57 protein-coding genes, 1 tRNA gene, 1 pseudogene and 1 riboswitch (2 of these 60 running past the window's edge) are annotated in these 55,346 nt (G+C 65.5%); of the genes and pseudogenes, 25 read left to right on the top strand and 34 right to left on the bottom strand.

Going from position 1 to position 55,346, the window contains the following annotated elements; translation table 11 throughout:
- Positions 1–107: the beginning of an NAD(P)/FAD-dependent oxidoreductase gene (locus WCL10_RS03545; protein ID WP_336894245.1), read on the bottom strand. Its footprint begins 1,243 nt before the window's first position; only the first 107 of its 1,350 coding nucleotides appear in the window; it begins with the start codon at positions 105–107; the stop codon falls past the left edge of the window.
- Between the two features lie 67 nt (positions 108–174).
- Entirely contained in the window at positions 175–1,071 is an 897-nt protein-coding gene (locus WCL10_RS03550) for a LysR substrate-binding domain-containing protein (protein ID WP_336894246.1), read from the bottom strand.
- Between the two features lie 236 nt (positions 1,072–1,307).
- On the opposite strand from WCL10_RS03550, the gene WCL10_RS03555 reads away from it, so the two are divergent.
- Both WCL10_RS03555 and WCL10_RS03560 read left to right on the top strand, forming a co-directional pair.
- Entirely contained in the window at positions 1,308–2,210 is a 903-nt protein-coding gene (locus WCL10_RS03555) for a LysR family transcriptional regulator (RefSeq protein ID WP_336894247.1), read from the top strand.
- A 69-nt stretch (positions 2,211–2,279) separates the two neighbouring features.
- Entirely contained in the window at positions 2,280–2,951 is a 672-nt protein-coding gene (locus WCL10_RS03560; RefSeq protein WP_336894248.1) for a redoxin domain-containing protein, read from the top strand.
- Between the two features lie 4 nt (positions 2,952–2,955).
- Here WCL10_RS03560 and WCL10_RS03565 read toward each other — a convergent pair whose 3' ends face one another.
- From WCL10_RS03565 to WCL10_RS03575, 3 genes and pseudogenes are all read right to left on the bottom strand, one after another.
- Positions 2,956–3,624 carry an NrsF family protein gene (locus WCL10_RS03565; protein ID WP_336894249.1) on the bottom strand — a complete coding sequence of 223 codons (669 nt, stop codon included), beginning with the start codon at positions 3,622–3,624 and terminating at the stop codon, positions 2,956–2,958.
- A 177-nt stretch (positions 3,625–3,801) separates the two neighbouring features.
- A pseudogene (locus WCL10_RS03570) lies at positions 3,802–4,160 on the bottom strand (DoxX family protein).
- A 58-nt stretch (positions 4,161–4,218) separates the two neighbouring features.
- The gene (locus tag WCL10_RS03575) at positions 4,219–4,491 is read right to left on the bottom strand and encodes a DUF2282 domain-containing protein (protein WP_336894250.1); all 273 of its coding nucleotides are present in this window, start codon (positions 4,489–4,491) and stop codon (positions 4,219–4,221) included.
- Positions 4,492–4,827: 336 nt separating this feature from the next.
- Between WCL10_RS03575 and WCL10_RS03580 the strand changes: the two genes are divergently transcribed.
- The 3 genes from WCL10_RS03580 (at position 4,828) to WCL10_RS03590 (ending at position 6,774) form a co-directional block, all read left to right on the top strand.
- Positions 4,828–5,097, top strand: coding sequence for a hypothetical protein (locus WCL10_RS03580; protein WP_336894251.1), 270 nt, complete (start codon positions 4,828–4,830; stop codon positions 5,095–5,097).
- 106 nt (positions 5,098–5,203) lie between these two features.
- On the top strand, positions 5,204–6,037 hold the full coding sequence (locus WCL10_RS03585; protein ID WP_336894252.1) for a DUF692 domain-containing protein: 834 nt from the start codon (positions 5,204–5,206) through the stop codon (positions 6,035–6,037).
- Positions 6,034–6,774, top strand: a complete 741-nt coding sequence (locus tag WCL10_RS03590; protein WP_336894253.1) for a DNA-binding domain-containing protein — start codon at positions 6,034–6,036, stop codon at positions 6,772–6,774. Before WCL10_RS03585 ends, WCL10_RS03590 begins: the two co-directional genes overlap by 4 nt.
- A 46-nt stretch (positions 6,775–6,820) precedes the next feature.
- Here WCL10_RS03590 and WCL10_RS03595 read toward each other — a convergent pair whose 3' ends face one another.
- Positions 6,821–7,423 carry a uracil-DNA glycosylase family protein gene (locus WCL10_RS03595; RefSeq protein ID WP_336894254.1) on the bottom strand — a complete coding sequence of 201 codons (603 nt, stop codon included), beginning with the start codon at positions 7,421–7,423 and terminating at the stop codon, positions 6,821–6,823.
- A gap of 12 nt (positions 7,424–7,435) precedes the next feature.
- A complete protein-coding gene (locus WCL10_RS03600; protein WP_336894255.1) occupies positions 7,436–8,350 on the bottom strand; it encodes a LysR family transcriptional regulator in 915 nt (304 codons plus the stop codon).
- A 124-nt stretch (positions 8,351–8,474) separates the two neighbouring features.
- Here WCL10_RS03600 and WCL10_RS03605 point away from each other — a divergent pair, with 124 nt between their 5' ends.
- The 4 genes from WCL10_RS03605 to WCL10_RS03620 all read left to right on the top strand — a co-directional run bounded on the left by WCL10_RS03605 (position 8,475) and on the right by WCL10_RS03620 (position 12,591).
- On the top strand, positions 8,475–9,038 hold the full coding sequence (locus WCL10_RS03605; RefSeq protein ID WP_336894256.1) for a peroxidase-related enzyme: 564 nt from the start codon (positions 8,475–8,477) through the stop codon (positions 9,036–9,038).
- Between the two features lie 85 nt (positions 9,039–9,123).
- On the top strand, positions 9,124–10,140 hold the full coding sequence (locus WCL10_RS03610) for an alpha/beta fold hydrolase (protein ID WP_336894257.1): 1,017 nt from the start codon (positions 9,124–9,126) through the stop codon (positions 10,138–10,140).
- 61 nt (positions 10,141–10,201) lie between these two features.
- Positions 10,202–10,846, top strand: coding sequence for an NAD(P)H-dependent oxidoreductase (locus WCL10_RS03615; protein WP_336894258.1), 645 nt, complete (start codon positions 10,202–10,204; stop codon positions 10,844–10,846).
- A gap of 122 nt (positions 10,847–10,968) precedes the next feature.
- Positions 10,969–12,591 (top strand): FAD-dependent oxidoreductase, encoded by a 1,623-nt coding sequence (locus WCL10_RS03620; RefSeq protein WP_336894259.1) that lies wholly within the window; start codon positions 10,969–10,971, stop codon positions 12,589–12,591.
- A gap of 6 nt (positions 12,592–12,597) precedes the next feature.
- Here the strand turns inward: WCL10_RS03620 and WCL10_RS03625 are convergent, their stop codons facing one another.
- Both WCL10_RS03625 and WCL10_RS03630 read right to left on the bottom strand, forming a co-directional pair.
- The gene (locus WCL10_RS03625; RefSeq protein ID WP_336894260.1) at positions 12,598–13,371 is read right to left on the bottom strand and encodes an alpha/beta hydrolase; all 774 of its coding nucleotides are present in this window, start codon (positions 13,369–13,371) and stop codon (positions 12,598–12,600) included.
- Between the two features lie 35 nt (positions 13,372–13,406).
- Positions 13,407–14,306 carry a hypothetical protein gene (locus WCL10_RS03630; RefSeq protein ID WP_336894261.1) on the bottom strand — a complete coding sequence of 300 codons (900 nt, stop codon included), beginning with the start codon at positions 14,304–14,306 and terminating at the stop codon, positions 13,407–13,409.
- A 311-nt stretch (positions 14,307–14,617) separates the two neighbouring features.
- On the opposite strand from WCL10_RS03630, the gene WCL10_RS03635 reads away from it, so the two are divergent.
- The 5 genes from WCL10_RS03635 to WCL10_RS03655 all read left to right on the top strand — a co-directional run bounded on the left by WCL10_RS03635 (position 14,618) and on the right by WCL10_RS03655 (position 19,922).
- Positions 14,618–15,286: a TonB family protein gene (locus WCL10_RS03635; protein WP_336894262.1), complete on the top strand. Its 669-nt coding sequence runs from the start codon at positions 14,618–14,620 to the stop codon at positions 15,284–15,286.
- Positions 15,287–15,361: 75 nt separating this feature from the next.
- Positions 15,362–16,753, top strand: a complete 1,392-nt coding sequence (locus tag WCL10_RS03640; RefSeq protein ID WP_336894263.1) for an ethanolamine ammonia-lyase subunit EutB — start codon at positions 15,362–15,364, stop codon at positions 16,751–16,753.
- A 5-nt stretch (positions 16,754–16,758) separates the two neighbouring features.
- Complete coding sequence (eutC, locus tag WCL10_RS03645) at positions 16,759–17,511, top strand: ethanolamine ammonia-lyase subunit EutC (RefSeq protein WP_336894371.1); 753 nt, start codon at positions 16,759–16,761, stop codon at positions 17,509–17,511.
- A complete protein-coding gene (gene eat / locus WCL10_RS03650) occupies positions 17,508–18,860 on the top strand; it encodes an ethanolamine permease (RefSeq protein WP_336894264.1) in 1,353 nt (450 codons plus the stop codon). Before eutC ends, eat begins: the two co-directional genes overlap by 4 nt.
- Positions 18,861–18,869: 9 nt before the next feature.
- A complete protein-coding gene (locus WCL10_RS03655; protein WP_336894265.1) occupies positions 18,870–19,922 on the top strand; it encodes a glycoside hydrolase family 76 protein in 1,053 nt (350 codons plus the stop codon).
- 63 nt (positions 19,923–19,985) lie between these two features.
- Here the strand turns inward: WCL10_RS03655 and WCL10_RS03660 are convergent, their stop codons facing one another.
- Positions 19,986–21,836 (bottom strand): calcium-binding protein, encoded by a 1,851-nt coding sequence (locus WCL10_RS03660; protein WP_336894266.1) that lies wholly within the window; start codon positions 21,834–21,836, stop codon positions 19,986–19,988.
- Here WCL10_RS03660 and WCL10_RS03665 point away from each other — a divergent pair.
- Positions 21,829–22,371, top strand: coding sequence for a hypothetical protein (locus WCL10_RS03665; RefSeq protein ID WP_336894267.1), 543 nt, complete (start codon positions 21,829–21,831; stop codon positions 22,369–22,371). The two genes, WCL10_RS03660 and WCL10_RS03665, sit on opposite strands and share 8 nt — an antisense overlap.
- Before the next feature lie 482 nt (positions 22,372–22,853).
- Here WCL10_RS03665 and WCL10_RS03670 read toward each other — a convergent pair whose 3' ends face one another.
- Complete coding sequence (locus tag WCL10_RS03670; RefSeq protein ID WP_336894268.1) at positions 22,854–23,285, bottom strand: DUF6152 family protein; 432 nt, start codon at positions 23,283–23,285, stop codon at positions 22,854–22,856.
- An 8-nt stretch (positions 23,286–23,293) separates the two neighbouring features.
- Positions 23,294–24,097 carry a hypothetical protein gene (locus WCL10_RS03675; RefSeq protein WP_336894269.1) on the bottom strand — a complete coding sequence of 268 codons (804 nt, stop codon included), beginning with the start codon at positions 24,095–24,097 and terminating at the stop codon, positions 23,294–23,296.
- Between the two features lie 177 nt (positions 24,098–24,274).
- Here WCL10_RS03675 and WCL10_RS03680 point away from each other — a divergent pair, with 177 nt between their 5' ends.
- From WCL10_RS03680 to WCL10_RS03690, 3 genes are all read left to right on the top strand, one after another.
- Entirely contained in the window at positions 24,275–24,763 is a 489-nt protein-coding gene (locus tag WCL10_RS03680; RefSeq protein ID WP_336894270.1) for a hypothetical protein, read from the top strand.
- Between the two features lie 61 nt (positions 24,764–24,824).
- Positions 24,825–25,301: a DUF6644 family protein gene (locus WCL10_RS03685; protein ID WP_336894271.1), complete on the top strand. Its 477-nt coding sequence runs from the start codon at positions 24,825–24,827 to the stop codon at positions 25,299–25,301.
- A 30-nt stretch (positions 25,302–25,331) separates the two neighbouring features.
- On the top strand, positions 25,332–26,066 hold the full coding sequence (locus WCL10_RS03690) for a c-type cytochrome (RefSeq protein WP_336894272.1): 735 nt from the start codon (positions 25,332–25,334) through the stop codon (positions 26,064–26,066).
- 397 nt (positions 26,067–26,463) lie between these two features.
- Here the strand turns inward: WCL10_RS03690 and WCL10_RS03695 are convergent.
- Positions 26,464–26,550: transfer RNA gene (locus WCL10_RS03695), tRNA-Leu, on the bottom strand.
- A 103-nt stretch (positions 26,551–26,653) separates the two neighbouring features.
- Positions 26,654–27,448: a zinc-ribbon domain-containing protein gene (locus WCL10_RS03700; protein ID WP_336894273.1), complete on the bottom strand. Its 795-nt coding sequence runs from the start codon at positions 27,446–27,448 to the stop codon at positions 26,654–26,656.
- 156 nt (positions 27,449–27,604) lie between these two features.
- Between WCL10_RS03700 and ftsE the strand changes: the two genes are divergently transcribed.
- From ftsE to WCL10_RS03725, 5 genes are read left to right on the top strand one after another with little or no spacing between them, the layout of a single operon-like run.
- A complete protein-coding gene (ftsE, locus tag WCL10_RS03705) occupies positions 27,605–28,351 on the top strand; it encodes a cell division ATP-binding protein FtsE (protein WP_336894274.1) in 747 nt (248 codons plus the stop codon).
- Positions 28,352–28,361: 10 nt separating this feature from the next.
- Positions 28,362–29,288 carry a cell division protein gene (locus WCL10_RS03710; RefSeq protein ID WP_336894275.1) on the top strand — a complete coding sequence of 309 codons (927 nt, stop codon included), beginning with the start codon at positions 28,362–28,364 and terminating at the stop codon, positions 29,286–29,288.
- Position 29,289: 1 nt separating this feature from the next.
- Positions 29,290–29,847, top strand: coding sequence for a YdcF family protein (locus WCL10_RS03715; protein WP_336894276.1), 558 nt, complete (start codon positions 29,290–29,292; stop codon positions 29,845–29,847).
- A gap of 23 nt (positions 29,848–29,870) precedes the next feature.
- Positions 29,871–30,590, top strand: a complete 720-nt coding sequence (locus WCL10_RS03720) for a lysophospholipid acyltransferase family protein (protein ID WP_336894372.1) — start codon at positions 29,871–29,873, stop codon at positions 30,588–30,590.
- Positions 30,587–31,885: a divalent metal cation transporter gene (locus tag WCL10_RS03725; RefSeq protein ID WP_336894277.1), complete on the top strand. Its 1,299-nt coding sequence runs from the start codon at positions 30,587–30,589 to the stop codon at positions 31,883–31,885. The genes WCL10_RS03720 and WCL10_RS03725 overlap by 4 nt, the downstream gene beginning before the upstream one ends.
- Here the strand turns inward: WCL10_RS03725 and WCL10_RS03730 are convergent.
- The 19 genes from WCL10_RS03730 to metA form a co-directional block, all read right to left on the bottom strand.
- Positions 31,882–32,802: a prephenate/arogenate dehydrogenase family protein gene (locus WCL10_RS03730; protein ID WP_336894278.1), complete on the bottom strand. Its 921-nt coding sequence runs from the start codon at positions 32,800–32,802 to the stop codon at positions 31,882–31,884. The two genes, WCL10_RS03725 and WCL10_RS03730, sit on opposite strands and share 4 nt — an antisense overlap.
- On the bottom strand, positions 32,799–33,935 hold the full coding sequence (gene hisC, locus WCL10_RS03735; RefSeq protein WP_336894279.1) for a histidinol-phosphate transaminase: 1,137 nt from the start codon (positions 33,933–33,935) through the stop codon (positions 32,799–32,801). Before hisC ends, WCL10_RS03730 begins: the two co-directional genes overlap by 4 nt.
- Before the next feature lie 62 nt (positions 33,936–33,997).
- Positions 33,998–36,199, bottom strand: coding sequence for an EAL domain-containing protein (locus WCL10_RS03740; RefSeq protein WP_336894280.1), 2,202 nt, complete (start codon positions 36,197–36,199; stop codon positions 33,998–34,000).
- A gap of 252 nt (positions 36,200–36,451) precedes the next feature.
- Positions 36,452–37,867 (bottom strand): ammonium transporter, encoded by a 1,416-nt coding sequence (locus tag WCL10_RS03745; protein ID WP_336894281.1) that lies wholly within the window; start codon positions 37,865–37,867, stop codon positions 36,452–36,454.
- Positions 37,868–37,899: 32 nt separating this feature from the next.
- Positions 37,900–38,238: a P-II family nitrogen regulator gene (locus tag WCL10_RS03750; RefSeq protein ID WP_054122458.1), complete on the bottom strand. Its 339-nt coding sequence runs from the start codon at positions 38,236–38,238 to the stop codon at positions 37,900–37,902.
- A gap of 237 nt (positions 38,239–38,475) precedes the next feature.
- Positions 38,476–39,033, bottom strand: a complete 558-nt coding sequence (locus tag WCL10_RS03755) for a pyridoxamine 5'-phosphate oxidase family protein (RefSeq protein ID WP_336894282.1) — start codon at positions 39,031–39,033, stop codon at positions 38,476–38,478.
- Positions 39,033–39,902, bottom strand: coding sequence for an alpha/beta hydrolase (locus WCL10_RS03760; RefSeq protein ID WP_336894283.1), 870 nt, complete (start codon positions 39,900–39,902; stop codon positions 39,033–39,035). Before WCL10_RS03760 ends, WCL10_RS03755 begins: the two co-directional genes overlap by 1 nt.
- 54 nt (positions 39,903–39,956) lie before the next feature.
- Positions 39,957–40,805 (bottom strand): NAD(P)-dependent oxidoreductase, encoded by an 849-nt coding sequence (locus WCL10_RS03765; protein ID WP_336894284.1) that lies wholly within the window; start codon positions 40,803–40,805, stop codon positions 39,957–39,959.
- A 7-nt stretch (positions 40,806–40,812) separates the two neighbouring features.
- Positions 40,813–42,342: a peptide chain release factor 3 gene (locus WCL10_RS03770; protein WP_336894285.1), complete on the bottom strand. Its 1,530-nt coding sequence runs from the start codon at positions 42,340–42,342 to the stop codon at positions 40,813–40,815.
- 46 nt (positions 42,343–42,388) lie between these two features.
- Positions 42,389–43,738 (bottom strand): carotenoid oxygenase family protein, encoded by a 1,350-nt coding sequence (locus tag WCL10_RS03775; RefSeq protein WP_336894286.1) that lies wholly within the window; start codon positions 43,736–43,738, stop codon positions 42,389–42,391.
- 91 nt (positions 43,739–43,829) lie between these two features.
- Complete coding sequence (locus tag WCL10_RS03780) at positions 43,830–44,693, bottom strand: alpha/beta hydrolase (RefSeq protein ID WP_336894287.1); 864 nt, start codon at positions 44,691–44,693, stop codon at positions 43,830–43,832.
- Positions 44,694–44,819: 126 nt separating this feature from the next.
- The gene (locus tag WCL10_RS03785) at positions 44,820–45,701 is read right to left on the bottom strand and encodes an aldose 1-epimerase family protein (protein ID WP_336894288.1); all 882 of its coding nucleotides are present in this window, start codon (positions 45,699–45,701) and stop codon (positions 44,820–44,822) included.
- A 36-nt stretch (positions 45,702–45,737) separates the two neighbouring features.
- Positions 45,738–47,708, bottom strand: a complete 1,971-nt coding sequence (locus WCL10_RS03790; RefSeq protein WP_336894289.1) for a S9 family peptidase — start codon at positions 47,706–47,708, stop codon at positions 45,738–45,740.
- 132 nt (positions 47,709–47,840) lie between these two features.
- Positions 47,841–50,234: a phenylalanine--tRNA ligase subunit beta gene (pheT, locus tag WCL10_RS03795; RefSeq protein WP_336894290.1), complete on the bottom strand. Its 2,394-nt coding sequence runs from the start codon at positions 50,232–50,234 to the stop codon at positions 47,841–47,843.
- Positions 50,231–51,319, bottom strand: a complete 1,089-nt coding sequence (gene pheS, locus WCL10_RS03800) for a phenylalanine--tRNA ligase subunit alpha (protein WP_336894291.1) — start codon at positions 51,317–51,319, stop codon at positions 50,231–50,233. Before pheS ends, pheT begins: the two co-directional genes overlap by 4 nt.
- Before the next feature lie 59 nt (positions 51,320–51,378).
- Positions 51,379–52,209 (bottom strand): helix-turn-helix domain-containing protein, encoded by an 831-nt coding sequence (locus WCL10_RS03805; protein WP_336894292.1) that lies wholly within the window; start codon positions 52,207–52,209, stop codon positions 51,379–51,381.
- A gap of 236 nt (positions 52,210–52,445) precedes the next feature.
- On the bottom strand, positions 52,446–52,814 hold the full coding sequence (gene rplT, locus WCL10_RS03810; protein ID WP_336894293.1) for a 50S ribosomal protein L20: 369 nt from the start codon (positions 52,812–52,814) through the stop codon (positions 52,446–52,448).
- A 13-nt stretch (positions 52,815–52,827) separates the two neighbouring features.
- Positions 52,828–53,031, bottom strand: coding sequence for a 50S ribosomal protein L35 (gene rpmI, locus WCL10_RS03815; protein ID WP_054122496.1), 204 nt, complete (start codon positions 53,029–53,031; stop codon positions 52,828–52,830).
- Between the two features lie 251 nt (positions 53,032–53,282).
- Positions 53,283–54,191, bottom strand: coding sequence for a homoserine O-succinyltransferase (gene metA / locus WCL10_RS03820; RefSeq protein WP_336894294.1), 909 nt, complete (start codon positions 54,189–54,191; stop codon positions 53,283–53,285).
- 44 nt (positions 54,192–54,235) lie between these two features.
- Positions 54,236–54,350: riboswitch (SAM-I-IV-variant riboswitch) on the bottom strand.
- 118 nt (positions 54,351–54,468) lie between these two features.
- Here metA and WCL10_RS03825 point away from each other — a divergent pair.
- Entirely contained in the window at positions 54,469–54,645 is a 177-nt protein-coding gene (locus tag WCL10_RS03825) for a (2Fe-2S)-binding protein (protein ID WP_336894295.1), read from the top strand.
- Positions 54,646–54,705: 60 nt separating this feature from the next.
- Complete coding sequence (bfr, locus tag WCL10_RS03830; protein WP_336894296.1) at positions 54,706–55,185, top strand: bacterioferritin; 480 nt, start codon at positions 54,706–54,708, stop codon at positions 55,183–55,185.
- 19 nt (positions 55,186–55,204) lie between these two features.
- On the opposite strand, the gene WCL10_RS03835 is transcribed toward bfr, so the two are convergent.
- Positions 55,205–55,346, bottom strand: the 3' portion of a protein-coding gene (locus WCL10_RS03835) for a gamma-glutamylcyclotransferase family protein (protein ID WP_336894297.1). It continues 305 nt past the right edge of the window; 142 of the gene's 447 nt are visible here — the last part of the coding sequence; its start codon lies beyond the right edge, outside the window; the stop codon is at positions 55,205–55,207.

Genomic DNA, 55,346 nt, shown 5'->3' on the forward strand with positions numbered 1-55,346 from the left:
GCGAGCGCCTTGGCTGCAGCCAGCCCGCCAAACCCGCCACCCACGATGACCACGTGGGGACGCCTGTCTTGTGCCGGAGCACCGCTTTGCGCCGATCCTTCTACCATGATCCTGCTCCCGTTGTGCCTCACATACCGGTTCGCTCAGGGAGCACGGATCGTTACAGGCACTGCTTTATTGCGAGCGCAGCAGCGGGTCGGCGGCGAAGGCGACGATGAGATGATCGGCCAGCGCGCGCACGCGCGCCGCGACATAGCGGCCCGCCGGCATGACGAGATGGATCGGCATGTCCTGCGGCGGATGTTCGGGTAGAACCTCGACCAGCCCACCGGCGGCAAGATCCGCTTCGAACAGCCAGCGCGCGTTGACGGCAATGCCGATCCCGGCAAGCGCGGCGGCGCGCAGCGCGTCGGGGCTGTCCGCGCGAAACGTGCCGCTCACATCGACCGGCGGATGGTTGCCAAGCGCCCACTTGTTGCCGGTGGCGAGCAGCGAATAGCTGAGGCAATTGTGGCCCGCCAGATCGACCGGTCGGCTCGGCGTGCCGCGCTGCGCGAGATAGGCTGGCGAAGCGACCATGACACGGCGCGCGGTGCCGATGCGGCGCGCGATGGCGCGGCTGTCGCCGATCGCGCCGACTCGGATAGCGAAATCGAGATTGTCCGAAACGAGATTGAGCGCGTGGTCGGAAACCCTGAGATCGATCTCGATGCGCGGTTGCACGCGCTGAAAATCGGCCAGCATGGCGATTATCCGCGACTGCGCGAGAGTGAGCGGCGCGGTGAGACGCACTTGTCCGCCCAGCGCGCGGTGCAGGCCTACTGCGGCCTCGGCCTCGTCAATAGCGGCCAGGGCGCGCAGTGCCCCTTCGTAATAGGCAAGGCCTTCGCTGGTCAGTGCGATCGAGCGGGTGGTGCGCTTGAACAGCGCCGCGCCGAGATGCCGCTCCAGCGCGCCGACCTGACGCGAGACGGTCGATTGCGGCAGCTCAAGCCGTGCCGCCGCACGCGAGAAGCTGGCCGCATCTGCGACAGTGACAAAGGTCCGCATCCAGCCGGTAAGGTCGTTCACGGGGCAATCCTTTCACAAAGGCGCGATCCGGGTAAAGCACCATTGCGGTGTTCGGCCGCGCGCTTTGATGCACTTGTCGCATAAATCATATGTGGCCCTTCGTGCTTGCCGCAAGCGCGGTCGGCGCCCATGCTGGGCTGGTTGACCCGCCTCGCCCGGGCTCTTGCGCCCCCCTCTAACGGGCGCCACCGGGACCGGGAGCTTGCGGCAGGGAAAGGCACGAGGCACGCGCAGCCATGGAAATGCATCAGGTCCGGTACTTCCTGGCCGCCGCGCGCCTGCTCAATTTCACGCGCGCCGCCATCGAGTGCAACGTTTCGCAGCCATCGCTGACCAAAGCGATCCAGAAGCTGGAGGACGAATTCGGCGCGCCGCTGTTCCGCCGCGAGCGGGCGCGCACTCATCTGACCGAGCTGGGCAAGGCCATGCTGCCCCACCTTGAGCGCAGCTTCGAGGCGGCGCAGACCGCCAAGCAGATGGCGCGCGGCATGGGCCGAGCGGAAATCGCTCCGCTCGCGCTTGGCGTGGCGCGCACGGTGGAGCACGCCATGCTCGGCCGCGTGCTGGCCGAGCTGGGCAGCAGCCTTGCAGGGCTGGAGCTTGCGCTCGCGAGCGGATCCTCGCGGGAACTGATCGAACTGGCCATGGCCGGCTCGCTGGACCTGATCATTGTCGAAATGCCTGACGAAGCGCCCGAACGGCTCGATTGCTGGCCCTTGTTCGCTGATGCGTGGTGCGTGGTTACGCGCGCGGACCACCGCTTTGCCTCCGACCCGCCTGAATCGCCTGCAGTGCTGGAAGATGAGGCGTGGATCGACCTTGCCGGCGACGGCTGTGCGGGTCTTGCCCGGATCGCGGCGCAGGGCGGCGCGGCAATCGAGGTGCGGCATCAGGCACAAGGCGCGGCGCAGCTGCGGCAGATGGTGCTGGCGGGACTGGGCTGTGGTTGGACACCGCGCAGTCTGGCGGGCGCGCCGCTGGCGGCAACGCAGCTGCCATTCGGCGCGGCCGAGGGACATTTCGTGCTCGCCTCGGTCGCGGGACGGCGCCGGTCGGTCGCCGCCGAAGCGTTCCTGCGCGCCGCACGGGCGCAGGACTGGGCGCTGGCCACAGGAGCGGACGCGGCCGATGCGGCATAGCGGCCGCGCATGGACTCGATGCATCGCGAGTCCTTTCCTCCGCTTGGCAATTACCCCTAAGAGATCAGGATGACGTCTCCCCAATTCCCGACCCCCGTGCCGCTGGGACCGCAATTGCTGCAGGTCCGCCGCAGCAATCCGGATCTCGGTCCGTTTTTCGACGAGATCGTGGACGGCTTGCGCGCGGCCGGCGTGGGCGAGGCCGCGCCGGTGGTGGGCGAGCAGTTTCCCGATTTCTCGCTGCCGACCGCCGGTGGCGGCTATCGGCGCCTGGGCACTGTGCTGGATTCCGGGCCGGTGATCATCAATTTCAGTCGCGGCCGCTGGTGCCCATACTGCGTGCACGAAGTTTCCGCCTGGGCGGACATGCTGCCCGCGCTGGCCGAGGCGGGCGTGCGTTTCATCGAGATCACCGGCGAGACCGGCGGCGGTGCCCGCGCACTCGCCGCGCTGCTCGCCGCCTCGCCCCATGCAGGGATCGCCGAGGTGCTATGCGATGTAGACCACGGGGTCGCGCTCTCGCTAGGCCTCGCGTTCTTTGCGGGCGAGCCGCTGCTTGATTTTTATCACAGGGCCGGGCTCGATATGCACGAGCTCTACGGTTCTGAAAGCGGGTTCCTGCCGGTTCCGGCAACGTTTGCTCTCGATGCGGCGGGGCGCGTACGCTTCGCCCATGTCGATGTCGATTTCCGCAACCGCGCGGAACCGGCCGACGTTCTCGCCGCGCTCGCAGTGGGCTGACCGCCTACCACCGCAGCAGCGGCGGCACGGCAACGCGCAGGAAGGTTGCCGCAAGCAGCATTGCCGCTGGATAGACCGTGGTGGTAAAGGCAAGCGTCATCGACGGGCAGAACAAGCTGTAGGCGAAGGTTCCCAAGGCGGCAGCGGCCCAACCCGTCAGCCATCCGGCGCGCGGCAGATCGGTCGGCGCGGCGCGGCGCATCCACAACACAAGTCCGGCGCCCACCACAAGCGAGGCGCCAAACGCGACCGCAAGACAGCGCAGCGCCGAATAGGCGCCGATTTCGGCAAAAGAGGGATGCTGGCGGGCCATGATGCCATCGAGCAGCAGACCCATGAGGCCGATCGGCAGAAGGCCAAGCAGCAACGTGCCCGTGAGGGTGGCGCCGCGGTCCTCACGACCGGGGACGGCGGAACGCAGCGCGGCCAGCAGCATGGCGAGCCCGCCTGCCAGCAGAATGGCGCCGCGCGCGGCGACGATCGGGGCCGGGCGGCCGGCCAGCACATCGGCACGCAGGCCCAGCCCTAGCCAGATGCCGCCGATGGCGAGACCGGTTAGCAGCACTACGGCAGCCATGCCGCGCCAAAGGCGCACCGCCGCCACCGGCGCAAGATCACTGACCAGCGCCGTGATGGTCTGGTCTATGGACGGGCCTTCCGGATCGCGGGACATGACACTTCCTTCGCTGCACCGACAAGCCCATGCGCAAGCCAGGCCCGGACCGTTCCGGCGGCTCGTGCCGGCTGCCGGTGACCATTTCCATGCCTCTTTGCATTCGGCCCGGCAAGACCGGCCCGCGTGCCCGAAGGAACGCGGGCCGGTCGCTGCGCCAAGGCAGGCGGCGCGTGTTCAGCCCCGGCGCAGCAGACGGTCGAGCGAGATCGCTCCACCGCCCTTGGCGATGAGCGGCAGGAGAATGGCCGCCCAACTGAGGTGCGTCGGCCAGGCATCGGGATAGACGAAGACCTCGATCACGGTGGTCATGCCGAGAAGGCCGAGCGCAGCAAAGCGCGTGCCGAAGCCGAGCAACAGCAGGATCGGGAAGAGGTGCTGTCGGTGATCGTCAGCCACCCTTCGACCTTTGTCCGGCCCGACTGGAAAAACACCGCCGCGATTCCGAGCCGCGCGACCAGCAACAGCACGGTTTCGGGCAGGAGACGCCCGGCAAGCTCGGCCAGCCGGTGGTAGATGGATGCGATAGCGGTCATTTCAGATTCCTCGAATGCTGCGTTTGGCGCCCCGGAAGGCCGGGGCACCATGCGCGGATCAGTGCGCCCGGGGAGTCAGCGAACCGTTGCCCTTGGGCGTCTTGATCGAAGTGCAGGTGCCGGCCTTGACCAGCATCCAGGCATTGCCCTGATAGTCGGTCTTGGAAGTGCCGGCGCAGCTCGTGCCCGGGCCCGCGGCGCATTCGTTCTTGCCGGCCTTGGCAACGCCGTAGCACTTTTCCATGGCGGGCTTGGCATCGGCGGCATGGGCAGCGCCGGCAACAAGGCCAAGAGCAATCGAGGCGGCAAAAGCGGTTGCAGCAATTTTCATGATAATGTCCTTTTCGAGAGGGAAGAAAGTATGGAAACGAAGAGCCCGGGGGCAGCACTTTGGATCCGCCGCCACTGGCTCTGTGTCCGGAAATGTTCGCGCCGGCCACGATGACCAGTTCGCCTGTCCGCGCCGAGGGGTTACAACCGGGTGCAGCATTTTTTGGATTGTGCAGCATGGATTGCAGCAGTCAGAGCAGACTCCCGCGCGCGAGCCACACGATGGCAACCCCCGCAGAAAGCGGTTCCAACAAAAATTTTTTGTTGCGCTGTAACTGCGGCCTGGCCTGCGCCGAACTGGTTCATGCCATCACGGCACATCTTTCGGAGACGACCCATGACGACCCTCAAGACAGGCTTTGCCATCGCTGCCAACGCTGCCCTCATCGCCGCCGCCATGGCGGCCCTGCCCGCCCCGGCGATCGCCAAGGCGAAGTCCGCCGAAGTCGTGCACTGCTACGGCGTGAACACCTGCAAGGGCACCTCGGACTGCGCCGCCGGCTCACACAGCTGCAAGGGCCAGAACGAATGCAAGGGCCAGGGCTTCAAGGCGCTGACCAAGGCGGCCTGCGCAACGCAGGGCGGCAGCCTGACCGAGCCCAAGTAAAACTGAACCCTCCCCAGGCCGGGGCTCCTTTCCCTGCTTCCCTTGCGGCGCCGATCCCCCTCCCCGGCGCCGGATGGAGCCCCGGCCATCTTTTGCGGGACATGCCATGACCCAGCACCTCACCGGATTTGGCCTTGGCATGCGCCGGCCGCATTACCGGTCCTATGTCGACGGAACCGCGCCGGTTGATTTCATCGAGGTGATCTCGGAGAATTTCATGATCGCGGGCGGCAAGCCGCTCGACACGCTGATGAAGGCGCGGGCCAACTATCCCCTCGCGCTGCACGGCGTTTCGATGTCGATCGGTTCGGCCGACGGTCTGAGGGGCGATTACCTTGCCGAGCTGCGCCGCCTTGTCGACATGATGGAGCCCGCAGTGGTCTCGGACCACTTGTGCTGGACCCGGATCGACCAGTTCAATTCGCACGATCTCCTGTCGCTCCCTTACACCGAGGAAGCGCTGGATGCGGTCTGCCGCAACATCGACCGCGCGCAGGAAGCGCTCGGCCGCCGCATGCTGTTCGAGAACCCTTCGAGCTATATCGCCTTTCCCGGCGCGATGACCGAATGGGAGTTCCTCACCGCGATGACGAAGCGGACCGGCTGCGGGCTGCTGCTCGACGTCAACAACATCCACGTGAGCGCGGTGAACCACGGCTTTGCCGGCGAGGATTACCTTGCCGGTGTCCCGATGGACGCAGTCGGGCAAATCCACCTTGCCGGCCATGTGCGGGGCGAGCATCTCCTGATCGACACGCACGACCAGCCTGTGCCGGATGAGGTCTGGGCGCTGTACCGCGCCGCGACCGAACTGGCGGGGCCGGTGCCGACAATGATCGAGCGCGACGACAATATCCCCGAGCTCGAGGAGCTATGCGCCGAGCTCGACGTGGCCCGCGTGATCAGCGCGGATGTGGCCGGAACGAGGATCGCGGCATGAGCCTGCTCACCCTGCAACGCGATTTCCGCGACTGGCTGGTGACCGGCGATGACAGCGCGGCCGCCGCGCTGGGCGGTGGTCCGGGAACGCTGGTCTACCAGAACAACTACCGCACCGCGCTCGTTTCCAGCCTTGCCGAGACATTCCAACGCCATGCTTTGTGGCTGGGCGAGGAAGCCTTCGAAAGCGCGGCGGCGCGTTATATCGATGCGCGCCCACCTTCGAGCTGGACGCTCGATGCCTATGGCGAGGACTTCACCGATTTCGTGGCGACACTGTGGCCGGACGATCCCGAGGTCGGCGAGAGCGCGCTGATCGACTGGACCGTGGGCCAGGTCTTCGTCGGCCCCGATGCCGAAGCACTTCTGCCCGAAGCGCTGGCAGTGGCCGACTGGGAAACGGCGGTGATCCGTGCGGTTCCGTCACTGCTGGTGCTGCCAATCACCACCAATGCCGATGCAATCTGGCAGGCGCTGGCGACCGGCGAAGCGCCGCCGCCTGCCGAAACGGCTGAGCACGGCACAGCGCTTCTCGTCTGGCGGCAAGGTCTCGAGCCGGTGTTCCGCCGCGCCGAAGCACACGAGCGCGATGTGCTCGCATGGTCTGCCGCCGGGCAAGGCTTTGCCGCGATCTGCGAGCGGCTGGCCGAAACCCTGGGCGAGGAAGCGGCGGTGACCGCTGCAGGTACGCTGCTAGGTCGCTGGCTCTCTGAAGGCATGGTTGCGGCAGTCGATTGACCCCACTTGGGCGGGCCGAAACTTCCCCGCATGAAGCGAAGACGCCCTAGGACCCGGGCTCGGCGGGGCTGCGCATGGCCTCGCCGATCCGTCCGCGCAGCCGGGGGAGGACATCCGCCTCGAACCACGGATTGCGGCGCATCCAACCAGTGCTGCGCCAGCTGGGGTGGGGCAACGCGATCCGATCACCAGCGCCGCCTGCGCGGACGCGCTCGGTCAGGGTCGACTTGGGGCCCGGCGCATAGGTGACCTGCGCATAGAGTCCGACCAGCAAGGTCAGGCGCACCGCACCAAGCTCTGCGCGCAGCGGCGCATGCCACAGCGGCGCGCATTCGGGGCGCGGCGGTGCATCGCCGCCACCCGGAATGCGGCCCGGATAGCAGAATCCCATTGGCATGAGCGCCACCTTCGCGGGATCGTAGAATGTCGTGCGATCAAGCCCGGTCCATTCGCGCAGCCGGTCGCCGCTGGGATCATCCCAGGGAATGCCCGAGGCATGAACTGCAGTACCCGGCGCCTGGCCGATGATCAGGATCGCGGCACTCGCGGCGGCCTGCACGATCGGCCGCGGCCCGAGCGGCAGGTGCTGCGCGCAAGCGGTGCAACTGCGGATTGACTGGAGCAGTCCGGCCAGCGAGTCAGCGCCCATTGCACGCGGCCTTCATCCAAACTGACTTTCGATGCGATCCAGCACGGCCTTGAGCCGAGGTGCGACGAAATCCAGGAAAGCCCGCTGCTTCAGCGGCAAGCTGCGCTGCCGGCGGTGCACCGCGTGAACCGGCACGGGATCATACCCCATGTCTTGCAGCACGGGAACAAGCCGGCCAGTGCTGACGCAGAGCTCGGCCTGATAGGACATCACCCGCGCGATCCCAAGTCCGGCAGTCGCGGCGTCGATGATCGCATCGGCGGTGTTGACCGCAAAGCGGGGCTGGATGGGAACCGCACGGGATTCAGTCCCGAGGCGCAAATGCCATACACGGCGCACTTGCAGGCCTTCAAATGCAATGCAGTCATGGTTTGCCAGGGCATCGAGGTCCGCCGGCATGCCGCGCCGTTCGATGTAGTCGGGACTTGCGTAAAGCCCCCAGCGGATATGCCCCAGCTGCTTCGCGATGAGTTCGCTGTCAGGCAGCGGGCCGATCCGGATCGCCACATCGACATGCGATTCGACAATGTCGATCGTGGAGTCCGACAGCACCAACCGCACCGTGACATCGGGATAGGCGGCAAGAAACGCATGGACGACCGGCGCGACATGGAGCTTGCCGAACATGATCGGCGCGGTGACAAGCAGTTCGCCGCGTGGCACGCGGTATTCCCCGCTCGCCGCGCGTTCGGCATCGGCCAGATCCTCCAGCAGCCGCCGGGCCGCCGCAACATAGGCCTCGCCCGCTTCGGTCAGGATCAGCTTGCGGCTGGTGCGCACAAGAAGCTGCGCGCCGAGGTGCGCCTCGAGGTCGGACACGCGGCGACTGACCGTGGGCAGCGGGGTGCCGAGCGTGCGCGAGGCGGCGGAAAGGCTGCCGCCATCAACAGCAGCGAGCAAGGTGCGCATGGCCTCGAACCGGTCCATCATGAATTTCCGTTTTGTGGAAGGATGGATTGCAAATGTAGCGGATACTGCCGTCCAGCGAAAGGACCTACTTCCTGCTCAGCGGCCGAACACGGCCAGCCACCCCAAGGAAAGGCCCCCCGCAATGTCCCGCATACCCACCCCCGCCGCAATCGCCGATGCTCCCGAAGCCTCGCGGCCATTGCTTGAAGCTGTCAACAAGGCGCTTGGCACTGTTCCCAACCTGCACCGCCTTGTCGCCACAAGTCCCGCTGCGCTCGAGGGCTACCTCGGCATGAATGGCGCGCTGGCCAAGGGCAAGCTGCCCGCCGCCACCCGCGAGCGGATCGCGCTCGCCGTCGCCGAGATCAACGGCTGCGACTACTGCCTATCGGCGCACACCTATCTCGGCAAGAACCTGGCCAAGCTTGATGACGCCGAGATCACCGCCAACCGCAGCGGCGCCTCGAACGATCCCAAGGCCGATGCTGCGGTGCGCTTCGCCGCGCAGTTGGTGAAAGCACGGGGCCACGTGACGCAGGCCGAGTTCGATGCGGTGCGGGCTGCCGGGTACACCGACGCGCAGCTGCTCGAGATCGTCCAGCACGTCGCGCTCAACACCTGGACCAACTACGTCAATTCCGCCTTCGCTACCGTGATCGACTTCCCTGTCGTCACCGCGCGCACGGCCGCCCCGATCGCGGCCTGAACCTCCTCCCGGCGGGCGCCGACACCCCCCTTCCCTCAGCCGGCCGGTGCCCGCCGCCCCTCCCCGAATGCAAAGGAAAGCCCCAATGTCCATCAAACGCCACCTGCTCACCGCTGCCGTTTCGGTGACAGTACTCGCCGTCAATCTGGTTGCAGCGTTCCCCGCGCTTGCTGCCCCCGCTGCCGCAGCGCCGGTCGCTGCAGTGCAGACCACCACGGTCAGCCCCGATCAGGTCCGCTTCGGCACGATCAATATCGATGGCCTCAACATTGCCTACCGTGAGGCAGGGGACGCCAGCCTGCCCAAACTGGTGCTGCTTCATGGCTGGCCCTCGTCCTCGCACCAGTTCCGCGATCTGATCCCGGCGCTTTCGAAGCGCTTCCACGTGATCGCGCCGGACTATCAGGGCTTTGGCAACAGCGATCATCCCGATCCGGCGACCTATCACTATTCGTTCGACGCGATTTCGGTCACGGTCGAAAAGTTCCTCGCGGCCAAGGGCTTCGATCACTACGGCCTCTTCGTGCAGGACTACGGCGGCCCGGTCGGCTTCCGGGTGGTCGGGCGCAACCCTAAGGCGCTCGATTGGCTGGTGATCCAGAACAGCAATGCCTACGAAGTCGGTTTCACCCCGGCGTGGGACGGCTTCCGCAAGGCGCTGTGGATCAACCGCAATGCCGAGAGCGAAAAGCCGCTGGCGGGCTTCAACACCCCTGAGGCGATCAAGAACATCGTTTACCTCGGCGGCGCCGACCATCCCGAATTGATCGCGCCGGAAAGCTATCTGTCCGATGCGGCCTCGGTCGCCGGGCCCACCAATCTGCGGATCCAGCTCGACCTGTTCTACGACTACCGCCACAATCCCGAGCTCTATCCGGTGTGGCAGAAGTTCCTGCGCGACAACCAGCCAAAGACGGTGATCTTCTGGGGCCAGCATGATCCGTTCTTCAACCCCGAAGGCGGCGAGGCGTTCCTGAAGGACCTGCCCAAGGCCGAACTGCACCGCCTGAATGCGGGCCATTTCGCGACCGAGGACAACCTCCCCTACATCGCGAGCCACATCATCAGCTTCTACGATGCAAACGTGAAGCAGGCCCGCTGAGCCCTCTTCCCCGGGGGCCGCGCTCCCGGGGCCTTCCCCAGATTCAGAAAGGACCGTCCCCGTGACCAAGCTGCTTTATGTCCGCACCTCGCCGCGCGGCGAGGCTTCCAAGTCCATCCAGATCGCCGATGCCTATCTCGCCACTTACCGTGAGGCCTATCCCGATGCCGAAATCGAGACGGTCGACTTGTGGGATCTCGGCCTGCCCGAGTTCGACGGCGACAGCGCCGCTTCCAAGATGTCGTTCTTCGGCGAGGCCGGGATGACCGAAAAGCAGAAGGCGATCTATGCCGAGCTCGTGCGCCTGTTCGAGCAGTTCAACTCGGCCGACGACTACCTCTTCGCCATTCCGATGTGGAACTTCGGTGTGCCTTACAAGCTCAAGCAGTACATCGATCTCCTCTCGATGCCCGGCACCTTGTTCGGCTTCGACCCCGCCGAAGGCTATATCGGTCTGCTCAAGGGAAAACGCGCGACGGCGGTCTTTTCGGCAGCGATCTATCATGACGGTGCGCCCAAGGCTTTCGGCACCGACCATGTCTCGACCTTCTTCACCGACTGGTTGAACTTTGCAGGGATCAGCGATGTCGAGACCATCTGGTACCAGAAGTACAAGATGGTGAGCGCCGCGGAAGCCGACATCCGGCTCGCCGCGGCCCAGAGCCAGGCGCGCGCTGCCGCACGGCGTCCCGGCGCCAGGGCATAAGCGGCGGCAGTATTGCCGCATCGCTGCCTGCAACCCTCTGGTTGCGGCACGCCGATGCGGCAATACTCTATCCCATCGCAGCCCGATTCCCGGGCAAAGGTGCGGACCAGAGGAAACCTGCCATGGAATCGATCGGCGCCGATCTTCGCGCGATGCAGCGCACCCCGCTTCACGCAAGCCATGTCGAGGCGCTGCGCGCGGCGGGCACGGAGAAAAGCTACCCCGCCGGCACGATCATGGCACGCCCCGGCGATCCCGCCGACAAGTTCACTTATGTCGAGGAAGGGGAGATCGAGGTGATCAACCCCTATACCGACGAGCGGCACCTGCCCTCCTCGCTGGGGCCGACGCAGTTCATGGGCGAGATCGCGTTTCTAAGCGGTGGCACCGTCTCGATGGCGATGCGTGCGGCGCAGGACACCCGCGTGATCGAAGTTCCGCGCGAGGCAATGCTGAGCCTGATGGCACAGATCCCGGAAATGTCCGACATTGTCATCACCGTGTTCGCCGCACGCCGCCGCCGCCAACTCGACGAGCGCGATTCGACGTTGCAGTTGATTGGCGAAGATGAAGACGTCGGCGTGCGCCGCATTGCCGAATTCGCCAGCCGGAACCGCATTCCCTATGGTTCGCTCAGGCTGGGCAGCCCCGAAGCGGCGGCCGCCGCGCAAGCCTGCGCCATTGCGCCTACTCAGCCTGCGGTGATCTTTGGACGGGACACGGTGGTGACTGATCCGACCCCGGACAAGATCGCGCATCTGCTCGGGGTAAACCGCGACCTGCTGCATGACGAGGCCTTCGACGTGCTGATCGTCGGCGGCGGACCGGCAGGGGTGGCGGCCGGGGTCTATGCCGGGTCGGAAGGGCTGCGGGCGCTGGTGATCGAGGACATCGCCATCGGCGGACAGGCGGGGACATCAAGCCGGATCGAGAACTACATGGGCTTCCCGACAGGCATTTCGGGCGGTGACCTCGTCTGGCGCGGCGAAGTGCAGGCGATGAAGTTCGGCACCCGCTTTGCCCTGCCGCGCCGCGTCGTCGCGCTCGAGGAACTCGAAGGCGGCGCCTTCTGCGCAACGTTCGACAACGGGCAGCGCGTGCGCGGCAAGGCAGTGATCGTGGCGGCAGGAGTGCAGTATCGCCGCTTGCCGATCCCGCGCCTTGCCGAGTTCGAAGGCGCCGGGGTCTATTACGCGGCAACCGAGATCGAGGCGCGCTATTGCAAGGGCACCGAGGCAGTGATCATCGGCGGCGGCAATTCGGCGGGGCAGGCGGCGATGTACCTCAACCGCTCGGCGCACTGCGTCCATGTCGTGGTGCGCGGCCCCTCGCTCGCCGCCTCGATGTCGAGTTATCTGTCGAGCCGGTTGGAGGCCGATCCGGCTGTAGATGTGGCCTACAACGCCGAGGTGGTCGCGCTCCACGGCGGCACCCACCTCGAAGGCGTGACCTTGCGCGATGCGAAGACCGGCACGACCCGCGAGATCGCGACACGGGCGCTGTTCATCATGGTCGGCGCGGCGCCCAATACCGATTGGCTCTCGGGCCTCGTCGCGCTTGACGACAAGGGCTATGTGCTGACCGGCCCGGCAGTCGGCGCCGCCTCGCCTTATGCAACCTCGCACCCCGGCATCTTTGCAGTGGGCGATATCCGCTCGGGCTCGGTCAAGCGCGTCGCTTCAGCGGTCGGTGAGGGCTCGGTGGTGGTTTCGAAAGTCTGGGACTACGTAAACAGCGCTGGCTAGGGCCGATCAGCTCAGAAATGCCGTGATCGCGGCAATCGTCGCTTCGGGCTGGTCGATCTGGGGGAAGTGGCCGGCATCCGGAATCAGCTGGGACGTGGCCCCTGCTATCTGCGCCGAGAACACGCCGGCAAGGATCGACGGGAACAGCTTGTCGTCTGCGCCCCACAGCACCAGGGACGGCGCGGTGATTTGCGGCAGGAGTTCCTCGAGCCGGGCGGAGAGGAAGATGCTCCTGCCCCAGGTCGCCGAAATCGCCTTTTCACCGCTTGCGACATAGGCAGCAAAAGCCTGTTCGGCAAGGCCGGGGATCCTGGCCACGGGGCCGTTTATGGTGATGTCGATCAGCGCCTGCATCTCGGCCGGGCTGCCCGGATCGAAATTGACCGGAGGCTCGCCCTCGAACATCGCAGCAAAGCCGGCGACATCGATCAGCACCAGCCGGGAAACTCGCTCGGGATACGTCGCGGCGAAAGTTGCCGTCACCCAACCGCCGACCGAATTGCCGACAAAGACGGCCTGGTCGATCCCCTGCGCATCGAGCAGCGCAAGCAAGGCTTCGGCCTGCACCGCCATGCCGAGATCATCGCCGGTCTTGGACGATTCGCCAAAGCCCAGCATGTCCACCGCATAGACCGTGTGCGCTGCGGACAAGGCGGCGGCGACACCTGCCCAGTCTTCCTTGTGGCCGCCGACACCGTGGACAATGACAAGGGCCGGCCCCGAGCCGGACTGAACATAGGCGAGCGCCTTGTCGCCAATGGCAAGCATCTGCGTGGTCATCATCGCGTCTCCCGGATCGTGGCAGGCAGGGTCGGTCAATCCTCGCCGAGCAGCGGCGCGCCGGGCTGGCCGACGTCTATCCTCAGCAGCTTGGCCTCTTCCAACTGGTCTTCGGGCACGGTCCACGTGCCCCCGGTGGTGGTGACGTAGATCGCGGTGCGGTCGGCCTCGGTTCGGCCAAAGGCAACGGCCGTGGAGCCGACCATCCCCTCGCCTGCGCCGGCGAGCGTGGTGCGGGTTCCGTCAGGCGCGAGGCGCAGCAGCGACTGGGCCTGATGGGTGGCGATATAAAGCGACCCGCCCGCATCGATGGCGAAATCATCGGCGCGCAGCGCTTCGGCAAGGACTTCGGGCGTGCCGGGCCGACCCTGATCGATCGGCACGCCGACCAGCCGGTCCGCACCAGTGACCGAAATGAGGGCCATATTGCCGAAGACCTTGATCCCGTTTGCCCCGGGTGCACCGCTTGCAGGATCGGCGCCGAGCAGCGGGTCGGCCAGCCAGGTTTCGACCGCCCCGGTTGCAGGATCAAGCGCAAGGATCCGCGAGCCCAGCGAATCCGCGATCAGCATCCTGCTCCCAAGGGGCGTAAGTCCATTGAGGAACGCGGCGTCGGCGATTTCGGCCACTTGCTGCACCGCGCCCTCCGGGGACACGCGCCAGACAAGGCCCGGCGGCGTGCCCGGAGCTCCCCCGGTTACGACAAGCGTACCATCGGCAGCGAAAGCCAGCCCGGTTGTGGGCGCGGGAAAGGACGCGAAGGGGCTGACGGCACCCGTTGCAGGATCGATCCGCACGACCATTTGATCGGTATGCAGACTGACAAAGATCGCGCCGGAGGCACTGACCGCGACGCTTTCGACAAAGCTGCCGCGGGGCCATGTGGCGAGGCAGGTGACGGGAAGAACCTCGGTAATGCCGCCATCGTGGTTCATCGCGGTGGCCTCCCGGCCGAGCGTGCCTGCCGACTCGGCAAGGCCTTGCGGATCACCATGCTAGTCGATGTCTGCACGGCGGCAATCGCCTTGCGGCAAGGGAATTGTCCGCATCGGATGATCCGTTGCAGTCCGAAACTTAAAACTCCACCGATGTGGTTGAGATTCTTGTCGCGCGCCGATCCGGTGCGTGGTAATGATATACCATTAAACGTCGTACGGCCCGTGTTGCTTGCATCGGGATTGTTCGTTTCGTTCCCGTTGCTCCCCTTCGCGGCCCTGGCTGTCCGGCACAGCAGAGGAGAGCATGCATGGCCTACCTTACCCCCGATACCAACCGGCGCCGGATCATCGTGCTAGCTGCCGTCTTCGCGGTGCACGGCGTGATGGCGCTGGCCATCCTGACAGGCTTTGCCGGCGGGGTGATCAGGATCATCGAGAAGAAGCGCTTTGAAGCGTGGAACTACGTGCCACCGAAACCGATCCCCAGCACCGAACCGGCTCCCGTGCCTTCGCTCCACCCGCGCGAAAGCGATGTGAAACCCGAGATCACAGCCCCGCGCGATCCGATGATCGACACCGTGATCAAGATCGATGTCGGCACGCTGCCGCCGATTGGCGGTGATGGCGGCCTTGGCACCCTGCTTCCGCCGCTGTCTCCCTCCACGCCTAGCCCCACCTATACGCCTCGCGCGGCCAAGCCCATCGGCGCGCCGGGCAAGTGGGTGTCGGATGCAGACTATCCCACCAGCGCAATGCGGCGCGGCCAGCAGGGCGCGGCGGGTTTCGAACTGACCATCGGGCAGGACGGGCGAGTGCGCGATTGCCGGATCACGCGGTCCAGCGGCTCGGGTGATCTCGATGCGGCGACTTGCGCGAAGGTCAGCGAGCGCGCCAGCTTTACCCCGGCGCGCGACGAGCATGGCGATCTGGTCACGGGCCGCTACTCCGGCGTGATCCGCTGGCAGATCCCGGAATAGGCTGCCCCAATCGTCCGTTGCAATGCAGCATGATCGAGGCCTACCATCGCCGTCTTGGCGCAGGGGGTCTCGATCTTGCCGTTCACAAGCGATCTCGGCGGCGAGCGCCACGTCTTCGCCGACCTTAAAGCGGTCCTGGCCGCTGCCAGCCCGGCGCGATCGGGCGATGAACTCGCCGGGCTTGCGGCAGAAAGCGCCACGCGCCGCGTGGCCGCGCGCTGCGTGCTGGCCGATCTGCCGCTCAAGCACTTCCTGAGCGAAGCGCTCGTCCCCTACGAGAGCGACGAGGTCACACGCCTCATCCTCGACAGCCACGACACCGCAGCCTTCGCGCTCATTGCCCACCTCACCGTGGGCGGCCTGCGCGACTGGTTGCTGAGCGAGGCGGTAGACGCCACCACCCTGGCAGCCGCCGCGCGCGGCATCACGCCGGAGATGGCCGCTGCGGTCTCCAAGCTGATGCGCAACCAGGACCTGATCGCGGTGGCGCGCAAGATCAACGTGGTGACCGCCTTTCGCAGCACGATCGGCCTTCCCGGCCGGCTGTCCACCCGCCTCCAGCCCAACCATCCGGCAGACGACCCGCGCGGGATCGCCGCTGCCGTGCTCGACGGACTGCTTCACGGCGTGGGCGATGCGGTGATCGGCGTGAACCCCGCCACCGACAGTGTTCCCGGGGCCACCAAGCTGATCCACATGCTGGACGAATTGCGGGAACGCTACGCCATCCCGACGCAGAGCTGTGTGCTCACTCATGTGACCAATGCGCTGACGATCATCGAACGCGGTGCGCCGGTCGATCTGGTGTTCCAGTCGATCGCGGGGAGCGAGGCCGCCAATGCCGGGTTCGGCATCGACCTAGCCATATTGCGCGAGGCGCAGGCCGCCGCACAGGCGCTGGGGCGCGGGACGGTTGGCCGGAACGTGATGTATTTCGAGACCGGTCAGGGCTCGGCGCTTTCGGCCAACGCGCACCACGACGTCGATCAGCAGACGATGGAAGCGCGGGCCTATGGCGTGGCGCGCGCGTTCGATCCGCTGCTCGTCAACACCGTGGTCGGCTTTATCGGGCCGGAGTACCTCTATGACGGCAAGCAGATCATCCGGGCGGGGCTGGAGGACCACTTTTGCGGCAAGCTGCTCGGCCTGCCGATGGGCTGCGACGTGTGCTACACCAACCACGCCGAGGCCGATCAGGACGACATGGACAGCCTGATGACGCTGCTGACCGTCGCGGGCTGCAGCTTCCTGATCTGCGTGCCCGGCAGCGACGATGTCATGCTTTCCTATCAGAGCCTGTCGAACCACGATGCACTGTATCTGCGCAGCGTGATGGGCCTGCGCCCAGCACCGGAATTCGAGGCCTGGCTGGGAGATGTCGGCATTGCCGCGCCCGATGGCACCCTGCGCGCGCTGACCGATCACGCCTCGCCTTTCATGCGCAGGCTGGCGGAGACCATCGCTTGAGCAAGGTGGTACCCGGCGAGCTCTGGGCGCGGCTGCGTCAGACCACTCCGGCGCGGATTGCGCTGGGCCGGGTCGGCAACGCCTTGCCGCTGCGCGAAGTGCTGGACTTCCAGCTGGCCCATGCCCGCGCACGCGATGCCGTTCACGCCGCGCTCGATACGGCGGCGCTGGCGGCCGCGCTCGCCCCTCTCCCGGTACTGCAATTGGAAAGCGACGCACCGGACCGCGCGACCTATCTGCGGCGGCCCGATCTGGGCCGCCGCCTTTCCAGCCGGTCCGCCGCGCTGCTGGCGGAGGTCGGCGGGCAATGCGACGTGGCATTCGCGATCGGCGACGGGCTTTCCGCAACCGGAGTTCAGGCCGGCGCGGCGCGGTTGCTGCATGCCTGTGTCGCGGAGCTGGGCGGACTTGCCATAGGCCCGGTGGTGATTGCGCAGCAGGCGCGTGTCGCGCTCGGTGATCCCGTGGGCGAAGCTCTGGGCGCGCGCGTCTGCGTGATGATCATCGGCGAACGGCCCGGCCTGAGCGTGAGCGACAGCCTTGGCATCTACATGACGTTCGCACCCCGCCCCGGCCGCAGCGATGCCGAGCGGAACTGCATCTCCAATATCCACGGCGCCGGCGGCCTCACCCCCGAGGACGCCGCCCGCACGCTGGGCTGGCTGCTGCGCGAGGCGCTGCGCCGCCAGATTTCAGGCGTTGACTTGAAGGACGACCGGACTCCCACCCTTCCAGACCAGGAAAACAGCCGCGCATGACCACGCCGACCGGAGGCCCACAGCTGCAGCAGCGGCTCGGCCCCTTCCACCTCTGGGCCATCGCGGTGGGCCTCGTCATTTCGGGCGAATACTTCGGCTGGAGCTATGGCTGGGCGAGCGCGGGAACGCTGGGCTTTCTGGTCACCACGCTTGCCGTGGCGGCGATGTACATCGCCTTCATCTTTTCCTTCACCGAGCTGACCACCGCGATCCCCCATGCGGGCGGCCCTTTCGCCTATGGCTTGCGCGCTTTCGGGCCGCTGGGCGGAGCAGTGGCGGGCTTTGCCACTCTGGTCGAGTTCCTCTTCGCGCCGCCGGCCATCTCGCTTGCCATCGGCGCCTATCTTCATGTGCAGTTCCCCGCGCTCGAGCCCAAGCATGCCGCGCTCGGCGCCTACGCAGTGTTCATGGCGCTCAACATCGTTGGCGTGCAGATCGCGGCAAGCTTCGAGGTAGTGGTCACGCTGCTCGCGGTGGGCGAGCTTCTCGTGTTCATGGCAGTGGTGCTGCCGGCATTCCGCTGGTCGAACTTCCTCAGCGGAGGCTGGGCCGGGCAGGATCATTTCAGCATGGCAGCGGTTGGCGGAATTTTTGCAGCGCTGCCCTTCGCGATCTGGTTTTTCCTCGCGATCGAGGGCGTCGCCATGGCCGCCGAGGAAGCGAAGGAGCCGCGCAAGACCATACCGATGGCCTATATCTCGGGCATTCTGACGCTGACGGTGCTTGCCTTCGGAGTCATGCTGTTTGCCGGCGGATCGGGCAGCTGGGCCGAGCTTTCGAGCCTCAACGATCCTCTGCCGCAAGCCATGAAGCGCGCGGTAGGCGCATCTAGCGGCTGGCTGCACATGCTGGTGTGGCTCGGCCTGTTCGGCCTCGTCGCCTCGTTCCACGGGATCATCATGGGCTATGCCCGGCAGATCTTCGCGTTGGGACGGGCGGGTTACCTGCCGGGCGTTTTCGCACGCCTTCATCCTCGCTTCCATACGCCGCACGTGGCGACACTGGCGGGCGGTGTGGTGGGCATTGCGGCGATCTACAGCGATGCCTTCGTCAGCATCGCCGGCCAGTCCCTTACCGCCAGCGTGGTGACGCTGTCGGCCTTCGGCGCGCTCACCATGTACATCATATCGATGGCGGCGCTGCTGCGTCTGCGCCGCAGCGAGCCGGACCTCGCGCGCCCGTTCCGCGCACCGCTCTACCCCTTCGCGCCTATGTTTGCGCTGGGCATGGCGAGCCTCGCGCTGGTGACAATGGCCTGGACCAACCGCGAGCTCGCGGCGATCTTCACAGGGCTGATGGGGCTGCTGGTCGGCAGCTCGCTCTTGCTGCGCCGCAGGGATGCGGATTAGTCTGCCGCCATGAACTTGCGACTGCGCGCCGCTTTTACACTTGCCATGGCGCCGCTTCTGGCCGTGGCCGCTCCCGCCCGGGCGGAGACGAGCCAGCCTGCGCCCCTATGGCACACCCGCGCCGCCTCGGCCGCGGCCTTGCTCGAAAGCACCTGGGGTACGGACAGGGGATGGAAGGCCAGCGAGAACTGGCAGCGCTTCCCGATCACCGACGTACTGATGGACTACGAGCGCCGCACCGGTGATCGCCGCTGGTCTGGCAAAATTTCCGCCGCCGTGCGCAATCGCGATGGTCGCTACCTCAACGACGATGACCTGTGGGCCGTGATCGCAAGCGTTGACGCTTGGCAGAACGAGCGCGATCCCGAACTGCTGACATGGGCGGCGGCAAACTTCAGCCGCCTCGTCACCGCGCATTGGGACGACCGTTGCGGCGGTGGCCTGTGGTGGGACCCGAAGCACAGCTACAAGAACGCGATCACCAACGAACTGCTGCTCCATTCGGCGACCCGGCTCTATCTGGCGACCGGGCAGGAACCCTATCGCGCGTGGGCGCTGCGCGCATGGGCGTGGTTTGAGGCCTCGGGCATGATCGGGGCAGACGGCCTCGTCAACGATGGCCTCGACGCGCAGTGCCGCAACAATGGCGCACCGCGCTACACCTACAATCAGGGGGTTCTGCTGGGCGGGCTGAACGACCTCGCCGCGATCGCCGGTGATCCGCAATACCGCGCATTCGCAGTCCGGACGGCGCTTGCCGCCACGCGTACGCTGGTGACGGCGCAGGGCCTGCTGACCGAGCCATCCGACGCGTTGGGCGCCGACGGGCCAATGTTCAAGGGCGTCTTTGCCCATCATCTCGGCCATCTGGTCGAGGCCATGGCAGAGGGCTCGGACCGCGCTGAACTGCGCGCCTGGCTGCGCCGCAACGGCGAAGCGGTGTGGCAGCTCGGCGCCGAAGGCAGCCAACCGGTCGATGGTCTATGGACGGGTGGATCAGGCCAGACGGGCGCCGCCGCGCAAGCCTCGGCAATCGCGCTCTTTCTGGCCGCCGCTTCCTGACCTCGAGAGGAAGTCGCCCGCCGCGATCCTGCACTTCCATGCAGTTCCCGACCCCGAACAGCGTCAGACGAACAGGAAATCTGCCAGCTGGAGCGAACCCTTTGCAGCCAGAATGCCAAGATTGGCGACCAGCACTACGTCGGTGGAAACGGTGTAGCTAGCATCGAGCGCGTGGTAGAGCACCGTATTGTTGCTGCTGTCCTTGCCGACGATGAACACGCCTTCCCCGACACTGCCGCCCGCAGCTGCGGAGAGGTAGTTCTGCACATCGCTCACACTGTTGAGCGCGCCGCCATCGTAGTTGATGAGATCCGCACCCGTGATATTGGCGCCGCCCGACTTGGCCGAGACTTGCCGATCGAACGCGGCCCCATTGAAGTCGAACGCGCTCAGGGCGAAGCGCAAGTCGTCTTCGGAAGCGAGGAAATCGGTGATCGTGTCCGGCGCGCTGTAGCGCGACATCCAAACGAACACGTCGGATCCCGAGCCGCCAGTCAGCGTGTCCGAGCCATCCTGTCCTTCCAGAATATCGTTGCCACTGCCGCCACTGATCGTGTCATTGCCACCGCCACCATTGACCGTATCTGCCACCTGGCTGCCGACGATCGTGTTGTTGCCGCTGCTGCCAGTGGCGATGAGGCCCGAGGAACTGGCGCTCCAGTCGAGGTTCTCGAAGTTCATGACCGTCGTGTTGTCGCCCACGCTCTGGTCGGCCAGCGAGAGATTGATCTGGTCGGTGACACCTTCGGCGTAATTGAAGACCAGCGTGTCGCTGTCGGCGCCACCATCGAGTGTCGCGGTGTTCAAGCGGTAGCCATAGTCGATGCGGTCGGCGCCGGCATCGCCGAACACTTGTGTGCCCGTGGCCCAGTACGAGTATCCAGCGGCGGTCTTCACCGTATCGTCGCCGCTGTCGGCGCGGATCACGCTTGCGATGTTGGGCCCGGTGATCGTTTCGTTCCCGGTCGTCCCGTTGACGGTCAAGGTATCCTGGGCATCGAAATTCGCCCAGTTGACCAACCCCAGATTGACCGTCGAGCCCGATTCCACGTTGACAATGAAGGCCTCGGCCGTGCCGGTGACGACTGAATTGGCATAGATCGCGGTGAAGCTCGCGGTCTGCGCGCCGGTGAGCGTGACGGTCAGGCCCTGACTGAGATAGTTTCCAGCCGCATCCTGGGCGCTCGCATAGAGATATTCGAGGTTGGCGAGCGAGCCGACGGTGAAGTCTGTTGTCGCGCGGACGTAAAGGAAATCGCCGTCAGCGCTGCCAGCGCCATCGATTGATTCGCCTGCGGCAAAATCGCCGCCGTTGATGTAGAAGGAATCCGCACCGATGCCGCCACCAAGCGTGTCGGCTCCGCCATTGCCGGTGATGCTGGCACCGTAGGCACCCGCCCTGAGCGTATCCCCCGCGCTGCCGCCGACAAGGATGCTGTAGGTGCCGGAAAGTCCAATCGCGTAGAATGACGCCGATGAGGTCGAACCATCGACATTCTCAAACCCGCTGACAGCGGCGGTATCGCCACTGGTCTGGTCGGCAAGGTTGAGGTTGATCGTCGCCGATCCGGTCACGACGAGGGTATCGGCATTTGCGCTACCGTTGATGCTGGCGGCGTTGCCGCGATAGGTGATCCTGTCGTCACCACCCTGCCCGTCGATCACGTCGAGACCGGCGCCGCCATCAATGGTGTCGGCCAACGCGCTGCCGGTGATGGTGTTCGCAGCGCTGCTTCCAGTTGCCTTGAGGCCGAAACTGCTCTGGCTCCAGTCCAGGTTCTCGAAGTTGTTTACCCCCGCGTTGTCGCCGATGGTCTGGTCCGTAGCGGAATTCAGATCGATCTGACTGGCAACGCCGCCGTTGTAACTGTAAACCAACGTGTCCGTATCGGCCCCGCCATCGAGCGTGATCAAGTATAAGGAGTTGCCAAAATCGATGCGGTCATCGCCAGCATCGCCAAACACGCTTGAGTTGTTGCCCCAGGCTGTGCTGCCGGACGTCGGTACCTTCAGCGTGTCGTTGCCACCATTGCCGTGGACCGTGCTGCGGATATTCGGCCCGGTGATTGTCTCTGCGCCAACCGAGCCTCAGCCCGGACGCATCGGCCGTATCGTCGCCCGCGCCGCCGTTAACGATGATCTTCGAACCGTAAACCCCGGTCAGGTTGCTGTTGAGCAGCGTTACAGTGTTGCCGCCCGCATTCAACTGGATCGTCGGAACACCGGTAACCCCGGTCAGCGCATCAACCGCCAGCGCACCGGCAGTCGTCAACTGCAACACATCGCCGCCGCCGCCACCGGTCACCGTATCGAGCGCGTTAAGATCAGCACCGCGAACTGGAACGTATCGGCAACCGCTGTGCCCGTGAATACGTTGTTAGTTGCCACCTGGCCAATAAAGATCGCCATAGCCAGAGCCCTCGTGGCGTTGATTTTCAAGTATCAGTAGTACCTGAGTGTAGAGGCACGAGTTTTGACGAGACATATTTTAATGTCAACAAAAGTAGCCCGATTGGCGCCGCCACTCTCCGATTTGTCGAGTGACTGGCTTGTCCAGAGACCTGCAACCAAGCATCATTCGACAGGCACGGTTTTCGCGGCAAGCAGGTGGGCTGTGAGTTTTCTGTCTGCGGGTGAGCGACGATGGCAGGACCGAAAGGCTGCAACTCTGCAGAGTTTGCTCGACCATTTCTTCTCCGCAGCCCTGGTTTGGTGTGGGCGGTCCTGCGGTCAGGCGCACGCGGATTGCAGCAGCGTCGCGCGTCATTCGATCGCGCAAGCGCATTAGGCGGAGCGTGGCCGCTTCCATGCGACAACATCTTTCCGCAGGTCGGTAGCCCGCCGGTGCATTGCGCAGATTGTATCGACTTTCGCTATCCCGGCGGTTCTTGGCGCTTATGCACCGCCAAGCGAAGCGCCCCAACCGAGGGCTTATTGTCCTCCCTTGGCAGTCTTTTCAATGTCGATCAGCCGGGCCTGCAGCACTTGCCCGGTGTCCAGCAGCATAAGCTTGCGAAAGCCCCCGCCATGCTGACCGTCGCGCAGAGGATTGACCTCAACGGCGACGCGGTCTCCGGCCTTGAGCGACTTGCGGCTCCAGCCCAGCCGCGTGAGATTGCCCGGGCTGGTGAGCTCGACAGACCAGACGCCAGCGGCATTGCCGGGTGCGCTCACATCGAGCAGCAGGGCGACATGCGGGTTAACCCAGCGGTATTCTTTCACCCGGCCCTGCAGCGTTACGACTTTGGCGGGATCGAACATGGCGAAGCTGTGGTGCGCATGGGCTATTCCCACGGCGCTCACGGCTGCAAGGGTGACAGCGAGGGCGGCAACGAGAGCGGCAGGGCTGGACTTGCGAATCATGGATCGGCTCACTTGGCTGGTGGAGGCAGGATATTGCCATTTTGCTGGTGGGTGGGAACATAGATCGGGTTACCCCAGCGATCCGTGCTTTCCTCGAAATCACCCTGACGGCAGACGCCTTCGACGATTTCGTAGCTGCGCTTGCGATTGCGGTAGTAGATTCGCCGGGTTTCCCAAGGACGAGTGAGGATATGCGGCGCCTCGATCACCAGATCATGCGCCAGTGTATCGGGGGCGATCAGATGGATGCGTTCGCGGATCACCGCCCCTTCGCCCAAGGGAATGCCCACGGCCTCGCTCAGCGCCAGAAACACTTGCGGCAGGATGCCGCGCGTCTCAACCACCAGCGTATCGCCTTCCCAGTGGCCCACCGATGTGCCGTGGAAACTGGGATCAGGATCTTCGGGCATCGCGCGCCCGTCGGTGTAGATCCGGCGGAGGCGGTTGCCGTCGGATTCGCCGAGCAGCGTGACCCGGCCAGGCGTGAACAGGAACTCATTGGCGTTGTGCGTGATCAGAATGAGGCTAGGCATGCCATGCGGCAGGCAATTGAGGAGCAAGCCGTGGGGGCGGCCCTGATTTTCTTCCTCAGTCCAGTATTTCACCTGCGGAATGACTTCGGGCTTCCACGGCACCGGGTTGGTTTCGATCTGGCGATCCTGATCGGAGATATCGGGCGACCACCTGCCACTCCAATCGGGAAGTTTGCCCAGCGCGGCCCAGTCCTCGGCTGTTGGCGCAGGGTCGATGATGTCTGCAGGCGGCGTTTGAGCCGCAGCGACAGACGCCAATCCGACGGCTACTGCTGCCAATGAACCAAGCAAAAACCGCATTGCGCACCCCGACATGATCCAATCACCCCATCATCGTGCGCGATACGCGGCAAAAATCCACACCCTTTTGATCGCATTTGAATTTTTGTGTTGGAATCGTGCAAAACTGCGGGTGAAGTAACGCGATCGGTTGCTATTCACACAGGATATCTCGCGTTGGAAGGTCTCATCGCATTCTCAAACTGGCTTGAGCACACGCCGGTTTCGGTCGCTGTCAATGCCCGGGGGTGGTTCGTTCCGGCGATTCAGGTGGTGCACATCATGGCCATTGCCGCCGTCGTGGTTGCGGCGCTGCTGATCAACTTGCGTGCCGCTGGTCTGGTCGAGCGCGAGCGATCGCTGGCCGTCGTAACCGCAAGCTGGCTTCCGGTGCTTTTTTGCGCGATCGCCGTGCTCGCCGCCAGCGGGTTTCTCCTGATTGCGAGCGAGCCCGGCCGGGCTCTGTTCCGAACGGTATTCTGGGTAAAGCTGGTGCTTGTCGGCGCGGCGCTTCTGGCGACATGGGCGCAGCGCGCGGTGGGCGAGGCACGGCCGCGTGCGCTGCATGTGGCGCTGGCACTGGCAGCGCTGGCGTGCTGGTCGCTGGTGATCTTTGCCGGACGCTGGATCGCTTATGCCGATGGTTGGCCGGGCGCGCCGGCCTGATCGCCCCAACTGCGGATCGCCGCGCCATTCTGTTTCAACACGGATCTGGGATTGCTGGTTCATGTCGATTGAAGACCTAGCGGACTGGCTGTCCGAAACACCGCTCGCGTATGCGCTGACCGATAGCACCTGGCTTTTCGGTACGGTCGAGGCTGTGCATGTCCTGGCGCTTACGCTCGTGTTCGGTTCGATCGCACTGGTGGATTTGCGCCTTGTCGGGATCGTCGAACCAAGCCGGGATCCGCGCCAGTTGCTGAGGCAATGGCTGCCGTTCACCTGGGCCGGCTTCGCCCTGGCCGCCGCAACCGGCACGACGATGATCTTCGCCAACCCTTCAGGCTATTTTACCAACTTCTTTTTTCAGGGAAAACTGGTGCTGCTCTTGCTGGCGGGGGCAAACATGATCGCGTTCCACTTCATCGCGAGCCCCCGCCTCATGACGCCAGGTGCGCTGGCTCCGCGGATTTCCGGTGCGGTCTCGCTTACGCTCTGGACCTCGATCATCGTGTTCGGGCGCTGGATCGGCTTTACCATCTGACAGTTTCGACGGGTTTGCGGGAGAGACGCGATGCAGCAGAGCGGCAAGATGGCCCGGGTCGCGGGTGCGCTGGGACTGACCGCGCTGCTGGTGCTTACCAGCGCGGCCTTGGCCAGACGCGCGCCGCTGGACGCCAATGGCATCTGGGCCAATCTTGCCCTGCGCGAACAGGCCGTGCGGGCGGGGGCGCCCGTCTTTGCCCGTGCCTGCGCCGGATGCCACGGCGCAGATGGACGTGGCGCCTTGGGCGGGCATGCCCCCGACCTTACCGATGATCGCTGGCTCTATGGCGGCGAGGACATCGACACGTTCATCATGCGCGCCTCGGATATCGAGCGCACCGTCCTTCATGGTATCCGCGCGGACGACGCGGAAGGCCGCAACTGGCCGGAAATGCCCGCGCGCGGAGTTGGCCACAGCCTTGAGCCCGACGAAATCTCCGCCGTCACCGAATATGTGCTGAAACTTGCCGGCAAGGCTCATGATCCCGCGCAGATAGCCGCCGGCAAGGAAGCCTTCGAAGGGGAAGGTGGCTGCTATGATTGCCACACGCTGCAAGGCTGGGGTGATACCGCGACGGGGGCGGCCGACCTGACGCGGCCGCAGACCTGGCTTTATGGCAGCGACCGCGCCGCAATTGCGCAAAGCGTAACCGAAGGCCGCAAAGGCGTCTCTCCGGCCTTTGCAGGAAAACTTACACCGGCAGAAGTGCGCGCAGTGTCGGTCTATGTGCTTTCACTGGCCAAGACGCGTAAGTCCCTGTGAAGTTACTTGGGGCATTGCGCTCGTTCTCGGCTTGACGACTTTCGGCAAGAGCAGACGCTTCGACCAAGCACGGACGCCATCGCCGAGGCGATCGCTGATGGCTGATTCCGAACCCGCCGACCCGAAAGGCATTTCCCGACGCAGGCCTGGCAATGTTGCGGGATGCACAGCATCTGTTGTTCGGCTCGGCTGCTTCCTCGAAGAATGGAATCAAGTCCTGGTCGCCAAGCGGTGTGGGCGAGTATTCTCCCAACGGAGAATGGGCCGAGATGCGAGTGCCAAAACTGACTCAATGGCCCATGCGTCAGGAGCAGACAGGCCTCAACCCCGCAGAACTGCGTCATCTAGCGCAGAGCAGGTGCCCGCAGGCAAAATATGTTTCGATTGTCAGACTGTCTGGTGCGGTCGAGAAGACTCGAACTTCCACGGGCTTTCGCCCACAACGACCTCAACGTTGCGCGTCTACCAGTTCCGCCACGACCGCACATCGAAACGGGGATTTGCCTTGTCAAAAGGCGGCCCCGCCGGGGTAGAGGCGGGCCCCTAGCAAAGGACCCCGCAGCGCGCAACAACCAAGCGGGGATTTTTTATTCGGGCTTCCAGCCGATCTCGGCGTGCTTGGCGCTTTTGGGAACATCGGTCACGGCTTCATTGATCGTGACACTCTCGCCGGGTTTCAGCATCTCGCGCGGGGGCGTTACGTCCCAGGTGTAGACGACCTTGCGATTGACATCGCGCAGCACGATCAGGATCGGCGGCACGTCTTGCGGCTGTTTGCCAACGTTGGTGATCGTGCCGCTGGCGCCGAAGTATTCGGTGCCGTTGGGCAGGGGTCTGCGGTCCTGCCGTTCGGCGGGGAAGGACAGGACAAGATCGGGGTTGCCTGCACCGAAAGTGGCGTGGGCGGTGGGCAGCCACTTGGGCAGGCCGAGCCATGAAGCCAGCACGATCAGCACCGCGACCAGGCTGGCAAATCCGATACCCGCAAAAGTCCAGAGCCTGGCCGCGTTGCGCCGGGGGCGGAAGGGCGGCTCGTGATCGAAGCTGGAACTGGTCTCGTCGAAGGAATCTTCTGCCGTGCGCACGGCCGGGCGGGTGACCGGGCGGGGCACGACCGGCGGTTCGGGCACTGGGCCGCCGGCATCGATCTCGAAGCGCGGCTCGACCGCAGGGGCTGTGGGAGGAGGGGGCGGCTCGCGAACCAGCGGGGCGGCAGGGACCGCAGCAGCGATCTCCGGCGCCTCGGCCCGCGCCGGCAGTTCAGGGCCATGCTGGAACCAGCTGTGGCGGCACTTGGCGCAACGTACAGTGCGACCTTCCACACCGACCGCGCTGTCGGGAACGACATACCGCGTCGAGCAGGCGGGACACGCAATTATCATGGGGCCGGTTAAGCATGGTGCCGGGCCGGGAAACAATAGGCGTGAACGGGGAGAAGTGCTTGCCCGGCCTTTTTTCCACATCGATTGCGGCCTATAGCCGCCTCAACCGTGCATCGTTTCGCACGGTCCACCACCAGCGGGACAGCCACGCCTGACATGAGCCAGCCTGATGCCGAAATCGTCCAGTTCGACAACGTCGGGCTGCGCTACGGGACGGGCAAGGAAATCCTGGCCGACATTTCCTTTACGCTCTATCCGGGCCGCTTCTATTTCCTCACCGGCGCGAGCGGCGCGGGCAAGACGAGCCTGCTCAAGCTGCTCTACCTCTCGCAGCGCCCGTCGCGCGGGCTGATCCGCCTGTTCGGCACCGATGCGATCACCCTCCCGCGCGAGCGCCTGCCAGGCTTCCGCCGCCGCATAGGCGTGGTGTTCCAGGACTTCCGGCTGGTCAGCCACCTCTCCGCTTTCGACAATGTCGCGCTGCCGCTGCGGGTCGCCGGGGTGAGCGAGAAGGACATCACCCGGCCGGTGAGCGAGATGCTCGACTGGGTCGGCCTCGGCGACAGGCAGCACGCCCGGCCCGCGACGCTTTCGGGCGGGGAGCAGCAGCGCGTGGCGATCGCGCGCGCGGTGATCGCCCGGCCCGATATGCTGGTGGCCGACGAGCCGACCGGCAACGTCGATCCCGACATGGCGCTCAAGCTCTTGCGCCTGTTCGAAAGTCTCAATCGGCTGGGCACGACAGTGGTGGTGGCAACCCACGACGTCCATCTTATCCGCAAAGTGCCGGAATCGCTGATCATGCGGCTCGACAAGGGGCGGCTCAGCGATCCCACCGGCGCGCTGCGCTATCCCCCGCGCCGCCCGGCCGCGACCGGCGCCGCCGCGCCGCCGCCGCTCTGAGACCGGCGCCATGGGCTTCCTTTCCGCCTTGCTCCAGCGCTGGCGCGGCTCTGCCGCCACCGGTGACCCGCGCCTTCTGCCCGAAGCACAGCTGACGGGTCCGATGCCGTGGGTCATCGCGATCATGATCGCGATGACCGTGGTGGCGGCCGCCAGCGGCCTTGCGTTGCGCAATGCAGCCAGCACGGCGAGCGCGGACCTTGAAGGCGGCGTGACCGTGCAGATCGTGACAGCCGCTCCGGCCGAGCGGCTCCGCCAGTCCGCCGGAGTGCTCAAGGCACTGCGCGCCGCGCCCGAAGTGGCCGAAGCGCGCCAGGTGGCGCAGGAAGAGCTCAACAATCTGGTCGAGCCATGGCTCGGCACTCGTCCGGGCGACGATGTCGAGGCGCTGCCGATCCCCGCGCTGATCGATGTGCGGCTGAAAGGCGCAGCCACGCCCAGCCGGCTCGCGGCCTTGCGCGCGATCATCGTGCCGGAAGCGCCCTCGGCGCGGGTCGATGCGCAGGCGGGCTGGCTCGCACCGGTCTTTGCAGCGATCGGTGCGATGCAGTGGATGGCCGGTGGCCTGATCGCGCTGCTCGCCTTCGCGACGATCTCGGCCGTGCTGCTTGCCTCGCGCAATGCGCTGGGCAATCACCGCGAAACGATCGAGATCGTGCACATGCTGGGCGGCACCGATCGCCAGATCGCGCGGGTGTTCCAGCGCTCGATGGCGTTCGACGCGGCGGCAGGGGGCCTTGCCGGGCTACTGCTCGGAATCGTGACGATCGTCGCGCTGTCGCGCCAGTTTGCGGGGCTGGGCTCGGGCATGGTGGCGGGCGCTGTGCTGCGCTGGCCAGACTGGATCGTCATCGCCGCAATCCCACTGGCCGGCGTCGGCCTTGCCGTCCTCACCGCGCGGCTCACCGTGCTCGCCGCGCTCAGGCGGATGCTCTGACATGCGGCGCCCGCGCAAACCCCCCGGCCTGTTTCGCCGCATCGGCGCCGGAGCTCTGTTGGCCTGGGTGCTGGGCTTCCTGTGGTTCGCGCTCGCGCTGCCGCGCCCGGCCGGAACGCAGAAGACCGATGGCGTGATCGCGCTGACCGGGGCGAGCGGGCGCATCCCCCGCGCCTTCGAGGTGCTGCGCGCAGGCCAGGCGCGCAAGCTGCTGGTTGCGGGCGTGGCGAGCGAGGTCACGCCGGCAGAATTCGCTGCGGAGTACAAGGTCTCGCCGCAGCTCCTTGCCTGCTGCGTAACCCTGGGCTTCGAATCGATCGACACCCGGTCCAACGCGCTCGAAGCCGCGCGCTGGATCGCGGCCGAGCACATTACCTCGGTTCGGCTGGTCACGACCGACTGGCACATGCGCCGCGCCGCGTTCGACCTGGCCATGGCAGCACCCCGGGGCGTGGAAATCCTGCCCGATGCGGTGCCATCGCGCCCCAGCCTCAGGACGCTGTTCATCGAGTACCACAAGCTGATCGCGCGGGTGCTCGCATGGCTCGCGGGGTGGTAGGATCAGGCGTGTCAGAAACGGGAATGCGGTCTGATCCGGTGCCCGAAGGTCGAACGGGCCTGCGCGAGATCCTGCGCAGCCTTGCGTTCCATGCCGCCTTCTATGCCGGTTCGGTGCTGCTGGTAATCGTCGCGCTCGCGGTAATGCCGTTCAAGCGCGAGCGCTACCGCAAGGTGGTGCGGATGTGGTCGAGCTGGCACCGGGGCTGTGCGCGCTTGCTGCTGGGGATCACCGTGGACGCCGGCGATTTCGTGCCCCGCGCGGGGGTACTCTATGCCATCAAGCATGAATCGTTTTTCGAGGCGATCGATTTGCCGCACATGTATCCCGTCCCTGTCGTCTTCGCCAAGGAGCAGTTGCTGCGCATCCCGCTGTGGGGCGCGGTGGGCACGCATTATGGCCTGATCGCGGTGGACCGGGGCCGCGGGGCGAGCGCGCTGCGCGCCATGCTGGCCGAAGCACGCCGCTGGACCGCCGATGGCCGGCCGCTGGTGATCTTTCCCGAAGGCACGCGCGTGCCCCATGGCAGCCGGGCGCCGCTCCAGGCCGGCTTTGCCGGGCTTTACAAGATGCTCGGCCTGCCGGTGGTGCCCGTGGCCGTTGACAGCGGCGCACTTTATAAACGGCGCTGGAAGCGCAGCGGCACGATCCACTACCGCTTTGGCGAGGAAATCCCCCCTGGTCTCCCGCGTGAAGAGATCGAAGCCCGTGTCCATGCCGCCATCAATGCGCTGAACTCGTGAGCGCAGACCAAGCCGGCCCCGAGATTCGCCCCGAGGACCGCCATACCGCGCCCGACGAGCGCAGCTGGAGCGAGGTACTCGGTCCCGGGCTCATTACCGGCGCGGCGGATGATGATCCGAGCGGGATCGGCACCTACAGCCAGGTCGGCGCACAATTCGGCTTCAGCCTCGCCTGGATCATGGTGTTCAGCTATCCGCTGCTTGTGGCGACCCAGCTGATCTGCGCGCGGATCGGCGCGGTAACGGGGCACGGGATCGCGCACAACCTGCGGCGACACTATCCCAAGCCCGTGCTCTGGTTTGCCGTCCTGTTGCTGCTCGTGGCGAACACGATCAACCTCGGCTCGGACCTTGGGGCAATGGCGGCGGCCCTGAACCTGCTGCTGCCCGGGCCGACCATGCTCTATGTCGCGCTGTTCGGCCTCGTCTCGGTGCTGCTCGAGATTTTCGTGAGTTATGAGCGCTATACGCGCATTCTCAAGTGGTCGGCACTCTCGCTGCTCGCCTATATCCTCGTGCCATTCGTGGCCAAGATCTCGCCGACAGAGGTCTTGCGCGGGGTGCTGGTGCCAAAGCTCGCCTTCGACCGGGAAACGGCCATGGCGGTGATCGCGGCGCTGGGAACGACGATCAGCCCATACCTGTTTTTCTGGCAGGCAGGACAGGAAGTGGAGGAGCAGCACCGGCTTCACACGCATCCGCTGGGGGTGTTCCCGCGCGCCGCCGCGCCGGGCCTTTCGCGCATGCGCACCGATACCGTGCTGGGCATGGGGGTAACCAGCGTGACCGCGCTGTTTATCGTCATCGCCACGGCCGCCACCCTCCACGCCAACGGCATCAATCAGATCGCCTCCGCCGACCAGGCCGCGAGCGCGCTGCGTCCGATTGCCGGGGACCTCAGCTTCCTGCTGTTCGCGGTCGGGATCATCGGCATCGGCCTGCTGGCGGTGCCGGTTCTGGCGGGATCGGCCGCCTATGCGCTTTCGGAAACGTTCGGCTGGGCCGAGGGGCTGAACCGCAAGCCGCACGAGGCCAAGGCCTTCTATGGCGCCATCGTGGTCGCGGTGTTGGGCGGCGTGGCGCTCAATCTCATCGGCATCGATCCGATGCATGCGCTCTACTGGACGGCGGTGATCAATGGCCTCCTCGCCCCGCCGCTGATGGTGATGACCATGCTGGCCGCGAGTAACCCGCAAGTGATGGGCCGGCTCACCCTGCCGCCACTGCTCAAGCTGGGTGGCTGGGCGGCGACAGCGGTAATGGCGTTCGTCTCCGGAATGTTCCTGCTCAGCTAATCGCTGTGGCTGCGGCCAAAGTCTGGCCGCGCATCATCTTGGCCCATCTCGATGATCGAGCGGCGGATCGCGCGGGTGCGGGTGAACGTATCGAAAAGCATGGCCCCGTCGCCCTTGCGGATCGCCTTCTGCAGCTCGGTCAGATCCTCGCTGAACCGCTGAAGCATTTCGAGCACGGCATCCCGGTTGCTGAGGAACACGTCGCGCCACATCGTCGGATCGGAAGCGGCGATGCGGGTGAAATCGCGGAAACCGCCGGCAGAATACTTGATCACCTCGCTCTGTGTCACTTCCTCGAGATCGGAGGCGGTGCCGACAATGGTATAGGCGATTAGGTGCGGCAGGTGGCTGGTGACGGCGAGCACGCGGTCGTGATGCTCGGCATCCATCGTCTCGACCCGCGCGCCGAGCGCTTCCCAGAACACGCCGACGCGTGCGATCTCGCCCGCATCGGCATCGGCGGGCGGGGTAACGATGCACCAGCGGTTGCGGAACAAGGCAGCGAAGCCCGCGTCCGGGCCGCTTTGCTCGGTGCCGGCCACGGGGTGTGAGGGTATCACGGTGACGCCCGGTAGAGCCTCCGCGAGCGCGCGGGCGACGCTGGCCTTGCTGGAACCGACGTCGGTGACAATCACGCCGGGCGCGAGATAGGGAGCAATCGCGCGTCCGGCGGCGGCCATGGCCCCTACAGGAACGCAAAGCACAACGAGATCAGCCCCAGCGACGGCTTCCCCGGCGGTTTCGGGAAGGACATCGGCGAGCGCGATTTCGCGGGCGCGTGCTCGGACGGCGGGATCGGCATCGAAGCCGATGGTGAGCGCATCCGGCATATGCGCCTGTACCGCCCGCGCAACCGAGCCGCCCAGCAGGCCGAGCCCGATGACCGCGATGCGCTTGAAGGATGCAGGCGCGCTCATCGCGCCGCTTCGGCGAGTTGACGCAGCACGGCGGCGACGCGGTCCATCTCGGCAGCCGTGCCGATGGTGATGCGCAGGCACTGCGGCAGGCCCTGCCCGGGCAGCCAGCGAGTGATGAAGCCGTGGTCGATCAGGCCGTTGTAGGCTGCCTCGGCGGTAAGCGCGCCGGAGAACTCGATCAGTACGAAGTTCGCCTCACTCGGCAGCGGGCGCAAACCGTGGTTGCCCAGCGCCGCCAGCGCAGAGGCGAAGCGGGTGCGCTCGGCGCGGTTGTGCGTCCGTGAAGCGTCGACAAAAGCCTGATCGCCCAGCGCGGCGAGCGCGGCCGCCTGCGCGGTGACGGTGAGATTGAACGGTCCGCGGATGCGGTTGAGCATGTCGATCAGGTGCGGCGCACCGGTTGCCCAGCCGACACGCTCGCCGGCAAGCCCGTAGATCTTGGAAAAGGTCCGTGTGACGAGGACATTCTCGGCGGTGGCTGCCAGCGCCAGCGCGCCGTCGTCGGCCTCGGCATCGAGGTACTCGGCATAGGCCTGATCGACCACGAGCAAGACATCGGCCGGCAGCGCCGCATGGAGACGCGCAAGCTCGGCGCGCGGCAGGTAGCTGCCGGTGGGGTTGTTTGGATTGGCGAGGAACACGACGCGCGTGCTTGGGCTCACGCAGCCGAGCAGCATATCGACATCGGCGGCGTAGTCGCGGTCCGGCGCCTCGACCGGCTCCGCGCCGCAGCGCCGGGCAGCGATCTCGTACACCGAGAAACCGTAGCGCTGGTAGAGCACAGCGTCACCCGGCCCCGCAAAGGCCTGCGCGGCGAGGTGGAGCAGCTCGTCCGAGCCGGTGCCCATGACGATGCGCGCCGGATCGATGCCGTGGAGCGTGCCGAGCGCGCCGCGCAGAGCGTGGCTTTCGGGATCGGGATAGCGCGCCGGATCGCCTACACCCTCACCGCTGCCAAGCCGCGCGGCGCGGGCCAGCGGGCTTGTGCCGAGCGGGTTCTCGTTGGCCGAAAGCTTGATCAGCGCCTGTCCGTCGGTGCCGGTGGACTTGCCCGGAACATAGGGATGGATTGCCGCGATCCACGGCTTGGGCACGGGACGGATGATGGCAGGTGTGGCGGGCGGCTGGGACATGATCGGCGCGCCTTAGCGGGCTTGCCGCGCCAAGGGAACCGTCTCGCGCGGGCAGTGCGGCCTTAGCTGACTTCGGCGCGCATGGCGGCGCCTTTCCAGTCGCTTGCCATGGCAAAGGCAGGCATCGACGCCTTGCCATCCTCGCCTCCGCCGATGAGGTGCGGACCGATCGGCTGCACACCGTCGCCCTTGGGGCTTTGCGGCAGGCCCGCGGCGGCGAGCTGGTAGGGCGAGGCGCGGCTGCGGGTGCACAGGCCGCCATTGCCGTCGGGAACCAGCGCCTGTTCGAACTCCAACCCCTGCTGGCGCTTGCGTGAACGGCGTACGCGCGCCACGGCGAGCTGGCCTTCGCCGAGATCGATCACGAATTCGGTGCCCACCGGCACATCGACCAGCCCCTCGATCAGTGCGCCGGAGACCGAAAGGTTGCGCAGCACGACCGGATAGTAGTGGTTGTCGTGGATCACGCCGATGCGGCGGAACATGGCCTGGCGGTCGTGGCGCTGGAAGGCCGGGCCCGACGGCTCGATGATCCAGTCGCCTTCGTTGAGCTTCTGGATGAACTGCTCGTTGCCGATCGGCTTGCTGTAGATGTAGCCCTGCACCAGCGTGACGTTGAGGCTCTTCATCAGGTCGAACTGGTCGAAGCTCTCCACACCCTCGGCTGTGGTTTCCATCTCCAGCGCCTGCGCCAGCGCGACGATCGCGGCGATGATGGCGCGGTTGCGCGATCCTTCCTCGGTCGCGCCGCGCACAAACGACTGGTCGATCTTGATCTTGTCGAAGGGCGCGGTCTTCAGGTAGCCGAGCGAGGAATAGCCCGTGCCGAAATCATCGAGCGCGAGGCGCACGCCGAGACCCTTGAGCGCCTTGAACCGCTCGTTGGTCGCTCCGCCTTCCTGCAGAAACACGCTTTCGGTGATCTCGAGCTCAAGCCGTTCGGGATCGAGACCTGAATTGGCAAGGGCGCTGGCAACGAGAGCCGGGAAGCCGTCGTCGGCGAACTGCACTGGCGAAACGTTGACGGCAATGCGCAGGATGCCAGGCCAGGCCGCCGCCTCGGCACAGGCGCGGCGCAGGACCCATTCGCCGATACCTTTGATGAGGTTCGATTCCTCCGCGATGGGGATGAACCGCGCGGGGCTGACCGAGCCGTGCTCGGGATGATTCCAGCGCGCGAGCGCCTCGACACCCACGACATGGTTGTCCGCCGCGCGCACCACGGGCTGGTAATGGATCTCGAGCTCGTCCCGCTGCAGCGCGTCGTGCAGGTCTTCCTCAAGCAGGCGGCGGTCGGCGGCGGCCTTGAGCAGATCGGCGCTGAAGAAGCGGAAACGGCCGCGCCCGCCGCCCTTGGCGGCATAGAGCGCAAGGTCGGCATTGCGCACGAGGCTGTCGCTGTTCTCGCCGTCGAAGGGCGATACCGCGACGCCAACCGAGGCCCCGATCAGGCAGCGGCTGCCATCGATGGTATAGGGCTGGGAAATGCTGGTGATGATGCTGGTGGCGATATCGCCGAGCACGCCGCGGTCTTCGATCCCGGGCATGATCACCTGGAACTCGTCGCCACCGAGACGGCTGACCTTTTCCTTGTCGCCCACCACGCGCACGAGGCGAGCGGCGACCTGCTTGAGCAGCGCGTCGCCCGCGGCGTGACCAAGCGTATCGTTAACCTGCTTGAAGCGGTCGAGATCGATCAGCATGATTGCACAGGGGCTGCGCTGCTGCGTGGAGACGGTCAGCGTCCGCTCAAGCAGCTGCGACATGCGGCGCCGGTTAAGCAAGCCGGTCAGCGCATCGTGCATGGCCATGTGCGAGCTTTCCTCGGCCGAGCGCCGCTCGCCGGTGATATCCTCGCAGTGGCCGCGAAAGCCGGCGAAATCACCGCCTGCGATGATTGGCTCGCCCGAGATCGACCACCAAAGAGTCTCGCCGTCGGCAAGCTCGCTTCGCACGGTGATCTTTTCGAAGCGGCCCTTGCGCGCGAACGCGAATGGCAGCGTGCGCTCGCCCTCGCTACCGATGCCGGATTTCAGGAAAAGTTCGAGGAAGTTACGCCCGGTCGCGCTGCCTTCGCCCACCAGCGGGGCATGGGCGCCGGGCGAGAGATAGGTGACATTGCCTTCCGTGTCGGTCGACCAGAAGAAGCCGAGGCCAAGGTCCTCGTAAGCATGGCAGAGTGCGGCCGCTTCGCTTTCGGACGTGCGGGGGGGCGACGAATCGGTCGCCCCGCGTCCAAAGACTTCGCGTGCCCTGCGCAGCACCACCCTGTCATTCCTTTACATGAGCCGAACGGTTCGACCCTGTTCTGTAACGCAAGGCTATTGTGAGAAGGTTAACTACGTAGGGGCGGCAAGGCGAACCCGCCCAGCGGACCATTCTGCAAAAAAAAAAAATGGCCGGAAGCGCGCTTTGCGCTTCCGGCCTTAGTCTGTTCGCAGGAGGAACATCGTCTGGCGGGGCCCCGGTGGGCTTGAGGGAGAGGATCTCGCCCCCTGGCCCCGCCAAGCTGGGTATCAGTAGTTGTAGGCGCGCTCACCGTGGTCGGCGATGTCGAGACCCTCGCGTTCGCCTTCTTCGCTGATCCGCATGCCGAGGGTCTTGTCGAGCACGAACCAGATGATAGCGGTGCCAATGCCAGACCAGGCAAGCGTGAGCAGAACCGCCTCAAGCTGGATAACGAGCTGGCCCCCGATATCGTAGGTGGGCGCCGCAACCGAGGGGAACACGAGGTAGTTGATCACGCCCTGACCGCCGAGAGCCGGCGAGGCGACGATACCGGTGGCGAGAGCGCCGGTGATGCCGCCGATGCAGTGAACACCGAAGACGTCTAGCGTATCGTCGTACTTGAAGCGGTTCTTCACCGTGCTGACGAAGAAGAAGCACAGCGGCGAAACAATCAGGCCGAGGACAATCGAAGTCATCGGAGCGCCGTAACCCGAAGCGGGGGTGATCGCGACGAGACCAGCAACTGCACCCGAAGCCGCACCGAGCATCGAGGGCTTCTTGTGAACGATCTGCTCGATCACCGCCCAGCTCACCGCAGCTGCGCAAGTGGCCAGCATGGTGTTGACGAAGGCAACCGCCGCAACACCGTTCGATTCAAGGTTCGAACCAGCGTTGAAGCCGAACCAGCCCACCCACAGCAGGGAGGCGCCGATCATGGTCATGGTCAGCGAGTGCGGCGGCGTGGCTTCCTTGCCATAGCCCAGGCGCTTGCCGAGCATGAGACAGCCGACGAGGCCCGCGATACCGGCGTTGATGTGCACAACGGTACCGCCGGCGAAATCGAGCGCGCCCTTGGCATAGAGGTAACCGGCGTCGTTCGGAGCATCGGCCAGGAAGTCCGGGCCAGCCCAATACCAAACCATGTGCGCGATGGGATAGTAGACGAAGGTCGACCACAACACCACGAACAGCATGAGCGGGGTGAACTTGATGCGCTCCGCGAAAGAACCGATGAACAGCGCCGGAGTGATCATGGCGAAGGTCATCTGGAACACGAAGTAGCTGAGTTCCGGGATGTAGACGTTGTTCGAGAACGTCGCCGAGAAGGTCCCGCTGGTGACGCCAGCCATCAGCACCTTGCCGAAGCCGCCGATGAAAGGCGAGCCGCCAGTGAAGGCGAGAGAGTAACCGTAGGTTGCCCAGAGCAGGCCCGCGATCGACACGATCATGAACACCTGCATGAGAACCGAAAGCATGTTCTTGGTGCGGACGAGGCCGCCGTAGAACAGCGCGAGGCCGGGAATGCTCATCATCAGGACGAGCACCGATGACACCAGCATCCAGGTGGTGTCACCCTTGTTGACCATGGTGGCCTGCGCCGCGACGTCGGGCGCCTTGACCATAGCCGCCTGGGCAAAAGCGGTGGAAGCGGCGCCGAGCGTCAAGCCCGCGCCCACGACCCCGCCGATCATCTTACGGATCATCGAAGTTCCCCTCATGTCAGAAGTGGCGGCCCTCACAGCGCGGTATCCCCGGTTTCGCCAGTGCGGATGCGGGTGGCCGAGGCAAGATCAAGCACGAAGATCTTGCCGTCGCCGATTGCCTCGGTGCTGGCCGTCTGCTGGATCGTCTCGATGATCCGCGGTGCGAGATCGTCGCTCGCGGCGATCTCGATCTTCACCTTGGGCAGCATGTTGGTGGTGTATTCGGCGCCGCGGTAGATCTCGGTCTGGCCTTTCTGTCGGCCAAAACCTTTCACTTCCGACACCGTCATCCCTGCAACGCCCAGCCCGGAGAGCGCCTCGCGCACTTCGTCGAGCTTGAACGGCTTGATGATGGCGATGATGAATTTCATTCATGCCCCCTTTGCGGCCTTCTCGCCGGACAACCCGCCGGCTGAGTATGCTTCGCAAACAGCGTGCCAAACGCGCTGCCCCTTGGAATCCGGGGGAATCTTTTCGCAGATGCAAAAATTGTCCGCTGCACGCGCGCTCGAATCTTGGGCAGATTCACATGTCTGCCTAAAAAATGAGCATCACCATAGGGAGTTTTACATGCACACAAGCACCATTCGACCTGCGGCCCAAAGTGCTCAATCGCCGCGGAAGAAGCGGTCCGTGGGGGTGGTTGGCAGGCCGTCGATGCTGCGGGTGCGGCCGGAGGTCTTGGCCATCCACGCCGCTTCGTCCGACTGGGCATGATACTTCACCAGCGTCTTGCGCTCAGTCTCTAGGGTCATCACGGGCACCCCCCAGCCGCAGCTGGTCTGCACGGTCTGCACTGCGATATCGAAGATCTGGCGCGTGCCGGGCAGGATCGTGAAATGCGCGGAGAGCTCGTCCCAATCGGCGTCCTGCGGCAGCACCGGCCGGCCGGTGCCGTAGAGCCGCAGAATCAGCGGGGGCTGGCCGAAGTTGCACATCATCACGGTGATCCGGCCATCGGCAACCAGATGCGCATGGGTTTCGTTGCCGGAGCCCGCCAGATCGAGATAGGCGACCCGATTGGGCCCCAGCACGCGAAAACTGTCATAGCCCTTGGGCGAAAGGTTGACGCGCGCATCCGCCGCCGCCGTCGCGACGAAGAACACGCTTTGCGCGCCCATCATTGCCTCGTGCTGCGGCAGGATGCGGTCGGTGAAATCCGCCATCAGAGAAAATCGCGCAAAGTGCCGATGAAGCGGTCGAACTGGTCGTGGTGCAGCCAGTGGCCGGCGTTTTCGAACTCGATCACCGTGCCATTGCGGAAATGCTTGATGCGGCCGTCGCGTTCGGGGTTCCCGGCCCAGGAATCCGCGCCGTTCATGAGAAGTGTGGGCGCAGTGATCGCCTCCCACAGCTCGTGCTTGCGTTCGGTCGAGATGTCGTAGGGGTGATCAATGTGGACGTAAGGGTCGAACTTCCAGGTAAAAGTCCCGTCCTCGTTGCGGTTGATGCCATGGATGGTGAGATGCCGCGCCTGCACGTCGGTAAGGTAGGTGTTTTCGGCCTTCATGCGCGCATAGGCGTCTTCCAGCGTGGCATAGCGGCGCGGCAGGCGGCCGGCGGCCTTGCGCTTTTCGGCGATGTAATCGCGCACGCGGCGGGCGAAGGGCACGTCCTTCATGCGCAGTTCCCAGTCCGGCGTCGGGAAGATGCCCTCGATCGCGACGAGCTTGGCGACATCCTCCGGAAACAGGCCGGCATAGCGCAGCGAGACATTGGCGCCCCACGAGTGCGAGACGATGGTGACCGGCGCGAGGCCGAGCTGGTGGACCAGCTGCGCCACGTCGTAGACCATGTCCATCGTGCGGTAGTTGCCATCCGAGGCCCAGTCGCTGTCGCCGTGGCCGCGGTGATCGAGCGCGATGACATGCCAGTCGTCGCGCAGCGCCTCGGCAGTCCAGTCCCAGCTGCGACAATGATCACGCCCGCCGTGGATCAGAAGCAGCGGCGGCTTCTCCGCATTGCCCCAATCGACATAGTGGAGGCGCAGGCGCTGCGAGATGAAGGTGTTTGAGGTGGGGCCGAGGAGAGTCATCCACCGTCTGTGCCGCAGGTGCGAACAAGCCGCAAGTGCGGTTTTACGTCGCGCTCAGACGTGCTGGCGCCAGGAAACGCGGGGCACGAACCCGATCAATTCGCCCGCGCGCGCCGAAGAGAGCAGTGCCGCCTCCCCGGCAAGCCCTTCCGCGAGCGGCACGCCGGGGAAGTGCTCGACCATCAGATCGCGCGAGGGGCGGCCGATCAGGTTATCCGCCGCCGCGATGATCATGGCCTCGTGCCCGGTGGTTTCGGCCTCGAGCGCGCAGCGGCAGGCCTCGGCCGCGTCCGCGGCATCGATGTAGCTCCACAGGTTCCATTTGCGGCTGGCGGGATCGGCCTGGATCTGCGGCAGCGCGGCGTAGTCTTCGGCGACATAGACATTGGAAAAGCGCAGCGAGCAGATAGCCATGGCGGGATGCCAGCGGGCAAACTCTTCCGCCATGGTCTCACCCAGCCGCTTGCCCAGCGCATAGGACCAGTTGGGGAGGAGCGGGTGCGTCTCGTCGATCGGGGCGAACAGCGGCGGTTCGGCGAAGGGCAGGCCAAGGATCGTCTCGCTGGAAGCCCAGACCACGCGGCCGATGCCAAGTCGCGCAGCGGCGGAGAACACGTTGTAGGTGCCCATGACGTTGATGCGGAAGGCCGCCTCGTCAGTCGTCGCGCCGGGCTTGGGAATGCCGGCGAGGTGGAGCACGGCATCGAAGCGCCGTGCCGCCGTATCCACGCCGGAGAGCGCGCCCATGACCGCGCCGAAATCCGCGCAATCGAGCCGGACCGTGTCATCGCCGTAGACCGAGCTGACAATGTCGAAGCCGGTGACGCGGTGGCCTGCGCGGCGCAGCGCCGCGACCGCAACCTTGCCCAGTTTGCCGCTGCTGCCTGTGACCGCGATGCGCATGGCGTTCCTACCGTTCCTTGGTGGCGCTGAAAGTCAGCTCCGGATTGCGTTCCTGCTGATAGCTCACATCCCACGCCGAGCGCGCCATGAACACCGGATCACCGTCGCGGTCCTTGGCGAGATTCGAGAGGTTGAAATCGGCGAAGCTGCGCAGTGCCGCTTCGCTCCCCTTGAGCCAGCGCGCGGTGTCGAACGGCGAGGGTTCGAGCACGGCCTCGACCTTGTATTCGGCCTCGAGCCGGGAGATCAGCACGTCGAGCTGGAGCTGGCCGACCACGCCGACGATCGATTGCGCGCCGATCTCGGGATAGAACACCTGGATCACGCCTTCCTCGGAGAGGTCGTCGAGCGCTTTCCTGAGCTGCTTGGTCTTGGTCGGGTCTTTCAGCTGCACACGGCGCAGGATCTCCGGGGCGAAGTTGGGGAGGCCGGTGAAGCGGACCGTGTTCTTTTCCGAAAGGGTATCGCCAACGCGCAAGGTGCCGTGGTTGGGGATGCCGATGATGTCGCCCGCTTCGGCAGTATCGGCGATTTCACGGTCCTGCGCGAAGAACAGGATCGGCGAATGAACCGCGATCGGCTTGCCGAGCCCCGAAGGCGTGAGCTTCATCCCGCGTTTGAAGGTGCCCGAGACCATGCGCATGAACGCGATACGGTCGCGGTGCATCGGGTCCATGTTGGCTTGCACCTTGAACACGAAGCCGGTGACTTCGCCATGATCAGTCTCGATCGTGCCGTTTTCGCTCGGCTGCGGGCGCGGCGGCGGGGCGTGGCGGGCGATGGCGTCGATCATTTCGGCGACCCCGAAATTCTTGAGCGCGGAGCCGAAATAGACCGGCGTCAGATCGCCGTTACGGTAGGCTTCGAGATCGAATTCTGGATAGCCCATCTGCGCGAGTTCGATCTCCTCGGCGATGTCGGCGGGGATGGCGCCGTCCGCCATGGGATCGCGCTTGCCGAGGAATTCGCGGCTGTCGCCTTCGGGGCGAGCGATGGTCTGCGTGGCGAAATCGAGCACGCCTTCGAACACGCCGCCCATGCCGATGGGCCACGACATCGGGCAGACATCGAGCGCGAGCGCGTCGGCCACTTCATCCAGCGTCTCGAACACGGGGCGGCCTTCGCGGTCGACCTTGTTGACGAAGGTGATGATCGGCACCGAACGTAGGCGGCACACCTCGAACAGCTTGCGCGTCTGCGGCTCGATGCCCTTGGCGGCGTCGATGACCATGATCGCGGAATCGACGGCAGTGAGCGTGCGGTAGGTATCCTCGGAGAAGTCCTCGTGACCCGGCGTATCGAGCAGGTTGAAGACGACGCCGTCCTTCTGGAAGGTCATGACCGAGGAGGTGACCGAGATGCCGCGCTGCTGCTCGATCTTCATCCAGTCCGACCGGGCGCGACGCGCGGCACCGCGCGCCTTGACCTCGCCGGCCAAGTGGATCGCGCCGCCCTGGAGAAGCAGCTTCTCGGTCAGCGTGGTCTTGCCCGCGTCAGGGTGCGAGATGATGGCAAAGGTGCGGCGATTGGAACTCATGGCCCGCGCCTAGCGGAGTTGGCGCAGTGAATCCAGCGAGGGTGGCTCAGGCAGGTTCGGGCGGAACTGATGCGTCGCTCACCCAGTTGCCGTGGAAGCCGAACGGCACGCGTTGTGGCAAGTGGACTTCCGCGACAGGCCCGCGCTCCAGGTCTTGCGCATCGAGCACGACGAAGCTGGAAGCGCCGCCGCCGAAATCGTGGGCGAAAGCGAGGAGCCAGCCGTCATCCTCAGCCGTCGGGGTTTCGCGGGGGACGAACACGGCTTCTCCCGCGCCGCGCCCGGGGCCGTAGTCGAAATGGAATCGGGTGCCGGTCACGAGATCGTGTTTGAACGTCATGCCGGCGGGATGTGACCCGAAGCCGACTGAATAACCGAAGCGGTACTCGCGCGTGCCGGCCGAAGCGGCGTGGCGGGGAAACTCCTGCGGGGTCTGGTCGATCACGGTCACGCTGCTGCGCCGGCCAGCGATATCGAATTCCCAGCGTTCGAGCCTGGGCAGACTGTCGCGGATCGGGCCATTGCGGTCATGATCGAACATGCGGTCGAAGGCGCAGATATCGATGACAACCGAACCGTCGGCGCGATCATAGGCGTTCATCGGGTGGTAGGCGTAGCACAGCGGGATCTCGATCCAGACGATCTCCTGCGCGGTCCCCTCACGCGGCAGGAAACCCACCCTCGCGCCGTAATCCGGGTTCCAGCTGAACGGGAAGCGCGAACCGGCCTGCGCCATCTTCATGTCGAGCGTGACGGGCAGATCGTAGACGACGGCGTACTTTTCGGTGAGTGACATATCGTGGACCATCGAAGGGCCCATCGGGACATCGACCGTGCGGCGAACGCGGCCATCCTTGCCTACCACGATGTACTGCACGTGGCCCATCCAGCGGCCCGGTGCGTAGGCAACCGCGTGGAGTTCGCCGCTCGCCGGATCGAACTTGGGGTGCGCGGTGAAAGCGCCGGGCAGCGTGCCGAAGAAATCGTTCCGGGCGACGGAATCCAGCTCGTAAGTCAGTTCGACCGGTGTTCCGCCTGCCTCGACCATCGCCCACGTCCGGCCGGCAAAACCACCGACATTGGTGTTGGGGCCATTGGCCCCGCCCGACCAGTTGGGCCCGGTGATCGACCGGCCCAGCGCCTTCGCCACCGCATCCCCGCCGACATAGCGGTTGCGATACCATTCGGCGCGCCCTTCGCTGAGGCGCAGGCCGTGGACCATGCCGGTGCCGGTGAACCAGTGATAGGCGGCCGGATCGGTGTCGCCCAAAGGGTTGGGACCGTTGCGCAAGTAGCGGCCATTGAGCTCCTTCGGGAGCTCGCCGGTCACGGCGAGTTGGGTCGCCGTGACCTCTTCGGTCACGGGGGCAAAGTTTCCGGCGAGATAGGGGTTCATCGGCCGCTCCCAGGTGGTTTTATTCTATGTCTAACGGCATGATGACATGTTCGAAACCGCCGCGAAAGCGGCGATATCCCTCGCGTGAAAGTTACTCTGCCGCCGCTTCCGCAATGAACGCCCGGATGAGTTCAAGGACCTTGGCCCCCTCGTCGCGCATGATGTCGTGCCGCAGCCCAGGCAGAATGGCAAAGCGCGTGGTTGCCGGGTGCATGGCAGCCGCGGCATCGCTTGCAAACGCGATCGGAACAATCGGATCGTGCTCGCCATGGATGATCAGGCTGGGGCTGGCGAAGGCCGCCGCGCCGGCGCGGTAGTCGAAGCTGCGCCATTCGCCGCCGGGCAGGAAGAAGGTGCTCACCATCTCGGGATTCATCATTACGCGGGCGAGCACGTCGGGATCGGCGTCGGCCAGCCCGTAAAGCGGCATGCAGTGCATGATGAAGCCTTCGAACGCGCCATCGGCGAACGGGGTGTCGAAGAAGCGCCGGGCTGCCTCCCCGACAGACGGGCCGCTGAGCTCGGCAAATTTGGCCACCACCGGATCCACTTCGATATGCGGAGCCGACGAAAGGATGACCATGCCGCCCAGCAGATCGGGATGCCGGGTGGCAAGCCCGTACGCCACGAAACCGCCAAACGACGCGCCCAGCACGATCGGCTTGCGGATTTCGAGCGCCTTGCAGAATGCGGCGACATCATCGACCCAGCGGTCGAGCAGCCAGGTCCCCCGGTCGCTGGGGTCGCTGCGGCCCTGCCCGCGCATGTCGAGATAGATCACCTGCGCCACATCGGCGAGCGCGCCATAGGCGGGTTTGAACATCGAATGGTCAAATCCGGGCCCGCCGTGAAGGAGGATGACGGTCGGCTGCTCGACCATGCACGGCCCTTCCGCGCGCAGCCCGGCCCCCTCGACATCAAAGTAGAGGACGGTGTCGTCGATCCTGATGCGCATGGCGCGCCCTCCCGGTTGGCACTTCGCTGACTGCGGCCCCCGCGAATGATACGCATCGCCGCCGCACCGCAGGCTTTCCTAGATCGCGTAAACCTGCAACGAAAATGCGCGTCACTTGTGTCGCCCTCAAGCGGTGCGCACTGTAACGTCCATGCGGAAGCTGCGATTGGCTCCCGGCGCCAACGTGATCACGCCGGGCTTGTCGCGAAAATTACCGCGGTATCCCACCGGATCGGAATGGCCCTGCCACGGCTCGATGCAGATATAGCGCGCACCGGGCACCTGCCAGATGCCGAGCATCGGGCTATCGGGGAAAGCCACGTCGAGCCATGCGCCGCCCTCGGCGCCATAGGAAAGGCTGCGGCTGGCCAGTTCGCTCCAGATCAGCGCGTCATGGCGGAAGAGTTCACCGTCAAGCGCGAGGTGACGGCCCCGAACCGGGCTCGGTGCGCCTTCTGCCCGGATCAGGCCCGTCGCCATCTCGAGCTTGCGGATATCTTGCGGCTCGTTCTGATCGAACACGATGCGGTGCGCGGCCTTGTCCGCCCCGCCGGGAAGCGGCCAGGCTAAGGCTGGATGGAAGCCGAAGCTGAACGGCAGCGGCGCATTGCCGAGGTTGGTGACGGTCGCCGTCATCGACAGGGTCAAGCCACTGAGCGCAAAGGCCATGTCGAGCGCGAAGTCGAAGGGATACGCCGCCCGCGTCGCGGCACTGGCGGTGAGGCGAAACACGGCGCGATCTGCGGCTGCTTCGGTGACCGTAAAGGCGCTGCGGCGGGCGAAGCCGTGCTTGGGCATCCGGTAGCTCTGCCCGTCCACTCGCAGCGTGTCTTCAGCCAGCGCGCCGACGATGGGGAACAGCAGCGGTGCGCGGCCCGACCAGAAGGCCGGATCGGCATCGGTCATGTATTCGCGGCCTTGCGCGTCGGTTAGCGACGACAGTTCGGCGCCGAGCGGGTTGATCCGGGCAGTGAGCCCGCCCGAGGAGATTGCGATCAGATCGGTCATGTCAGCCTCGCCGTCCAGTATCTTGCCCGCAGCCCATCACGGAGCCGGATCGGGCGGGTTGTTGGCGGTGATAAACCGCACGGCGGCCTCCAGCATGGCCAAACGCGTTTCGCTGCGCGAAAGCCAGTGGTCCTCGCCGGGCAATGTCACCATTTCGACCGGCTTGCCCGCCTCGCGCAGGGCTCCGGCCATGGCCGTGCTCTGGCCATAAGGGACCACGGTATCGTCCTTGCCATGGATGAGCAGGATCGGCGCATCGGCCTGCGCGGCGAAATTGACCGGCGAGATCGGGCGCAGGTCCTTGCGTTCGCCAAGCTCTTCCTTGAGCGCGCGCTTCAGCGTGTCATCGTAGCCCGATTCCTGAATATCGGTGCTGGCCATCTTCGCCACATCGCTCACTCCCGCAACCGCGACCGCACAGCGATAGAGCCCCTTCTGCAAGGTCACCCCGGCCAGCGCGGCATAGCCGCCGTAGCTTGCTCCCATGATGCAGGCGCGCTTGGGATCGACGATGCCCTGCGCCGCCAGCGCGGCAAGGCCATCGGACACGTCGCTCTGCATCTTGCGCCCCCACTGGCCATAGCCGGCACGGCGGAAGGCCGGGCCGTAGCCGGTCGAGCCTCTGAAATTGGGCTGCAGCACGGCATAGCCGCGCGAGGCCAGCGCCTGCGCCCACCAGTCGAAGCCGGGATAATCGCGCGCGGCAGGGCCGCCATGGGGGAAGATGACAACAGGCAGTCCGGCGGGCTTGCGCCCCGGCGGCAGCGTCAGCACTCCGGCGATTTGGGTGCCATCACCGGCCTTGTAGGTCACCATGCGCATCGGGCCGACCTCCGAGCCCTTGAGCGTATAGGAATGGCCAATCTCGCGCGTGTTGCGGCCCTTGATGTCGATGACCCACCAGGTCTGCGGATCCTCGACGCCCTCGGTCATGACCAGCAGGTGATCGAAGCGATCATTCCAGCCCTGCAGGTGCGTCTGAAGCCCGGGGAAAGCCTTGACCACCGCTGCCGCGACCTTTTGCCGATAGGTGTCGAAGAAGGTGTAGGCCGGCGTGTCGCCTTCGATCTCGTAACCGATGAGCTGGTTGGAGACGCGATCGAAATAGGCATCACCGAGCGCGGCGTCGGCGAGGATTTCCTTGCGCTCGCCCCCGGCCAGCGCAAGCTCGAACCAGTGCCGGGCACCTTCGGTATCGGTTTCGGACAGAATCACCGTGCCCGCCGTAGCGCCAAGGCCGACGAGACCGACCTTGCCGAGCGGACTGCTGCCTTCGGCAATCCTCTGCCCCGCACCGTTCTTCACATTCCAGCCGCCATTGCGCGAATCGTAGTCGAGCGTTGCGCTCACACTGCCGTCGGCGCCCAGAACCCAGTCCCTGTAGATGTTGTCCGCACTGCGCGGGGCGATGTTGCGGGTTTTCTGGTCCTGCAGATCGACTTCATAGAGCGCCGGGTTCGTGCTGGTCAGATAGGATCCGGAGCGAAAATCGCCATCGAAAGTGATGCCGCCAAAATAGCCGTAGAACCGGCCGCCGCGCTCCTGAATGCCCAGAAACCGCCGAACCCCGCCGGTGATCCGCTTCTCGTGCTCGAAGACCGCCCACATCTTCTCGCCGTTCAGAGGCACGACGATCATGGAATAGAGTTCGGTCTTGTCGGAGGTGAATCCCAGGCCTAGCCGGGTCGTATCGGACTTGTAGACGAGCAGACGGTCCTCGCCGGCCCAGAACACGCCGCGGACCTTGGCATCTTTCAGCGGCAGCGCCAGCACCGGCTTGTCTTCCTTGTCGACCACGACGAGGCGCCGCGTATCCTCCACCATTCCGACAATCGCGACCCGCTCACCCGAAGGCGACAAGCTCGCTGTCTCGAATCCGGGAAGGCTGCCGTAGATCGCCAGTGCTGGCGGCTCTGCGGCATGGGCGGCGAGGAACGGCATCGCCGCGCCCATGATCAGGGCAATACCCAGACAGGCCAATCGCAGAAGGTGAAGCATGCTGCGCATAGGTACACCTCCTGAGAGCTGGCCCCTTGGGCAAGACTCGCGCGCGATACTTGGCAAGATCACGCTTGTTGCCGCACTTTTCATGACCAATTCGCCAACCTGCAAGTATTTTTCCAAGCCTGGCAGCGGGTTTCAGGCTCGCAGTACGCCGCCGAGTTTTGCGCCGGCCGCCACGATCCGGTCGGTGATCGCTTTCAGCGCGGCTTCGTCATAGCTTTTCTCGACGGGCTGCAGCGTGACTTCGACGGCCAGCGACTTGTGGCCTTCCGGCACGCCCTGCCCCCGGAAATCGTCGAACACCCGGGCCGCGACGACGTTGGCCTTGTCCGCCCCGCGGACGGCGCGCAGCAGATCGCCAGCGGGCAGTGCGACAGGCACGAGGAAGGCGTAGTCGCGCGTCACCGCCTGAAGCGCGGGCGGCGCGAAGTGCGGGCGGGCAAAGCTGCCCGGGCCCTTGCGCGCAGGGATCCGGTCGAGGAACAACTCGACCACGGCGACGGGACCGGCAAGATCAAACGCCTTGGCGCTGCTGGGGTGGAGCAGGCCGAAGCGGGCCAGCACCGTCTTGGGCCCCAAACGCAAGGTGGCGGACTGGCCAGGGTGGAACTGGCTGCCAGCCTCGCCCATGACTTGCAGGTTATCGACCGGCGCGCCGGCTTCGGCCAGCAGCGCGAGCGCCTCGGCCTTGGCGTCGAAAGCATCGAAGGGCTTGGCCTTGCCTGTGGCCCAGCCGCGCGGGGCGGCTTCGCCAGCGAGCACGACAGCGAGGCTGGGCTGCTCGTCGGATGCGCCGCCCTCTCCGCGCAGATAACGGCGGCCGATCTCGAACAAGCGCACCGAGGCGGCGCCGCGATCGAGATTGCGGCGCGCGGCCGAAAGCAGGCCCGGCAGCAGCGAGGGGCGCATGGTCTTGAGGTCTTCGGAGATAGGATTGGCGAGCGTCCAGAGGCCGCCGTTTCCTTCAGCGAAATGCTCGGCCTCGCCCGTGGGTAGGAACGACCAGGTCACCGCCTCGTTGAGACCCCGCGCGGCGGCTGCGCGGCGGATGCGGCGTTCCTGCAACTGCGCGGGAGTGGCGGTGGGCTTGGCGACGCCATCAGCGCGCGGCAGCGGGGTGGAGGGCACCGCGTCGAGGCCGTGAACGCGGATCACTTCCTCGACGATGTCGGGCGCGCCGTCCACGTCCGGGCGCCAGGTGGGCACGGTGATGGTCCAGTCCTCGCCAATGGCGAAGCCAAGTGCTGCGAGAATGCGCTTCTGCTCGCCATTGGCAACGTCGATTCCGCCAAGGCTGCCGGCGAGCGCCGGGTCGTAGGTAAAGGACTTCTGTGCCAGCGGCGGGGTGCCCGCGCGCACCACTTCGCTCGCTTCGCCGCCGCAGATCTCAAGAATCAGGCTGGTGAGGAGGTCGAGGCCGGTATCGAGGAAGGCGGGATCGACCCCGCGCTCGAAACGGCCGCGCGCGTCGGAAGTAAGCGCGAGGGCCTGCCCGGTGCGGGCGATATTGGCGGGCGTGAAATAGGCGACTTCGAGGAGGACGTCGGTGGTATCTTCCGAGCAGCCTGAATGCTCGCCGCCCATGATGCCGGCGATATCATGCACACCAGCCTCGTCCGCAATCACGGTCATCCACGGTTCGAGCGCGTATTCGCGGCCGTTGAGGGCGAGGCAGGTTTCCCCTTCCTGCGCCTTGCGCGCACAGACCGCGCCGGTGAGCTTGGCGAGGTCATAGGCGTGGGCCGGACGACCATACCCGAGCATGACGTAATTGGTGATGTCGACCAGCGCCGAGATCGGGCGCTGGCCCGCGCTCTTGAGGCGGTCTTGCAGCCATTGCGGGCTGGGTCCGTTTTTGACCCCGCGGATGACGCGGCCAAAGAACGCCGGGCAGCCTTCGGGATCATCAGTGCGCACTTCGACCGGGCAGGGGAAACTGCCGGCAACGTGCGGCGTGTCGATCGGCTTCAGCACACCGAGGCCAGCCGCGGCGAGATCGCGCGCGATGCCGTGGACGCCCATGCAGTCCGGCCGGTTGGGCGTGATCGCCACGTCGAACACCGGGTCGGAGCCGAGGTAATCGGCAAAGCTCTTGCCGATCGGCGCATCGGCGGGAAGCTCGATGATGCCGTCATGCTCCTCACCGAGGCCGAGTTCGCGCGTCGAGCACATCATGCCGTTCGATTCGACACCGCGAACCGCTGCGACTTTCAAGGTCATGCCATTGGCCGGAACCACCGCGCCCGGCACGCCGAGCACACCGACGAGGCCTGCGCGCGCGTTGGGCGCGCCGCAAACGACCTGGAGCGGGTTGCCATCGCCAAGATCGACAGAGAGCACCTGCAGCTTGTCCGCCTGCGGGTGCTTCTCCGCGGTGAGAACGCGAGCGACCCGGAAGCTGGTCAGCGCTGCCGAGGCATCCTCGACGCCTTCGATCTCGAGCCCCAGCGCGGTGAGCTTCTCGGCGATCTGGCGCGCGTCGGCCTTGGTATCGAGCAGGGCCTGAAGCCAGGAGAGCGCGAACTTCATGCCCGGACTCCCACACCGCCGGAAAGGGTCGGCACGTCGAGCCCGCCGAAGCCGTAATGCGCCAGCCAGCGCACGTCGCCGTCGAAGAAGGCGCGCAAATCGTCCATGCCGTATTTCAGCATCGCAAGCCGGTCCACGCCGGTGCCGAAAGCGAAGCCCTGCCACTCATCGGGATCGAGCCCGCCGAATTCGATGACCTTGCGGTTGACCATGCCCGAGCCGAGCACTTCCATCCAGCCGCCGCCCGCCGCATCGCCGCTGCCGCCGACGACGCGCTTGCCGTTGATGAGGGTGTAGCCGACATCGACTTCGACCGAAGGCTCGGTGAAGGGGAAGTAGCTGGGGCGCAGGCGCAGGACGATGTCCTCGCGCTCGAAGAAGGCCTTGAGGAAGGTTTCCAGCGTCCACTTGAGGTGGCCGAGATGGATGCCCTTGTCGATGACGAGGCCTTCGATCTGGTGGAACATGGGCGTGTGGGTGGCGTCGCTGTCTGACCGGTAGACGCGGCCCGGGGCGATCACCCGCAGCGGCGCGCCCTGGCTCAGCATCGAGCGGATCTGCACCGGCGAGGTGTGCGTGCGCAGCAGCATCGAACGATCTTCCGCATCCTTGTCCGGAAAATAGAAGGTATCGTGCATCGCGCGCGCCGGATGCGTTTCGGGCATGTTGAGCGCGGTGAAGTTGTGCCAGTCGTCCTCGATCTCCGGCCCGGTAGCGACAGCAAAGCCCATGTCGGCGAAAATTTCCGCCAGTTCGTCCATGACCTGGCTGACGGGATGGACGCTGCCGCGCGGGGCGACGGGGGCGGGAAGCGAGAGATCGGCGGTTTCGGCGGCGAGCTTTGCTTCGAGCGCTGCACTTTCAAGCGAAGCGCGGCGTTCGGCGAGCGCGGCGGTGACCGCCTCGCGCGCGGCGTGGATGCGCGGGCCGGTGCTGGTGCGTTCCTCGGGGCTCATGCCGCCCAGCGACTTGAGCAGGGCCGAGACCCAGCCCTGCTTGCCGAGGGCGGCGACGCGCAGGCCCTCGACGGCTTCGATCGTATCGGCGCTGCCAATCGCGGCGAGTGTGGGTTCAAGCTGTTCCATCGGCCCCGCCGCTAGCGCCAAATGGCCCAGATTCCAAGGAGCCGAATCCAAGGCGCGGATTAAGCGGCGGGCGGAACGTGGAGCGCCTGGACCGGCGCGCCCGCCGCCACCATGCGTGCGCGCATCACGCCGGCAAGCACCGGATGCGGCAGGGCGGCATAGGCGCGCGGGCTCATTCCCATGAAACGGTGGAACTCGCGCACGAACTGCGCCTGATCGTGATAGTGCGAATCGATGGCGCCGATCCACGTGAGCGAGGGGTCGAGCATGTATTGCGAGAGGCTGCGCATGAAGCGCTGGCGGCGCAGAAGCAGGCTGGGCGGAAAGCCGAAGTGCCGGCGGCAGACGCGCTCGAGCGTGTGGCTTGGCAAACCGGCTTGCTCGGCCATCGCGGCGACGCTGGCGATTTCGGGATCGACCAGCGCCTGGTGCGCGGCGCGGATGCGTGCCTCGTCCGGCACTTCGCGCGCGGAGAGACTTTCGAAATGGCGGGTGATGCGTGCCAGTTCGGCCGCTTCATCGGGCGCGGGTCCGAACAGCGAATCAACCAGCGGGCGAAGCGGCGCGAAGGCGGGCTCCTGCGCCGGGTCGCACAGGCGATCGGCAAAGGCATTGGCCGGCGCGGTGACGAACTTGGCCCAGCCCAGCGGGAGCAGGCCGATCCCCCAGATGCGCGACGTGCCGGTGGTGAAGCGCACGGTTGTGCTTGTGGGGCCGGTGACGATGCCCGCCATGCCGGCCACGGGCGGTTCCTGCCGGAGCTCGGAAGCCGGCAGCACACCGTCGACGATCCGCAGGTTTGCCCATTCGGGATGGAGGTGATCGGTAACCCGGCCCGCCTCGCCCGCCTCGATCTCGGTGATGTAGAATGTCGTGAAATAGGGCCGCATGGCCGCAGGCGGCTGATGAAACCGTACCCTGACGATACAATCGCAGTCCACTCTTGAGCGCGCCATTCAAGTCCCCTGCCCGGAACCTTAGTCTTTAGCGCGGTGCGCGTGAAGTCGCCAAAATGGCAAAAAGGGCACTGGCCTTTTGGCCAGTACCCTTTTGTTTTTTGTCACTTTTCGGGACGATCAGGCTGCAGCTTGCACCAGATTGGAACGCTGCGGCGCTGATTTTCCAATCAGGCGACGGCGGCGGTGAGCGCCTGCTTGGCCTGTGCGATGATCGCCGAGAACACGCCGCCCTCGTTCATCGCGAGATCGGCCATGGCCTTCCGGTCGAGTTCAAGCCCGGCCAGCTTGGTGCCGTGGATGAACTGCGAATAGGTCAAGCCCTCGGCGCGGACGGCAGCGTTGATACGCTGGATCCACAGACCGCGGAATTCCCGCTTCTTGATCTTGCGATCGCGATACGCGTACTGGCCGGCCTTTTCGACGGCCTGACGCGCGACGCGGATGGTGTTCTTGCGGCGGCCCCGATAGCCCTTGGCCTGTTCGAGAATACGCTTGTGCTTGGCGCGGGTGGTAACACCCCGTTTGATGCGGCTCATGGGTCTTCGCTCCTCAGTTCAGCCCGTAGGGCGCCCACTTCTTGATCACCTTCGCATCGGCGTCGGAGATCACGTCCATACCGCGGTTCTGGCGGATGTACTTGGCGTTGTGGCTGATCAGGCGGTGGCGCTTGCCAGCGACACCGTGCTTGACCTTGCCGGAAGCGGTGATTTTGAAGCGCTTCTTCACACCGCTCTTGGTCTTGAGCTTGGGCATTTTCGTCTCCTTGGCTGTGGTGCGTCAAACCCGCCGTGGCAGCCCTGCATGGCCAGGCGAGTCATCGATGTCGCACCCGATGAAGTCGGCGCGCTTAGGGGCACGGCGCGCAAAAGGCAAGGCGAGTCATCGATTCGTCTCTTCCGCTGCTCTCCACTCACATGGTCGGTGTCGGATCGACCATGGGTTCGATCGCCCGACCACAGCCACAGGCATGCACAACAACAGAGGCTCGCCCGGCGTGAAGCTGCTCAGGCCTTCCCGACATCCCCCCGATCGAACGGCGTCGTCTGGTAGGTCTCGTTGATCCAGTTTCCGAACAGGAGGTGACCGTGGCCGCGCCAGGTATTGCGCGGCGCGGCGGCGGGATCATCGCCGGGGAAGTAGTGCACGGGCAGAGTGCGGGCCTCATCGCGGGCATATTCGTTCGCCAGCGTAAGCGTATCGTATTCAAGGTGATTGAGCATATGGACCGCGCAGTGGGCGGGATCATCGACAAGGCACAGCCCGCTTTCAGTGCTTTCGGCAAGAACCGTCAGGCCGCGCCCGGCCGGCAGGTCTTCGCCGCGCACCTCGCTCCAGCGCGATACCGGGACGTCGAAGGCATCGGGCAGCCCGCGCATCAGCGGGTGGGTGGGCGCGCAGTTCAGATGCTCGAACACGCCGGCGGCCTTTTCCGCGAGGGCATGCTTGGGCACGCCGTGAAAGTGCTGGAGCGCGGCCATTGCGCCCCAGCACAATGTGAAGGTGCGGTGGACATTGGTTTGCGACCAGTCGAGGATGCGGCAGAGTTCGTCCCAGTAGGTCACCTCCGCAAAATCGATCTGCTCGACCGGCGCGCCGGTGATGATCAGACCATCGAACGTCTCGCCTCGCACATCCTCCCAGGGACGATAGAACGCGGCGATATGGCTGGCCGATGTGGTCTTGCTGACATGATCCGAGATCCGCACCAGTTCGAGTTCGACCTGAAGCGGCGTGGCGCCGAGCACCCGCGCGATCTGGGTCTCTGTAGAAATCTTGTCGGGCATGAGGTTGAGCAGCGCGATGTGCAGCGGGCGGATATCCTGCCGCGCCGCCTCGGTCTCGCCCATCACGATCACACCCTCGGCCTCCAGCGTGCGGCGGGCGGGGAGATTGTCGGAAATCCGGATCGGCACTGCTCGTCTACCCTTCTGACACTCCGGGAGACGACGCCTGCAGCCTTGTTCCGCTTGGTTGCCGGACCGGCCGCATCCCTCCCTTGCAGGAGGCGCCACCTTGCCCGGAAACCGGCAGGTTGGCGTCGGGGCGTCGTCCCCCAACTCTTGATGCTGGCCCGAGCTTTAGTCATGTCCGGGGCGAAAGGCAACAACCAGCGCCACGGCGCGATCGGCTCTTGCTATTGCAAATGCCTCGCATTAATATTGCTCTCGTATCCAAGGGGATTCGCAACCGATGTATATCTGCATCTGCAATGCCATCCGCGAGACCGACCTGCGCCGCGCCGCCTGCGAACAGCGCGGCGATGCCGAAGCACTCTATGCCCGCCTCGGCTTTGCGCCGCAGTGCCGCCAGTGCCTCGAAGAGGCCGAAGAGATCGTGACCGAAGCGCGCAGCTGCCTCGCCGTCTGACCGGCTTGCAAGCGCCCGCAGCGCTCTCTAGTCTCGGCGCTCAAGCCAAGGAGATGCGCCGTGAAGGGTGATGCCAAGGTCATCGAATTCCTCAACAAAGCCCTGCTCAACGAGCTGACGGCAATCAACCAGTACTGGCTGCACTATCGCATGCTGGCCAACTGGGGCCTCAAGAAACTGGCCGAGTTCGAGCGGCACGAATCGATCGACGAGATGAAGCACGCGGACCGGCTGGCCGATCGCATCCTGTTCCTTGATGGACTGCCCAACTTTCAGGCCATCGGCCGCCTGCGCATCGGCGAGGGCGTGGAAGAAGTGCTCAAGGCCGATCTCGCGCTGGAGCATGACGCGATCCCGCTGCTCAAGGAAGCGATCGCCCATTGCGAATTGGTGCGCGATTTTGTCAGCCGCGACCTTTTCGCCGACATCCTCGCCAACGAGGAGGAGCACGTCGACATTCTCGAAACCCAGTTCGAGATGATCGAGCGGATGGGCCTTGCCAACTACGTCCAGCTCAACAGCGAGGCGCCGCACGACTGACGTCGCTTGCAGGAACGGCTCACTCTGCAAGCACGCGCAGGCCGCGCGCTGCGGCGTGGCGGGCGAAATCACCGCCGGGCACCCGCCTGAGCCCGGTGCAGCTGCGCCGGTTTGGGAGATAAGCGGCAGCGCGCAAAGGGCCTCCAGGCGTGCGCACCAAG

The organism is Novosphingobium sp. (assembly GCF_037133355.1).
Lineage (GTDB): Bacteria > Pseudomonadota > Alphaproteobacteria > Sphingomonadales > Sphingomonadaceae > Novosphingobium.

Excerpts from the sequence above, each read along its gene's own strand:
- WCL10_RS03555 (WP_336894247.1), top strand. The coding sequence starts at position 1,308 with ATGGAAATGCATCAGGTCCGGTACTTCCTGGCCGCCGCGCGCCTGCTC.
- WCL10_RS03560 (WP_336894248.1), top strand. The coding sequence starts at position 2,280 with ATGACGTCTCCCCAATTCCCGACCCCCGTGCCGCTGGGACCGCAATTG.
- WCL10_RS03565 (WP_336894249.1), bottom strand. The coding sequence starts at position 3,624 with ATGTCCCGCGATCCGGAAGGCCCGTCCATAGACCAGACCATCACGGCG.
- WCL10_RS03575 (WP_336894250.1), bottom strand. The coding sequence starts at position 4,491 with ATGAAAATTGCTGCAACCGCTTTTGCCGCCTCGATTGCTCTTGGCCTT.
- WCL10_RS03580 (WP_336894251.1), top strand. The coding sequence starts at position 4,828 with ATGACGACCCTCAAGACAGGCTTTGCCATCGCTGCCAACGCTGCCCTC.
- WCL10_RS03585 (WP_336894252.1), top strand. The coding sequence starts at position 5,204 with ATGACCCAGCACCTCACCGGATTTGGCCTTGGCATGCGCCGGCCGCAT.
- WCL10_RS03590 (WP_336894253.1), top strand. The coding sequence starts at position 6,034 with ATGAGCCTGCTCACCCTGCAACGCGATTTCCGCGACTGGCTGGTGACC.
- WCL10_RS03595 (WP_336894254.1), bottom strand. The coding sequence starts at position 7,423 with ATGGGCGCTGACTCGCTGGCCGGACTGCTCCAGTCAATCCGCAGTTGC.
- WCL10_RS03600 (WP_336894255.1), bottom strand. The coding sequence starts at position 8,350 with ATGGACCGGTTCGAGGCCATGCGCACCTTGCTCGCTGCTGTTGATGGC.
- WCL10_RS03605 (WP_336894256.1), top strand. The coding sequence starts at position 8,475 with ATGTCCCGCATACCCACCCCCGCCGCAATCGCCGATGCTCCCGAAGCC.
- WCL10_RS03610 (WP_336894257.1), top strand. The coding sequence starts at position 9,124 with ATGTCCATCAAACGCCACCTGCTCACCGCTGCCGTTTCGGTGACAGTA.
- WCL10_RS03620 (WP_336894259.1), top strand. The coding sequence starts at position 10,969 with ATGGAATCGATCGGCGCCGATCTTCGCGCGATGCAGCGCACCCCGCTT.
- WCL10_RS03625 (WP_336894260.1), bottom strand. The coding sequence starts at position 13,371 with ATGACCACGCAGATGCTTGCCATTGGCGACAAGGCGCTCGCCTATGTT.
- WCL10_RS03630 (WP_336894261.1), bottom strand. The coding sequence starts at position 14,306 with ATGAACCACGATGGCGGCATTACCGAGGTTCTTCCCGTCACCTGCCTC.
- WCL10_RS03635 (WP_336894262.1), top strand. The coding sequence starts at position 14,618 with ATGGCCTACCTTACCCCCGATACCAACCGGCGCCGGATCATCGTGCTA.
- eat (WP_336894264.1), top strand. The coding sequence starts at position 17,508 with ATGACCACGCCGACCGGAGGCCCACAGCTGCAGCAGCGGCTCGGCCCC.
- WCL10_RS03655 (WP_336894265.1), top strand. The coding sequence starts at position 18,870 with ATGAACTTGCGACTGCGCGCCGCTTTTACACTTGCCATGGCGCCGCTT.
- WCL10_RS03670 (WP_336894268.1), bottom strand. The coding sequence starts at position 23,285 with ATGATTCGCAAGTCCAGCCCTGCCGCTCTCGTTGCCGCCCTCGCTGTC.
- WCL10_RS03685 (WP_336894271.1), top strand. The coding sequence starts at position 24,825 with ATGTCGATTGAAGACCTAGCGGACTGGCTGTCCGAAACACCGCTCGCG.
- WCL10_RS03690 (WP_336894272.1), top strand. The coding sequence starts at position 25,332 with ATGCAGCAGAGCGGCAAGATGGCCCGGGTCGCGGGTGCGCTGGGACTG.
- WCL10_RS03700 (WP_336894273.1), bottom strand. The coding sequence starts at position 27,448 with ATGATAATTGCGTGTCCCGCCTGCTCGACGCGGTATGTCGTTCCCGAC.
- ftsE (WP_336894274.1), top strand. The coding sequence starts at position 27,605 with ATGAGCCAGCCTGATGCCGAAATCGTCCAGTTCGACAACGTCGGGCTG.
- WCL10_RS03710 (WP_336894275.1), top strand. The coding sequence starts at position 28,362 with ATGGGCTTCCTTTCCGCCTTGCTCCAGCGCTGGCGCGGCTCTGCCGCC.
- WCL10_RS03715 (WP_336894276.1), top strand. The coding sequence starts at position 29,290 with ATGCGGCGCCCGCGCAAACCCCCCGGCCTGTTTCGCCGCATCGGCGCC.
- WCL10_RS03720 (WP_336894372.1), top strand. The coding sequence starts at position 29,871 with ATGCGGTCTGATCCGGTGCCCGAAGGTCGAACGGGCCTGCGCGAGATC.
- WCL10_RS03730 (WP_336894278.1), bottom strand. The coding sequence starts at position 32,802 with ATGAGCGCGCCTGCATCCTTCAAGCGCATCGCGGTCATCGGGCTCGGC.
- hisC (WP_336894279.1), bottom strand. The coding sequence starts at position 33,935 with ATGTCCCAGCCGCCCGCCACACCTGCCATCATCCGTCCCGTGCCCAAG.
- WCL10_RS03745 (WP_336894281.1), bottom strand. The coding sequence starts at position 37,867 with ATGATCCGTAAGATGATCGGCGGGGTCGTGGGCGCGGGCTTGACGCTC.
- WCL10_RS03750 (WP_054122458.1), bottom strand. The coding sequence starts at position 38,238 with ATGAAATTCATCATCGCCATCATCAAGCCGTTCAAGCTCGACGAAGTG.
- WCL10_RS03755 (WP_336894282.1), bottom strand. The coding sequence starts at position 39,033 with ATGGCGGATTTCACCGACCGCATCCTGCCGCAGCACGAGGCAATGATG.
- WCL10_RS03760 (WP_336894283.1), bottom strand. The coding sequence starts at position 39,902 with ATGACTCTCCTCGGCCCCACCTCAAACACCTTCATCTCGCAGCGCCTG.
- WCL10_RS03765 (WP_336894284.1), bottom strand. The coding sequence starts at position 40,805 with ATGCGCATCGCGGTCACAGGCAGCAGCGGCAAACTGGGCAAGGTTGCG.
- WCL10_RS03770 (WP_336894285.1), bottom strand. The coding sequence starts at position 42,342 with ATGAGTTCCAATCGCCGCACCTTTGCCATCATCTCGCACCCTGACGCG.
- WCL10_RS03775 (WP_336894286.1), bottom strand. The coding sequence starts at position 43,738 with ATGAACCCCTATCTCGCCGGAAACTTTGCCCCCGTGACCGAAGAGGTC.
- WCL10_RS03780 (WP_336894287.1), bottom strand. The coding sequence starts at position 44,693 with ATGCGCATCAGGATCGACGACACCGTCCTCTACTTTGATGTCGAGGGG.
- WCL10_RS03785 (WP_336894288.1), bottom strand. The coding sequence starts at position 45,701 with ATGACCGATCTGATCGCAATCTCCTCGGGCGGGCTCACTGCCCGGATC.
- WCL10_RS03790 (WP_336894289.1), bottom strand. The coding sequence starts at position 47,708 with ATGCGCAGCATGCTTCACCTTCTGCGATTGGCCTGTCTGGGTATTGCC.
- pheT (WP_336894290.1), bottom strand. The coding sequence starts at position 50,234 with ATGAAGTTCGCGCTCTCCTGGCTTCAGGCCCTGCTCGATACCAAGGCC.
- pheS (WP_336894291.1), bottom strand. The coding sequence starts at position 51,319 with ATGGAACAGCTTGAACCCACACTCGCCGCGATTGGCAGCGCCGATACG.
- WCL10_RS03805 (WP_336894292.1), bottom strand. The coding sequence starts at position 52,209 with ATGCGGCCCTATTTCACGACATTCTACATCACCGAGATCGAGGCGGGC.
- rplT (WP_336894293.1), bottom strand. The coding sequence starts at position 52,814 with ATGAGCCGCATCAAACGGGGTGTTACCACCCGCGCCAAGCACAAGCGT.
- rpmI (WP_054122496.1), bottom strand. The coding sequence starts at position 53,031 with ATGCCCAAGCTCAAGACCAAGAGCGGTGTGAAGAAGCGCTTCAAAATC.
- WCL10_RS03825 (WP_336894295.1), top strand. The coding sequence starts at position 54,469 with ATGTATATCTGCATCTGCAATGCCATCCGCGAGACCGACCTGCGCCGC.